Source organism: Microbacterium sp. NPDC003461, assembly GCF_053588335.1.
This window is the reverse complement of sequence record NZ_JBSFPT010000014.1, coordinates 1-56,551: the sequence shown is the minus strand read 5'-3', so window position 1 is coordinate 56,551 and position 56,551 is coordinate 1. Positions and strand designations below refer to the sequence as shown.

Annotated in this window: 53 protein-coding genes and 1 pseudogene (1 of these 54 cut by a window edge); 32 read left to right on the top strand and 22 right to left on the bottom strand. The window is 72.6% G+C overall.

The annotated features are described in order from the left end of the window. From uvrA to ACWDR7_RS07555, 10 genes are all read left to right on the top strand, one after another. On the top strand, positions 1-2,151 hold the 3' portion of the coding sequence (uvrA, locus tag ACWDR7_RS07600) for an excinuclease ABC subunit UvrA (protein WP_449854319.1). Its footprint begins 744 nt before the window's first position; 2,151 of the gene's 2,895 nt are visible here — the last part of the coding sequence; the start codon falls outside the window, past its left edge; its stop codon occupies positions 2,149-2,151. Positions 2,152-2,154: 3 nt separating this feature from the next. Continuing rightward, positions 2,155-4,164: an excinuclease ABC subunit UvrC gene (gene uvrC, locus ACWDR7_RS07595; protein ID WP_449854318.1), complete on the top strand. Its 2,010-nt coding sequence runs from the start codon at positions 2,155-2,157 to the stop codon at positions 4,162-4,164. A 9-nt stretch (positions 4,165-4,173) separates the two neighbouring features. Continuing rightward, entirely contained in the window at positions 4,174-5,058 is an 885-nt protein-coding gene (gene rapZ / locus ACWDR7_RS07590) for an RNase adapter RapZ (RefSeq protein ID WP_449854317.1), read from the top strand. A 187-nt stretch (positions 5,059-5,245) separates the two neighbouring features. Continuing rightward, positions 5,246-6,241, top strand: coding sequence for a DNA-binding protein WhiA (gene whiA / locus ACWDR7_RS07585; RefSeq protein WP_449854316.1), 996 nt, complete (start codon positions 5,246-5,248; stop codon positions 6,239-6,241). Between the two features lie 153 nt (positions 6,242-6,394). Continuing rightward, complete coding sequence (locus ACWDR7_RS07580) at positions 6,395-7,021, top strand: superoxide dismutase (protein ID WP_449854315.1); 627 nt, start codon at positions 6,395-6,397, stop codon at positions 7,019-7,021. Positions 7,022-7,119: 98 nt separating this feature from the next. Continuing rightward, on the top strand, positions 7,120-8,127 hold the full coding sequence (gene gap / locus ACWDR7_RS07575; RefSeq protein WP_449854314.1) for a type I glyceraldehyde-3-phosphate dehydrogenase: 1,008 nt from the start codon (positions 7,120-7,122) through the stop codon (positions 8,125-8,127). Between the two features lie 87 nt (positions 8,128-8,214). Beyond that, entirely contained in the window at positions 8,215-9,429 is a 1,215-nt protein-coding gene (locus ACWDR7_RS07570) for a phosphoglycerate kinase (protein ID WP_449854313.1), read from the top strand. Then, entirely contained in the window at positions 9,420-10,208 is a 789-nt protein-coding gene (gene tpiA / locus ACWDR7_RS07565; protein ID WP_449854312.1) for a triose-phosphate isomerase, read from the top strand. The genes ACWDR7_RS07570 and tpiA overlap by 10 nt, the downstream gene beginning before the upstream one ends. 9 nt (positions 10,209-10,217) lie before the next feature. After that, positions 10,218-10,466 (top strand): preprotein translocase subunit SecG, encoded by a 249-nt coding sequence (gene secG, locus ACWDR7_RS07560; RefSeq protein ID WP_449854311.1) that lies wholly within the window; start codon positions 10,218-10,220, stop codon positions 10,464-10,466. A gap of 1 nt (position 10,467) precedes the next feature. Continuing rightward, on the top strand, positions 10,468-10,821 hold the full coding sequence (locus ACWDR7_RS07555) for an RNA polymerase-binding protein RbpA (RefSeq protein WP_449854310.1): 354 nt from the start codon (positions 10,468-10,470) through the stop codon (positions 10,819-10,821). Positions 10,822-10,999: 178 nt separating this feature from the next. Here ACWDR7_RS07555 and pgl read toward each other — a convergent pair whose 3' ends face one another. Genes pgl through tkt form a run of 6 tightly spaced genes read right to left on the bottom strand, consistent with a single transcriptional unit; the run spans position 11,000 to position 19,062 of the window. After that, entirely contained in the window at positions 11,000-11,779 is a 780-nt protein-coding gene (gene pgl / locus ACWDR7_RS07550) for a 6-phosphogluconolactonase (RefSeq protein ID WP_449854309.1), read from the bottom strand. Then, entirely contained in the window at positions 11,776-12,726 is a 951-nt protein-coding gene (locus ACWDR7_RS07545) for a glucose-6-phosphate dehydrogenase assembly protein OpcA (protein ID WP_449854308.1), read from the bottom strand. Before ACWDR7_RS07545 ends, pgl begins: the two co-directional genes overlap by 4 nt. Then, complete coding sequence (gene zwf, locus ACWDR7_RS07540; RefSeq protein ID WP_449854307.1) at positions 12,723-14,270, bottom strand: glucose-6-phosphate dehydrogenase; 1,548 nt, start codon at positions 14,268-14,270, stop codon at positions 12,723-12,725. Before zwf ends, ACWDR7_RS07545 begins: the two co-directional genes overlap by 4 nt. A gap of 12 nt (positions 14,271-14,282) precedes the next feature. Beyond that, complete coding sequence (locus ACWDR7_RS07535) at positions 14,283-15,881, bottom strand: glucose-6-phosphate isomerase (protein ID WP_449854306.1); 1,599 nt, start codon at positions 15,879-15,881, stop codon at positions 14,283-14,285. Then, positions 15,878-16,990 carry a transaldolase gene (gene tal / locus ACWDR7_RS07530; protein WP_449854305.1) on the bottom strand — a complete coding sequence of 371 codons (1,113 nt, stop codon included), beginning with the start codon at positions 16,988-16,990 and terminating at the stop codon, positions 15,878-15,880. Before tal ends, ACWDR7_RS07535 begins: the two co-directional genes overlap by 4 nt. After that, positions 16,987-19,062 (bottom strand): transketolase, encoded by a 2,076-nt coding sequence (gene tkt, locus ACWDR7_RS07525; protein ID WP_449854304.1) that lies wholly within the window; start codon positions 19,060-19,062, stop codon positions 16,987-16,989. Before tkt ends, tal begins: the two co-directional genes overlap by 4 nt. Positions 19,063-19,337: 275 nt before the next feature. Between tkt and ACWDR7_RS07520 the strand changes: the two genes are divergently transcribed. The 5 genes from ACWDR7_RS07520 to ACWDR7_RS07500 all read left to right on the top strand — a co-directional run bounded on the left by ACWDR7_RS07520 (position 19,338) and on the right by ACWDR7_RS07500 (position 23,478). Then, positions 19,338-20,270: a heme o synthase gene (locus tag ACWDR7_RS07520; RefSeq protein WP_449854303.1), complete on the top strand. Its 933-nt coding sequence runs from the start codon at positions 19,338-19,340 to the stop codon at positions 20,268-20,270. After that, positions 20,267-21,742 carry an MFS transporter gene (locus tag ACWDR7_RS07515; RefSeq protein WP_449854302.1) on the top strand — a complete coding sequence of 492 codons (1,476 nt, stop codon included), beginning with the start codon at positions 20,267-20,269 and terminating at the stop codon, positions 21,740-21,742. The genes ACWDR7_RS07520 and ACWDR7_RS07515 overlap by 4 nt, the downstream gene beginning before the upstream one ends. Before the next feature lie 86 nt (positions 21,743-21,828). Beyond that, a complete protein-coding gene (locus ACWDR7_RS07510; RefSeq protein WP_449854301.1) occupies positions 21,829-22,269 on the top strand; it encodes a hypothetical protein in 441 nt (146 codons plus the stop codon). Continuing rightward, complete coding sequence (locus tag ACWDR7_RS07505) at positions 22,263-22,484, top strand: helix-turn-helix transcriptional regulator (RefSeq protein WP_449854300.1); 222 nt, start codon at positions 22,263-22,265, stop codon at positions 22,482-22,484. The genes ACWDR7_RS07510 and ACWDR7_RS07505 overlap by 7 nt, the downstream gene beginning before the upstream one ends. A 19-nt stretch (positions 22,485-22,503) precedes the next feature. Next, complete coding sequence (locus ACWDR7_RS07500) at positions 22,504-23,478, top strand: NAD(P)-dependent alcohol dehydrogenase (RefSeq protein ID WP_449854299.1); 975 nt, start codon at positions 22,504-22,506, stop codon at positions 23,476-23,478. A gap of 10 nt (positions 23,479-23,488) precedes the next feature. Here the strand turns inward: ACWDR7_RS07500 and rsmD are convergent, their stop codons facing one another. Further along, entirely contained in the window at positions 23,489-24,052 is a 564-nt protein-coding gene (gene rsmD, locus ACWDR7_RS07495; RefSeq protein WP_449854298.1) for a 16S rRNA (guanine(966)-N(2))-methyltransferase RsmD, read from the bottom strand. 80 nt (positions 24,053-24,132) lie between these two features. Here rsmD and ACWDR7_RS07490 point away from each other — a divergent pair, with 80 nt between their 5' ends. From ACWDR7_RS07490 to mutM, 6 genes are read left to right on the top strand one after another with little or no spacing between them, the layout of a single operon-like run. Further along, on the top strand, positions 24,133-26,304 hold the full coding sequence (locus tag ACWDR7_RS07490; RefSeq protein ID WP_449854297.1) for an ATP-dependent DNA helicase RecG: 2,172 nt from the start codon (positions 24,133-24,135) through the stop codon (positions 26,302-26,304). 56 nt (positions 26,305-26,360) lie between these two features. Continuing rightward, positions 26,361-26,861, top strand: a complete 501-nt coding sequence (gene coaD, locus ACWDR7_RS07485) for a pantetheine-phosphate adenylyltransferase (RefSeq protein WP_449854296.1) — start codon at positions 26,361-26,363, stop codon at positions 26,859-26,861. A gap of 50 nt (positions 26,862-26,911) precedes the next feature. Beyond that, a complete protein-coding gene (locus ACWDR7_RS07480) occupies positions 26,912-27,433 on the top strand; it encodes a YceD family protein (protein ID WP_449854329.1) in 522 nt (173 codons plus the stop codon). 32 nt (positions 27,434-27,465) lie between these two features. After that, positions 27,466-27,675, top strand: coding sequence for a 50S ribosomal protein L32 (rpmF, locus tag ACWDR7_RS07475; protein WP_248149085.1), 210 nt, complete (start codon positions 27,466-27,468; stop codon positions 27,673-27,675). Positions 27,676-27,685: 10 nt separating this feature from the next. Next, a complete protein-coding gene (rnc, locus tag ACWDR7_RS07470; RefSeq protein ID WP_449854295.1) occupies positions 27,686-28,384 on the top strand; it encodes a ribonuclease III in 699 nt (232 codons plus the stop codon). Beyond that, positions 28,377-29,282 carry a bifunctional DNA-formamidopyrimidine glycosylase/DNA-(apurinic or apyrimidinic site) lyase gene (mutM, locus tag ACWDR7_RS07465; RefSeq protein WP_449854294.1) on the top strand — a complete coding sequence of 302 codons (906 nt, stop codon included), beginning with the start codon at positions 28,377-28,379 and terminating at the stop codon, positions 29,280-29,282. Before rnc ends, mutM begins: the two co-directional genes overlap by 8 nt. Position 29,283: 1 nt before the next feature. On the opposite strand, the gene cofD is transcribed toward mutM, so the two are convergent. Genes cofD through ACWDR7_RS07450 form a run of 3 tightly spaced genes read right to left on the bottom strand, consistent with a single transcriptional unit; the run spans position 29,284 to position 31,683 of the window. Continuing rightward, on the bottom strand, positions 29,284-30,258 hold the full coding sequence (cofD, locus tag ACWDR7_RS07460) for a 2-phospho-L-lactate transferase (protein WP_449854293.1): 975 nt from the start codon (positions 30,256-30,258) through the stop codon (positions 29,284-29,286). A 22-nt stretch (positions 30,259-30,280) separates the two neighbouring features. Then, positions 30,281-31,360, bottom strand: coding sequence for a GNAT family N-acetyltransferase (locus ACWDR7_RS07455; RefSeq protein ID WP_449854292.1), 1,080 nt, complete (start codon positions 31,358-31,360; stop codon positions 30,281-30,283). A gap of 29 nt (positions 31,361-31,389) precedes the next feature. Continuing rightward, complete coding sequence (locus ACWDR7_RS07450) at positions 31,390-31,683, bottom strand: hypothetical protein (RefSeq protein ID WP_449854291.1); 294 nt, start codon at positions 31,681-31,683, stop codon at positions 31,390-31,392. A 602-nt stretch (positions 31,684-32,285) separates the two neighbouring features. Here ACWDR7_RS07450 and smc point away from each other — a divergent pair. The 3 genes from smc to ACWDR7_RS07435 are packed head-to-tail and all read left to right on the top strand — an operon-like array spanning position 32,286 to position 38,098. After that, on the top strand, positions 32,286-35,942 hold the full coding sequence (gene smc, locus ACWDR7_RS07445) for a chromosome segregation protein SMC (protein ID WP_449854290.1): 3,657 nt from the start codon (positions 32,286-32,288) through the stop codon (positions 35,940-35,942). Positions 35,943-35,952: 10 nt separating this feature from the next. After that, positions 35,953-37,104 (top strand): class I SAM-dependent methyltransferase, encoded by a 1,152-nt coding sequence (locus tag ACWDR7_RS07440; protein ID WP_449854289.1) that lies wholly within the window; start codon positions 35,953-35,955, stop codon positions 37,102-37,104. A gap of 49 nt (positions 37,105-37,153) precedes the next feature. Beyond that, the gene (locus tag ACWDR7_RS07435) at positions 37,154-38,098 is read left to right on the top strand and encodes a diacylglycerol/lipid kinase family protein (RefSeq protein WP_449854288.1); all 945 of its coding nucleotides are present in this window, start codon (positions 37,154-37,156) and stop codon (positions 38,096-38,098) included. 1 nt (position 38,099) lies between these two features. Here the strand turns inward: ACWDR7_RS07435 and glgA are convergent, their stop codons facing one another. Next, on the bottom strand, positions 38,100-39,308 hold the full coding sequence (gene glgA / locus ACWDR7_RS07430; protein WP_449854287.1) for a glycogen synthase: 1,209 nt from the start codon (positions 39,306-39,308) through the stop codon (positions 38,100-38,102). A gap of 130 nt (positions 39,309-39,438) precedes the next feature. Between glgA and glgC the strand changes: the two genes are divergently transcribed. The 3 genes from glgC to ACWDR7_RS07415 all read left to right on the top strand — a co-directional run bounded on the left by glgC (position 39,439) and on the right by ACWDR7_RS07415 (position 42,142). Beyond that, positions 39,439-40,686 (top strand): glucose-1-phosphate adenylyltransferase, encoded by a 1,248-nt coding sequence (glgC, locus tag ACWDR7_RS07425; protein WP_449854286.1) that lies wholly within the window; start codon positions 39,439-39,441, stop codon positions 40,684-40,686. A 22-nt stretch (positions 40,687-40,708) separates the two neighbouring features. Continuing rightward, positions 40,709-41,578, top strand: a complete 870-nt coding sequence (gene ftsY / locus ACWDR7_RS07420; protein ID WP_449854285.1) for a signal recognition particle-docking protein FtsY — start codon at positions 40,709-40,711, stop codon at positions 41,576-41,578. A 63-nt stretch (positions 41,579-41,641) separates the two neighbouring features. Then, positions 41,642-42,142, top strand: coding sequence for a DUF2004 domain-containing protein (locus tag ACWDR7_RS07415; RefSeq protein WP_449854284.1), 501 nt, complete (start codon positions 41,642-41,644; stop codon positions 42,140-42,142). A gap of 19 nt (positions 42,143-42,161) precedes the next feature. Here ACWDR7_RS07415 and ACWDR7_RS07410 read toward each other — a convergent pair whose 3' ends face one another. The 6 genes from ACWDR7_RS07410 to lipB form a co-directional block, all read right to left on the bottom strand. After that, positions 42,162-43,688, bottom strand: a complete 1,527-nt coding sequence (locus ACWDR7_RS07410) for an ABC transporter ATP-binding protein (RefSeq protein ID WP_449854283.1) — start codon at positions 43,686-43,688, stop codon at positions 42,162-42,164. After that, positions 43,685-44,500, bottom strand: coding sequence for an ABC transporter permease (locus ACWDR7_RS07405; protein ID WP_449854282.1), 816 nt, complete (start codon positions 44,498-44,500; stop codon positions 43,685-43,687). The genes ACWDR7_RS07410 and ACWDR7_RS07405 overlap by 4 nt, the downstream gene beginning before the upstream one ends. 8 nt (positions 44,501-44,508) lie before the next feature. Next, positions 44,509-45,513 (bottom strand): ABC transporter permease, encoded by a 1,005-nt coding sequence (locus ACWDR7_RS07400; protein WP_449854281.1) that lies wholly within the window; start codon positions 45,511-45,513, stop codon positions 44,509-44,511. After that, on the bottom strand, positions 45,510-47,135 hold the full coding sequence (locus ACWDR7_RS07395; protein WP_449854280.1) for an ABC transporter substrate-binding protein: 1,626 nt from the start codon (positions 47,133-47,135) through the stop codon (positions 45,510-45,512). Before ACWDR7_RS07395 ends, ACWDR7_RS07400 begins: the two co-directional genes overlap by 4 nt. Before the next feature lie 99 nt (positions 47,136-47,234). Then, on the bottom strand, positions 47,235-48,251 hold the full coding sequence (lipA, locus tag ACWDR7_RS07390) for a lipoyl synthase (protein WP_449854279.1): 1,017 nt from the start codon (positions 48,249-48,251) through the stop codon (positions 47,235-47,237). Continuing rightward, positions 48,248-48,892 carry a lipoyl(octanoyl) transferase LipB gene (gene lipB, locus ACWDR7_RS07385; RefSeq protein ID WP_449854278.1) on the bottom strand — a complete coding sequence of 215 codons (645 nt, stop codon included), beginning with the start codon at positions 48,890-48,892 and terminating at the stop codon, positions 48,248-48,250. The genes lipA and lipB overlap by 4 nt, the downstream gene beginning before the upstream one ends. An 83-nt stretch (positions 48,893-48,975) precedes the next feature. Between lipB and ACWDR7_RS07380 the strand changes: the two genes are divergently transcribed. Continuing rightward, on the top strand, positions 48,976-49,533 hold the full coding sequence (locus ACWDR7_RS07380; protein ID WP_449854277.1) for a TetR/AcrR family transcriptional regulator: 558 nt from the start codon (positions 48,976-48,978) through the stop codon (positions 49,531-49,533). An 87-nt stretch (positions 49,534-49,620) separates the two neighbouring features. Here ACWDR7_RS07380 and ACWDR7_RS07375 read toward each other — a convergent pair whose 3' ends face one another. Then, positions 49,621-49,755, bottom strand: coding sequence for a hypothetical protein (locus tag ACWDR7_RS07375; RefSeq protein ID WP_449854276.1), 135 nt, complete (start codon positions 49,753-49,755; stop codon positions 49,621-49,623). Between the two features lie 32 nt (positions 49,756-49,787). Then, complete coding sequence (locus ACWDR7_RS07370; RefSeq protein ID WP_449854275.1) at positions 49,788-50,339, bottom strand: hypothetical protein; 552 nt, start codon at positions 50,337-50,339, stop codon at positions 49,788-49,790. 209 nt (positions 50,340-50,548) lie between these two features. Between ACWDR7_RS07370 and ACWDR7_RS07365 the strand changes: the two genes are divergently transcribed. Continuing rightward, positions 50,549-50,914, top strand: a complete 366-nt coding sequence (locus tag ACWDR7_RS07365; protein WP_449854274.1) for a hypothetical protein — start codon at positions 50,549-50,551, stop codon at positions 50,912-50,914. Positions 50,915-51,374: 460 nt separating this feature from the next. Here ACWDR7_RS07365 and aztD read toward each other — a convergent pair whose 3' ends face one another. Then, positions 51,375-52,559 carry a zinc metallochaperone AztD gene (gene aztD, locus ACWDR7_RS07360; RefSeq protein WP_449854273.1) on the bottom strand — a complete coding sequence of 395 codons (1,185 nt, stop codon included), beginning with the start codon at positions 52,557-52,559 and terminating at the stop codon, positions 51,375-51,377. A 23-nt stretch (positions 52,560-52,582) separates the two neighbouring features. Beyond that, positions 52,583-53,251, bottom strand: coding sequence for a metal ABC transporter solute-binding protein, Zn/Mn family (locus ACWDR7_RS07355; RefSeq protein ID WP_449854272.1), 669 nt, complete (start codon positions 53,249-53,251; stop codon positions 52,583-52,585). Between ACWDR7_RS07355 and ACWDR7_RS07350 the strand changes: the two are divergent. The 3 genes and pseudogenes from ACWDR7_RS07350 to ffh form a co-directional block, all read left to right on the top strand. Continuing rightward, positions 53,230-53,406, top strand: a pseudogene (locus tag ACWDR7_RS07350) (ATP-binding cassette domain-containing protein); the annotation flags it as partial. The gene ACWDR7_RS07355 and the pseudogene ACWDR7_RS07350 sit on opposite strands and share 22 nt — an antisense overlap. Positions 53,407-53,558: 152 nt before the next feature. Then, entirely contained in the window at positions 53,559-53,708 is a 150-nt protein-coding gene (locus ACWDR7_RS07345; protein WP_449854330.1) for a hypothetical protein, read from the top strand. Positions 53,709-53,721: 13 nt separating this feature from the next. After that, positions 53,722-55,275, top strand: a complete 1,554-nt coding sequence (gene ffh, locus ACWDR7_RS07340; protein WP_449854271.1) for a signal recognition particle protein — start codon at positions 53,722-53,724, stop codon at positions 55,273-55,275. Between the two features lie 92 nt (positions 55,276-55,367). Here ffh and ACWDR7_RS07335 read toward each other — a convergent pair whose 3' ends face one another. Further along, entirely contained in the window at positions 55,368-56,417 is a 1,050-nt protein-coding gene (locus ACWDR7_RS07335) for a hypothetical protein (RefSeq protein ID WP_449854270.1), read from the bottom strand. Between the last annotated feature and the right edge of the window lie 134 nt (positions 56,418-56,551).

Genomic DNA, 56,551 nt, shown 5'->3' with positions numbered 1-56,551 from the left:
GGCGAGGACGCCTGGCAGTCGTACTCGGAGCGGCTCGCGTGTCCCAACGGCCACGCGCTGCAGCTGACCGAGATCGAGCCGCGCACCTTCTCGTTCAACGCGCCCTTCGGCGCGTGCCCCGCCTGCTCGGGCCTCGGCACGCGCATGTCGGTCGACGTCGAGCTCATGCTCGGCGACGAGGACCTCTCGATCCGCGAGGGCGTCATCGTGCCGTGGACCACGCAGGGCAAGGGCCTGTTCCAGTACTACGAGCGCCTGCTTGAGGGCCTCGCGCGCGACCTGTCGTTCTCGCTCAGCACGCCGTGGCGCGCCCTGCCGCAGGTGGTCAAGGACGCCGTGCTGTACGGCGAGGACTACAAGGTCGACGTCAAGTTCAAGAACCGCTGGGGCCGCGAGGTGCGCTACGCGAGCGGCTTCGAGGGCGTCGTGCCGTACATCGAGCGCCAGTACAACCAGGCCGAGAGCGACACCCAGCGCGCCCGCTGGGGCGAGTACCTGCGCGAGGTGCCCTGCCCGGTGTGCGAGGGCGCGCGCCTCAAGCCCGAGGTGCTCGCGGTCAAGGTCGACGGCCGCTCCATCGCCGAGGCCGCCGACCTCAGCCTCGAGAACGTGCTCGACGTGGTCAACCGCATCACGCTCACCGATCGCGAGGCCATGATCGCCGCGCAGGTGCTGCGCGAGATCCGCGTGCGACTCGAGTTCCTCATCCGCGTGGGCCTGAACTACCTCACCCTCAGCCGCTCGGCCGGCTCGCTCTCGGGCGGCGAGGCGCAGCGCATCCGCCTCGCCACCCAGATCGGCACGGGCCTCACGGGCGTGCTGTACGTGCTCGACGAGCCGTCGATCGGCCTGCACCAGCGGGACAACCGCCGCCTCATCGAGACGCTCGAGACGCTGCGCGACCTCGGCAACACCCTCGTCGTCGTCGAGCACGACGAGGAGACGATCGAGGCGGCCGACTGGATCGTCGACGTCGGGCCGCGCGCCGGCGAGGGCGGGGGAGAGGTCATCCACTCCGGGCCCTACGACGAGCTGCTGAACGAGCAGCGCTCTCTCACCTCCGACTACCTCTCGGGGCGGCGCCAGATCGACACGCCCAAGAAGCGCCGCAAGATCGACAAGAAGCGCACGGTGTCGGTCGTCGGCGCGCGCGAGAACAACCTGCGCGGCGTCACGGCCGACTTTCCGCTCGGGGTGTTCACCGCCGTCACGGGCGTGAGCGGATCGGGCAAGTCGACGCTCGTGAATGACATCCTGTACCAGGTGCTCGCCTCCAAGCTCAACGGCGCCCGCACGGTGCCGGGCAAGCACACCCGCGTGACGGGTCTCGAGCACCTCGACAAGGTCGTGCACGTCGACCAGGCGCCCATCGGCCGCACGCCGCGGTCCAACCCGGCCACCTACACGGGCGTGTTCGACAAGATCCGCAACCTCTTCGCCGAGACGCCCGAGGCCAAGGTGCGCGGCTACCAGGCCGGGCGCTTCAGCTTCAACGTCAAGGGCGGCCGCTGCGAGGCGTGCTCGGGCGACGGCACGCTCAAGATCGAGATGAACTTCCTGCCCGACGTCTACGTCGACTGCGAGGTGTGCCACGGCAAGCGGTACAACCGCGACACCCTGCAGGTGCACTACAAGGGCAAGAACATCGCCGAGGTGCTCGAGATGTCGATCTCGGAGGCCGCGGAGTTCTTCGAGCCGATCCAGTCGATCCACCGCTACATGAAGACGCTCGTCGACGTGGGCCTCGGCTACGTGCGCCTCGGCCAGGCGGCCACGACCCTCTCCGGCGGCGAGGCGCAGCGCGTCAAGCTCGCCACCGAGCTGCAGAAGCGCTCGAACGGGCGCAGCATCTACGTGCTCGACGAGCCGACCACGGGCCTGCACTTCGAGGACGTGCGCAAGCTGCTCGAGGTGCTGAACGGGCTCGTCGAGAAGGGCAACACGGTCATCGTCATCGAGCACAACCTCGACGTCATCAAGTCGGCCGACTGGATCATCGACCTCGGTCCCGAGGGCGGCTCCGGCGGCGGCCAGATCGTCGCGACGGGCACGCCCGAGCAGGTGGCCAGGGTCGAGGGCAGCCACACCGGCGCGTTCCTCGCGGAGACGCTCGGGATCGCGGAGCGCGCGCGAGGCAAGAAGGTCGCATAGCGGATGGCCTCGCAGCTTCCGTACAAGCCGAAGCAGGGGGAGATCCCGACCGACCCGGGCGTCTACCGGTTCCGCGACGCGCACGGGCGCGTGCTCTACGTGGGCAAGGCCAAGAACCTGCGCCAGCGGCTGTCGAACTACTTCGCGCCCCTGCACACGCTGCACGAGCGCACGCGGCGCATGGTCACGACCGCGTCCTCGGTGGAGTGGACCGTCGTGCCCACCGACGTCGACTCGCTGCAGCTCGAGTACCAGTGGATAAAGGAGTACGACCCGCCCTTCAACGTCCGCTACAAGGACGACAAGTCGTACCCCTTCATGGTCATCACGCTCGCCGACGAGGCGCCGCGCGTCATGGTCACGCGCAACCGCCGCATCCGCGGGGCGCGGTACTTCGGGCCGTACCCGAAGGTGTGGGCCGTGCACGACACGATCGACCTCATGATCCGGGTCTTCCCGATCCGCACGTGCAGCGACTCGTCGTACAAGCGGGCCATGCAGACGGGACGGCCGTGCTTCCCCGGCCAGATCGGCAAGTGCGGCGGGCCCTGCTCGGGCCGCGTCACGATCGAGGAGCACCGCGCAATCGTCGACGACTTCATCGCGTTCATGCAGGGCGGCGACGAGCGCTTCACGAAGGAGCTCACCGCCAGGATGAAGGCCGCCGCGGCGGCCATGGACTACGAGGCGGCCGCGGTCTACCGCGACAAGCTGCAGTCGATCGAGGCGGTGCTGAACAAGAGCGCCCTCGTGCTGCCCGAGAAGGCCGACGTCGACCTGTTCGGCATCGCGGAGGACGAGCTCAGCGCCGCCGTGCAGCACTTCGTGATCCGCGGCGGGCGCGTGCGCGGCGTCACGTCGACGACGATCGACAAGGAGCTCGACATCTCGGGCGGCGACCTCGTGGGCCAGATCGTCGAGCGCGCGTACGGCGACGCCGGCGCCGCCGACGTGCCGCGGCGCGTGCTCGTGCCGGCGCTGCCGCCCGACGCCGACGAGCTGCAGCAGTGGTTGCGCGACAAGCGCGGCAGGGCCGTGGAGCTCGCCGTCGCGCACCGCGGCCAGCGCGCCGAGCTCATGCGCACCGCGACGCTCAACGCGCAGCAGGCCCTGATGCGGCACAAGACCCGGCGCACGAGCGACTACGTCGCCCGCACGCAGGCGCTCACCGACCTGCAGGAGGCGCTCGGGCTGGACGAGGCGCCGCTGCGCATCGAGTGCTTCGACATCTCGCACCTGCAGGGCACGAACGTCGTCGGCTCCATGGTCGTGTTCGAGGACGGCCTGCCCCGCAAGGACCAGTACCGCTCGTTCTCGATCGCCGAGACGACCGACGACACCGACTCGATCCACCAGGTGCTCACCCGCCGCCTCGCGCACCTCGACCGGCCCGAGGAGGAGGAGACGGCGGAGGCGCCCGAGGTCGACCCGACCGCCGACGGTGTGGTCGTGCAGATCGAGCCGGCGCGGCGGCGCCGCTTCGCCTACCCGCCGCAGCTGCTCATTGTCGACGGCGGCAAGCCCCAGGTCGACGCGGCCGCCCGCGCGCTGCGGGAGACGGGGCACGACGACATCCCGCTCGTCGGCATCGCCAAGCGGCTCGAGGAGATCTGGCTGCCCGACGACGACTTCCCCGTCATCCTGCCGCGCACGAGCGAGGCGCTGTACCTCGTGCAGCGACTGCGCGACGAGGCCCACCGCTTCGCCATCACCCACCAGCGCAAGCGCCGCCGGCGCGACATCCGCACCGTGCTGAGCGAGATCCCCGGCCTGGGCGAGGCGCGCATCAAGGCGCTGCTGCGGCACTTCGGCTCGGTCACCGCGCTGCGCGGCGCCACGGTCGAGCAGATCCGCGAGCTTCCCGGCATCGGACCGAAGCTCGCCGAGACCATCCACGCCGCGCTGAGCGCCGGCGCGGCACCGGCGCCGGGGGAGGATGCGTCGACGGCGGGGCAGGGCGAGGGCATGCCGGCGCACGAGGCCGGCGTGCGGGCCGCCGAGCCGAGCCAATAGGGTGGAGACGTGAGCGAGGCGGAAGCGACGACACCGACGAGCGAGGTGCTGATCGTCACGGGGATGTCGGGTGCGGGGCGCTCGACGGTCGCCAACGCGCTCGAGGACCTCGGCTGGTACGTGGTCGACAACCTGCCCCCGCAGATGCTGCGGCCGCTGCTCGACCTGAGCGGGCGGCTCGGCAGCGAGCTGCCGCGCGTGGCCGCCGTCGTCGACGTGCGCGGGCGCGACCTGTTCAGCGAGCTGCCCGAGCGGCTGCTCGAGCTCCGCTCGCGCAGCAACCTGCGCCTCGTGTTCCTCGACGCGTCTGACGAGGTGCTCGTGCGCCGCTTCGAGGCCGTCCGCCGCCCGCATCCGCTGCAGGGCGACGGCACGCTCGTCGACGGCATCCGGCGCGAGCGCCAGATGCTCACCCCGATGCGCGAGAACGCCGACGTCGTGCTCGACACGTCGGCGAGCAACATCCACCAGCTCGCCACGCGCGTGGCCGACCTCTTCGCCGAGGAGGGCTCGGCGCGGCACACCGTGACGGTGATGAGCTTCGGCTTCAAGTACGGCCTGCCGCCCGACGTCGACCTCGTGGCCGACATGCGCTTCCTGCCGAACCCGTACTGGGACGACAGCCTGCGCGGCCTCACGGGCGAGGACGACGCCGTGCGCGACTACGTCATGGCCCAGGAGGGCGCGGCGGAGTTCCTCGACGCGTACACGGCGGTGCTGCGGCCCGTGCTGCAGGGCTACCAGCGCGAGAACAAGCGGCACTCCACGGTCGGGGTCGGCTGCACGGGCGGACGGCATCGGTCGGTCGCCATGGCGCGCGCCCTCGCCGAGCGGCTCGTCGGCGAGCCGGGGGTGGCGGTCCGGGTGCGTCACCGCGACCTCGGCCGGGAGTGAGGGCCCGGGTCCTCGGAAGCACCTGGGCAGCCCTGGACGACCCTCCACAGATACCCCATCCGCCTGAGCAACTCCCTCGGTTCTGCGGCCCGCGGGCGGGTAGGCTGGAACATCCCGCCGCGCCGAGTGCGAGCGCGCGGAGGCCGGCGCCGGAGTGACCGCGCGGCTCGAGATGTGAGGGAGATCCGTGACACTGACCGCCGATGTCAAGGCCGAGCTGATCGCCGTCCGGGACCCGCGTCCCACGGTGAGGGTGGCCGAGTCGACGGCCCTGCTGCGCTTCGCGGGCGGGCTGCACTCGATCGCCGGTCGCGTGGCGGTGGAGGCCGAGGTCGGCTCGCCGATCATCGCCAAGCGCCTCGCTCGCGACATCGCCGAGATCTACGGCGTGCGCCCCGAGATCGCCCACGTGCAGTCGTCGGGCACCCGTGACGGCGACTTCTTCGCCGTGCGCGTGATCGACGGCGGCGAGACGCTCGCCCGCCAGACCGGCCTGCTCGACGCGCGCCGCCGCCCGGTGCGCGGCCTGCCCAACCGCCTCACCACGGGCGCCCCGCACGACCTCGCGTCGGTGTGGCGCGGCGCCTTCCTCGCGACCGGCACGCTCTCGGAGCCCGGGCGCTCCGCCGCCCTCGAGGTGACCTGCCCGTCGGGCGAGGCCGCCATGGCGCTCGTGGGCGCCGCCCACCGCATCGGCGTGGCGGCGAAGGCCCGCGAGGTGCGCGGCGTGCCGCGCGTGGTCGTGCGCGAGCCCGACGCCATCAAGGGCATGCTCGTGGCCATGGGCGCCGTCAACACGGCGTCGGAGTGGGACCAGCTGCGCCAGCGCCGCGAGGTGCGCGCCGGGGTCAACCGCCTCGTCAACTTCGACGACGCCAACCTGCGCCGCTCGGCCCAGGCCGCCGTCGCCGCGTGCGCCCGCGTGGAGCGCGCGCTCGAGATCCTCGGCGACGACGTTCCCGAGCACCTGCGCCAGGCGGGGCACCTGCGCCTCACGCACCGCGACGCGAGCCTGGACGAGCTCGGCCAGCACGCCGATCCGCCCCTCACGAAGGACGCCGTCGCCGGCCGCATCCGCCGCCTGCTGGCCATGGCCGACAAGCGCGCCGAGCAGGACGGCGTGCCCGGCACCGAGGCCGCCGTGGCCGCCGCCGAGGCCGCCGAGGCCGCGCGCACCGCGTAACCCGCTGTCACGATCCGACCCGAAGCGCAAGGCCGCCCCCGGCGTCCCCGACCGCCATTAGGCTGAGACTCACCGGCCCCTCTGGACCGGCCGATCCCTTCCGGGATGGACGATCGACGAGCGCCGCCGGCGCGGCGCGGATGGGAAGAATCGATGGCGACCTACACGCTCCCCGAGCTGACCTACGACTACGGTGCGCTCGAGCCGCACATCAGCGGCCAGATCATGGAGCTGCACCACTCCAAGCACCACGCCACGTACGTGGCCGGCGCGAACACCGCGCTCGAGCAGCTCGCCGAGGCCCGCGACAAGGGCGACTTCGCGAACGTCAACAAGCTCGAGAAGGACCTCGCGTTCAACCTCGGCGGCCACACCAACCACTCGATCTTCTGGACCAACCTGAGCCCCGAGGGTCAGGAGCGCCCCGAGGGCGAGATCGCCGCCGCGATCGAGGAGTACTTCGGCTCGTTCGAGGGCTTCCAGGGCCACTTCGCCGCCGCCGCGCTGGGCATCCAGGGCTCCGGCTGGGCCGGCGTGTTCTGGGACTCGATCGGGCAGCGCCTGATCATCCAGCAGTTCTTCGACCAGCAGTCGCAGTTCGCCGCCGGCACCGTGCCGGTGCTGCTGCTCGACATGTGGGAGCACGCCTTCTACCTGGACTACAAGAACGTCAAGGCCGACTACGTCAAGGCGTTCTGGAACATCGTCAACTGGGAGAACGTGCAGGAGCGTTTCCAGACGGCCCGCGAGAAGACCGCGGGGCTGCTGGTAGCCTCCTGAACAACGGGGGTGGCCCGGCAGGGTGCGTGCCGGCCGGGCCACCACACCTCCCGCCCGAAGACGTCATTCGACGCACGAATAGCAATCAGGAGACCTCAGTGTCCGTCAGGATCGGAATCAACGGCTTCGGCCGCATCGGCCGCAACTTCGTCCGCGCCGCGCTCGCGCAGGGTGCCGACTTCGAGATCGTGGGAGTCAACGATCTCACCGACAACAACTCGCTCGCGCAGCTGCTGAAGTTCGACTCGGTCGGCGGCCCGCTGGGCAAGGATGTCACCTTCGACGAGCAGTCGATCACGGTCGACGGCAAGGTCATCCGCGCGTTCGCCGAGCGCGACCCCGCGGCCCTGCCGTGGGGCGAGATCGGCGCCGACATCGTCATCGAGTCCACCGGTCGCTTCACCAAGCCCGAGGACGCCGGCAAGCACCTGCAGGGCGGCGCCAAGAAGGTCATCATCTCGGCCCCGGCCAGCGGCCCTGCTCCCACGTTCGTCATGGGCGTGAACGAGGACGCGTACGACCCCGAGAACGACCACGTCATCTCCAACGCCTCGTGCACCACGAACGCGCTGGCACCGCTCGCGAAGGTGTTCAACGACGCCTTCGGCATCGAGCGCGGCTTCATGATGACGGCGCACGCCTACACGGCCGACCAGAACCTCCAGGACGGCCCCCACAAGGACCTGCGTCGCGCCCGCGCCGCCGCCATCAACATCGTGCCGACGTCGACCGGTGCCGCCAAGGCCATCGGCCTCGTGCTGCCCGAGCTGAACGGCAAGCTCGACGGCACGAGCTACCGCGTGCCGGTGCCCTCGGGCTCGATCGTCGACCTCACGCTCGTGACGCGCGACGGCCTGACCAAGGAAGAGATCAACGAGGCCTACCGTGCGGCCGCCGCCGAGGGGCGCCTGAACGGCATCCTGCAGTACTCGGACGACCCGCTGGTCTCGAGCGACATCCAGCTCAACCAGTTCTCGTCGATCTTCGACTCGGGCCTGACGAGCGTCGCGGGCAACCTCGCGAAGGTGTCGGCCTGGTACGACAACGAGTGGGGCTACTCGAACCGCCTCGTCGACCTCGCCGAGTACGTCGGCGAGCGTCTCTGAGCACACTCTCCCCAGCGCCGGCCGCCTCGCTCCGAGGCGGCCGGCGCTGTGCTGTGCGGGGGCCCGCGCGGATGTAGAGTCGAGGTGATGACTCTGCGAACTCTCGACTCACTGGGCTCCCTCGCCGGCAAGCGCGTGATCGTCCGCTGCGACCTCAACGTCCCCCTGAAGGACGGCGTGATCGGCGATGACGGTCGCATCCGCGCCTCGCTCCCCACGATCCAGACGCTGCTCGACCAGGGCGCCCGCGTGATCGTGGTCTCGCACCTCGGTCGCCCCAAGGGCGAGCCCGACCCCCAGTACAGCCTCGGCCCCGTCGCCGAGCGCCTCGCGCAGCTGCTGGAGCGCCCCGTCGCCTTCGCGAGCGACACGGTCGGCGCCTCCGCGCAGGAGACCGTCGCGGGCCTGCACGACGGCGGCGTCGCGCTGCTCGAGAACCTGCGCTTCAACGCGGGCGAGACGTCGAAGGACGACGCCGAGCGCCTCGCCTTCGCCCGCGACCTCGCGGCGCTGGGTGACGCGGTCGTCTCGGACGGCTTCGGCGCCGTCCACCGCAAGCACGCGAGCGTCTACCACCTCGAGGGCCTGCTGCCGAGCGCCGCCGGCCTGCTCATCGCGGCCGAACTCGAGGTGCTCGACCGCCTCACCGAGAAGCCCGAGCGTCCCTACACGGTGGTGCTCGGCGGCTCGAAGGTCTCCGACAAGCTCGGCGTCATCGACCACCTGCTGCCGCGCGTGGACCGCCTGCTCATCGGCGGCGGCATGCTCTTCACGTTCCTCGCCGCGCAGGGCCACAAGGTCGGCTCCTCGCTGCTGGAGGCCGACCAGATCGAGACGGTGAAGGGCTACATCGCCGCGGCGCAGGAGAAGGGCGTCGAGCTGGTGCTGCCGACCGACGTCGTCGTCGCCGCGTCGTTCGGTGCCGACGCCGACCACGAGGTCGCCCCGGCCGACGCGATCGAGGAGACGGAGTTCGGCGCCGCGGGCGTCGGCCTCGACATCGGTCCCGACACCGCGGCGGTCTTCGCCGCCGCGATCGCCGGCTCCCAGACGGTCTTCTGGAACGGCCCGATGGGCGTGTTCGAGTTCCCGGCCTTCGCCGCCGGCACGCGTGCGGTGGCGCAGGCCCTCACCGAGGTCGACGGACTCAGCGTGGTGGGCGGCGGCGACTCGGCCGCGGCCGTGCGCGCGCTCGGCTTCGCCGACGACCGGTTCGGTCACATCTCGACGGGCGGGGGCGCGAGCCTCGAGTTCCTGGAAGGCAAGAAGCTCCCCGGTCTGGAGGCACTCGGATGGTCCTGAAGCGCACCCCGCTGATCGCGGGCAACTGGAAGATGAACCTCGACCACCTGCAGGCGGTCGCGTTCGTGCAGAAGCTGCACTGGGCGCTGAAGGACGTCAAGCACGACTTCGACAGCGTCGACGTCACGGTGTTCCCGCCGTTCACCGACCTTCGCAGCGTGCAGACGCTGCTCGACGCCGACAAGATCCCCTTCGGCCTCGGCGCGCAGGACCTCTCGGTGCACGACGAGGGCGCGTACACGGGCGAGATCTCGGGCGCCTTCCTCAAGAAGCTCGACGTCGGCTCCGTCATCATCGGCCACTCGGAGCGCCGCGAGTACCACGCGGAGGGCGACGACGTCGTGGCCGCGAAGGTGCAGGCCGCGCTGCGGCACGGCCTCGTCCCCGTCATCTGCGTGGGCGAGACGAGCGAGGACCTCGAGAAGCACGGCGCGAGCGCGGTGCCCGTCGGCCAGCTCGAGAAGGCGCTCGAGGGCGTCGCCGCCGACGCCGAGATCGTGGTGGCCTACGAGCCCGTCTGGGCGATCGGATCGGGCCAGGCGGCCACGCCGCAGCAGGCCCAGGAGGTCTGCCAGAAGCTGCGCGGCGTCATCGCCGAGCGCATGGGCGAGGACGCGGCGGCCAAGACCCGCGTGCTGTACGGCGGATCCGTGAAGGCCGCCAACATCGCGGGCTTCCTGCGCGAGCCCGACGTGGACGGCGCCCTCGTGGGCGGCGCGAGCCTGAAGGTCGAGGAGTTCGCCTCGATCATCCGGTTCCAGAAGCACGTCGGAGTGTAGGCTTTCGCTGTGGTCGTACTCGAGTTCATTCTGCAGGTCCTGCTGGGCCTCACCAGCCTCATCCTGACGTTCTTCATCCTGCTCCACCGCGGCCGCGGCGGAGGGCTGTCCGACATGTTCGGCGGCGGCATGGGCCAGGCCGTGGGCTCGTCGGGCGTCGCCGAGCGGAACCTCAACATCATCACCGTCGTGGTGGCGCTGGTCTGGTTCCTCGCCATCGTCGGCCTCGGTCTGATCACGAAGTTCCAGGTGATCTGACGTGGCGGTCGGGGGGAACGCGATCCGCGGCACGCGCGTGGGCTCCGGCCCGATGGGCGAGCAGGACCACGGGCACCAGGCCGACCGGATCGCCGTCAGCTACTGGGACGCGCTGGGCAACGAGACCGTCCGCTACTTCGCGGCCGGGCTCCCCGAGGCCGAGATCCCCGAGATCATCGACCACCCGAACTCGGGTCTGCCCGCCGGGCGCGACAAGGACACCCCGCCGCAGGTGGCGAAGAACGAGCCCTACAAGACGCACCTCGCGTACGTGAAGGAGCGCCGCACCGACGCCGAGGCGGACGAACTGCTGGCCGAGGCGCTCCAGAAGCTCCGCGAGCGCCGCGGCGAGTAACAGAAGCGGGGTGAAACACCCCGGTTGCTGAACGAAGCGGCCGCAGGCCGCGAAGATGAAGCGACCACCGCAACTCTCACCAGCCAACGAGCGGGAGTTGCTGTGGTCGCTTCATCTGCGCTCGCTTCGCTCGCTCCGTTCAGCAACCGACGGGGTCGCCGAACCGAGCGGGCGCGTCTCAATAGTCAGGATCGATGAGGTCCTCAGGCACCTCGGCGGCGGCGTCCTGGTCGACGAAGATCGCCGTGCGCGCCGTGCCGTACGCACCGGCGGCCGGCACGCTGAGGTAGCTCGCTCCCGCCAGCACCAGGCCGAGCGCGGGGGCCTTGTCGGGGCCCGAGACGACCATCCACACGCGCACCGACGAGTTGATCACGGGCCGCGTGAAGGTGATGCGCTCCGGCGGGGGCTTCGGCGAGTCGCGCACCGGCAGCACCGAGCGGTCGGTCACGCGCACCTCGCCGCGGTCGGGGAACAGCGACGCGATGTGGCCGTCGGGGCCGACACCCAGGAAGCACACGTCGAACATGGGCCACGGGCGCTGCTCGTCGCCGAAGCGCGCGAGCTCGGCGGCGTACGCCTCGGCGGCCTCGTCGAGCCCCACGCCCTCGTCCGCGGCGGCGGCCTCGTGGATGTTCTCGCGCGGGATGTCGAGCACGTCCAGCAGCGCGCGCCGCGCCTGCAGCGCGTTGCGCTCGTCGTCGTCGCGCGGCAGGAACCGCTCGTCGCTCCACCAGAAGTGCACGCGCGTCCAGTCGATCATGCCGGCGCCGGCGTGCGCGGCGACGCGCTCCAGCACGGCCGAGCCCATCGATCCGCCCGTCAGCGAGACGTGCACGACGCCCTGCGACTGCGTCAGCTGCACCATCTTGCCGACGAAGCGCGTGGCCACGCTGTCGGCGAGGGTCTGCTTGTCGGGCTCCACCACGACGCGGATGGCGCTGGGATCGGGGCTCATCGGGCCACCTCCTCGGACGAGAGCGGGGGAGCGAGGCGCTCCCAGCCTTCCGTGAGCACGCGGCCGTAGAGCACATCGGCGTCGAGGCGGCGCAGCTCCTCGGCCAGGCATTCCCGCAGCGAGCGGCGCGGCAGCAGCAGCTCGTGGTCGGGCTGGCCGGGCTGCGTGAGCAGCGCGACCGCCTCGTCCTTGCGCTCGAGCAGGATGTCGCCGCTCGCGCGCGTGAGCCGCACGGAGTGGATGCCGTGGTCCCACTCGGCGGGGTCCTCGTACGCCCACGTCACCGGCAGGTCGAGCGCCATGCCGAGCCACGCCGCCAGCAGCGCCGTGGACGGCGACGTCGACGCGCCGCGCACCTCGACTGCCGTGACGGGCTCGTACGGCGGCTGATCCAGCACGGCCGCGAGCTGCTCGCGCCAGCGGGTCAGCCGCGTCCAGGCGAGATCGGTGTCGCCGGGGGTGTACGTGCGCTCGAGCGTCGTGAGGCGCTCGGTCGTGTACGGCGCCGTGGACGTGTCGGTGATGCGGCGCTGCGCGATCCGCCCCAGCGGATCGCTGCCGGGCGACGCGGGCGGCTCGTCGGGCCACCAGGCCACGACGGGCGCGTCGGGCAGCAGTAAGCCCGTGACGAGACCGTCGGTGTCGCGCGCGGTGTCGCCGGACGCGTGCAGGATGACCACCTCGCTCGCGCCGGCGTCGCCGCCCACGCGGATCTGGGCGTCGAGGCGCGTCGGTCCGTCGGGCGTGCGCACGAGCACGATGACGCGCATCGGGTGCTCGCGCGACGCGTCGTTGGCCGCGTCGATCGCCGCCTCGCGCGGTCGCGTGCGGCACTCGATCACGAGCGTCAGCACGCGGCCCAGGGCGACGGCGCCGCCCTCCTCGCGGACGGTGACCAGCCGCTTGGCGACCGTGCTCACCGTGGTGTCGGGCAGGTCGTAGATCACGGGCGCCTCCAGACCCGGCCATCGCGGGCCATCATCTCATCGGCCGAGGCCGGTCCCCACGAACCGGGCTGGTACTGCTCGAGCGGCTCGTCGAGGCTCGCCCAGTACTGCTCGACGGGATCGAGGATGCGCCACGAGAGCTCGACCTCCTCGTGCCGCGGGAACAGGGGCGGGTCGCCGAGCAGCACGTCGAGGATGAGGCGCTCGTACGCCTCGGGGCTCGCCTCGGTGAACGCGTGGCCGTAGCCGAAGTCCATCGTCACGTCGCGCACGTGCGTGCCCGTGCCCGGCACCTTCGATCCGAAGCGGATCGTCACGCCCTCGTCCGGCTGCACGCGGATGACGAGCGCGTTCTGGCCGAGCTCGGCCGCCTGCGCGCGCGCGAACAGGTGCTCGGGGGCGCGCTTGAACACGACGGCGATCTCGGTCACCCGGCGGCCCAGGCGCTTGCCCGTGCGCAGGTAGAACGGCACGTCGGCCCAGCGGCGGGTGCCGATCTCGAGCTTGATGGCCGCGTACGTCTCCGAGCGCGAGTCGGGGTTCATCCCCTCCTCGTCGAGGAAGCCGCGCACCTGCTCGCCGCCCTGCCATCCGCCCGCGTACTGGCCGCGCGCCGTGGCGAGCGAGAGGTCCTCCGGCAGCCGCACGGCCGCCAGCACCTTCTCCTTCTCGGCCCGCAGATGCTCGGCCGACAGGCTGATGGGCTCCTCCATCGCCGTGAGCGCGAGCAGCTGCAGCAGGTGGTTCTGGATGACGTCGCGCGCCGCGCCGACGCCGTCATAGTAGCCGGCACGGCCGCCCACGCCGATGTCCTCGGCCATCGTGATCTGCACGTGGTCGATGTGGTTGCGGTTCCAGATCGGCTCGAACAGCTCGTTGGCGAAGCGCAGGGCCAGGATGTTCTGGACCGTCTCCTTGCCGAGGTAGTGGTCGATCCGGAAGATCGAGTCGGCGGGGAACGCCGCCTCGAGCGCGTCGTTCAGCCCCCGCGCCGAGGCGAGGTCGTGCCCGAACGGCTTCTCGATGACGACCCGACGCCAGCGCGTGGGGTCGGGCTCGTCGTCGACCAGGCCCGAGCGCAGCAGCTGCTGCGCCACGGTGGGGAAGGCCCTCGGTGGGATCGACAGGTAGAACGCGTGGTTGCCCATGCTGCCGCGCTCGGCGTCGAGCCGATCGACGGTCTCGCGCAGGCGCTCGAACGCCTCGTCGTCGTCGAACTCGCCCTGCACGAAGCGGATGCCCGCGGCCAGCTGCTGCCACGTCTCCTCGCGGAACTCCGTGCGCGCGTGCTGCTTGACGGCGTCGTGCACGACCTCGGCGAAGTCCTCGTCGGCCCAGTCGCGGCGCGCGAAGCCCACGAGCGCGAAACCCGGGGGCAGCAGGCCGCGGTTGGCGAGGTCGTACACGGCGGGCATCAGCTTCTTGCGCGACAGGTCGCCTGTGACGCCGAAGATGACCAGCGCGCTGGGGCCCGCGATCCGGTTCAGACGGAGGTCATCGGGGTCGCGCAGCGGGTTGACGCCGCGCGAGATCTGCACGGTCATGTGCCTCCGGTCCTACTGGGCTGCTTCGTAGAGCGAGAGCACGTCGGCCTGCGGATCCACGAGGGTCAGCGTGACGACGGGCCGGCCGTGCTCGGCGAGCACCGCGGCGTCGCCGCTGGCCTGGGCCTCGATGAGCTGGCCGAATGTGAACGGCCGCCCGGGGATCTCGACGTCGGTCTCGGTGCGCTCCGTGATCTGCAGGAACACGCCCTGCGCGGGTCCGCCCTTGTGGTACTGGCCGGTCGAGTGCAGGAAGCGCGGTCCCCATCCGAAGGTGGTGGGGCGGCCCGAGTCGGCCGCGACCATCTCGCGCAGGCCCTGCAGCTGCGGCAGCTCCAGGCGGTTCACGTAGGCCTGGATCGCCACGTAGCCGTCCTCGGGCAGCGCGGCCCACAGCGCGTCGAGCACGCCCGCGATCGTGCCGGACGCGGCCAGGGCCGGGTCGGTCACGCGCACCTCGATGCCCTGCTCGGTGAAGGCCGGGGCGGCGCGCTCGGGTCGGGCGTCCAGCAGGCCGCGCGCGGCGACCTTGGCCGACTCGACGTCGGGCTGGTCGAACGGGTTGATGCCGAGCAGGCGGCCGGCGATCGCCGTGGCGTACTCCCACACGACGAACTGCGCGCCGAGGGTGCCGCTCACGAGGATCTCGTCGGGGAATCGGTGAGCCGACTCGCGCGCGTCGTCGACGATCCGCACGACCTGCAGGTCGGCGGGGCGCGACTCGAGCTCGGGGGAGACGGGCAGCAGCACGACGGGCAGGATGCCCGTGCCCTGCTTTCCGGTCGACTCGGCGACGAGCTGCTCGATCCAGTCCGGCAGGCCCACGATGTGCGTGCCGTCGGTGACGAGCGCCATCTTGTCGCGCCGCGGCTCGGTCGCCGCGATCGCGGCGCCCAGCACGAGCGCCGGGTTGTCGGGGGAGTCGATCGCCACCTGCAGCGAGATGGCCTCGGCCTCGTCGAGCAGCTCGGCGATGTCGGCGCCCGCGAGGCCTGACGGCACGAGGCCGAAGGCGGTGAGGGCGGAGTAGCGGCCGCCCACGGTGGGGTCGGCGTTGAAGACGCGGTAGCCGGCGGCGCGCGCCGACTCGTCCAGCGGCGATCCCGGATCGGTGACGACGACGATCCGCTCGGCGGGGTCGATGCCGAGGTCGCGGAACCCCGCCTCGAAGGCGCGGCGCTGCGAGTCGGTCTCGACCGTGGAGCCCGACTTCGACGACACCACGAGCGCCGTGCGCTCGAGGCCGCCGTCGAGGGCGGCGAGCACCTGGCCGGGGGCCGTCGAGTCGAGGATCGTCAGCTCGACGCCCGCGGTCTGGGCGATCACCTCGGGCGCGAGCGACGAGCCGCCCATGCCGGCCAGCACGATGCGGTCGACGCCCTTCGCGTTCAGCTCCTCGCGCAGGGCGAGGATCTCGGGGACGAGCGGGCGCGACACCGACACGGCGTTCACCCAGCCGAGCCGCTTGGCGGACTCGGACTCGGCCTCGGGGCCCCACAGGGTCGGGTCGCCGCCGGTGATGCCGGAGGCCACGAGATCCGCGACGAGCGTGGGGAGCGTGCGCTCCACCGCCGCCTCGGCGGCGCCGGAGACGTGGATCGAGAAGGTCACGCGGAGGCCCCCTTCAGGGCCGCGTCGACGGTGGCCTGCAGCTCCTGCCAGGAGGCGACGAACTTCTGCACGCCCTCGTCCTCGAGCACCTGGGTGACGTCGTCGAAGTCGATGCCCACCGAGGCGAGCGCGTCCATGACGGCGTGCGCGTCCGAGTAGGCGCCCGTGACGGTGTCGCCCGCGATCACGGCGTGGTCGAAGGTCGCCTCGAGCGTCTTCTCCGGCATGGTGTTGACGGTGCCGGGCGCCACGAGCTCGGCGACGTACAGGGTGTCGGGCAGCGCCGGGTCCTTCACGCCGGTGGAGGCCCACAGCGGGCGCTGCACGTTGGCGCCGGCCGCGACGAGGCTCGTCGCGCGCTCCTCGGCGAAGCGCTGCTCGTAGAGCTCGAACGCCAGGCGGGCGTTCGCCACGCCGGCCTTCGACTTGAGCGCGGCGGCGTCGGGCGACTCGAGCGCGGCGAGGCGCTTGTCGACCTCGGTGTCCACGCGCGAGACGAAGAACGACGCCACCGACTGGATCGTCGAGAGATCGATGCCGGCGTCGCGGGCCTTCTCGAGGCCGGCGAGGTAGGCGTCGATGACCTCGCCGTAGCGCTCGAGCGAGAAGATCAGCGTCACGTTCACGCTGATGCCCGATCCGATCACCTCGGTGATGGCGGGCAGGCCCGCCTTCGTCGCGGGGATCTTGATGAGCGCGTTCGGGCGACCCACGCGGTCGGCGAGGTCGCGCGCCTGCGCGATGGTGCCCTCGGTGTCGTTCGCGAGCTCGGGGGAGACCTCGATCGACACGCGGCCGTCGACGCCGCCGGTCTCCTGGAAGACGGGGGCGAACACGTCGCACGCCGAGCGCACGTCGTCGGTGGTGATCGTGAAGATCGCCTCGTCCACGCTGGCGCCGGCGGCGGCCAGCTGCGTGACCTGCGCGTCGTAGGCCTCGCCGTTCGCGAGCGCGCCGGCGAAGATCGTCGGGTTCGTCGTGACGCCCGTCACGTTGCGCGTCTCGATCAGCTGCTGCAGGTTGCCGCTCTGGATGCGCTGGCGCGAGAGGTCGTCGAGCCAGATGCTGACGCCGGCGGCGGCGAGCTGTGCGGTGGGTGTGGTGCTCACTTCGACTCCTCGATGGACTCGCGTGCCGCCTGGGCGACGGCCTCGGCGGTGATGCCGAACTTCTCGTACAGGGTCTGGTAGTCGGCCGAGGCGCCATAGTGCTCGATCGAGACCGAGCGCCCGGCGTCGCCGACGATGGCGTGCCACGGCATCGCGATGCCGGCCTCGACCGACACGCGCGCCCTCACCGACGACGGCAGCACGCTCTCGCGGTACTCCTCGTCCTGCTCGGCGAACCACTCGAGGCACGGGGCCGATACGACGCGGGCGTTCACGCCTTCGGCAGCCAGCTGCTCGCGGGCGGCCACGGCCACCTGCACCTCGGATCCGGTGCCGATGAGGATGACGTCGGGCTCGCCGTCCGGCGCGTCGGCGAGCACGTACGCGCCCTTGGACACGAGCGAGGCGGGGGCGAACTCGGAGCGGTCGAACGTCGGCACGCCCTGGCGGGTGAGCGCGATGCCGGCGGGGCCGCCGCGGCGCTTCAGGATCTCGTACCAGGCGTACGACGTCTCGTTGGCGTCGGCGGGGCGCACGACGGCGAGGCCGGGGATCGCGCGCAGCGCCGCGAGGTGCTCGATCGGCTGGTGCGTGGGGCCGTCCTCGCCGAGCGCGATCGAGTCGTGCGTCCACACGTACACGCTGGGGATGCCCATGAGCGAGGCCAGTCGCACGGCCGGGCGCATGTAGTCGGCGAACTGCAGGAACGTGCCGCCGAATGCGCGGGTGGGTCCGTGCAGCACGATGCCGTTGACGATCGCGGCCATGGCGTGCTCGCGGATGCCGAAGTGCATCACGCGGCCGTAGGGGTTGCCCGACCACTCGTGCGTCGACCACTCCTCGGGGATGAACGATGCCGCACTCTTGATGGTGGTGAGGTTCGACTCGGCGAGGTCGGCCGATCCGCCCCACAGCTCGGGCATGACGTCGGCGATGGCGTTGATGACCTGGCCGGACGCGGCGCGGGTGGCCACGGCCTTGCCGGCCTCGAACACCGGCAGGGCGTCCTCGAGGCCGTCGGGCAGCTCGCCGGTCGCCAGCCGGTCCCACAGCGCCTTGCGCTCGGGGTTGGCCTCGGCCCACGCGTCGAAGCGCTCCTGCCACGCCTCGCGCTCGGCCCGGCCGCGCTCCTTCAGGGCGCGGGTGTGGGCGAGCACGTCGTCGGCGACGACGAAGTGCTGCTCGGGATCGAAGCCGAGCACCTCCTTCGTGGCGCGCAGCTCGTCGGCGCCGAGCGCCGAGCCGTGGATCTTGCCGGTGTTCTGCTTGCCGGGGGAGGGCCAGCCGATGATCGTCGTGAGCACGATGAGCGACGGCTTGGACGTCTCGGCCTTCGCCGCCTCGATCGCGCGGTGCAGCTCGTGGACGTCCTCGGAGTACTCGCCGGTCTTCTTCCAGTCCACCGTCTGCACGTGCCAGCCGAGCGCCTCGTAGCGCGCCGCGACGTCCTCGGTGAAGGCGACGTCCGTGTCGTCCTCGATCGAGATCTGGTTCGCGTCGTAGAGCACGACGAGGTTGCCGAGCTGCTGGTGGCCCGCGAGCGAGGAGGCCTCGTTCGTCACGCCCTCCTGCATGTCGCCGTCCGAGGCGATCACGTACACGAAGTGGTCGAACGGGCTCTCGCCGGCCGGCGCCTCGGGGTCGAACAGGCCGCGCTCGTAGCGCGCCGCGTAGGCGAAGCCGACCGACGAGGCCAGGCCCTGCCCGAGCGGGCCGGTCGTGATCTCGACGCCGTCCGTGTGCCCGAGCTCCGGGTGCCCCGGGGTCTTCGAGCCCCACGTGCGCAGCGCCTTGAGGTCGTCGAGCTCGAGCCCGAAGCCGCCGAGGTACAGCTGCACGTACTGCGTCAGCGAGGAGTGGCCGGCCGACAGGATGAACCGGTCGCGCCCGGGCCAGCGCGTCTCGCTCGGATCGTGGCGCATCACCCGCTGGTAGAGCAGGTACGCGGCGGGGGCCAGGCTCATCGCGGTGCCGGGATGGCCGTTGCCGACCTTCTCCACCGCGTCCGCGGCCAGCACGCGCGCCGTGTCAACGGCCCGTCGATCGATCTCGTCCCAACGCAGTTCCGACACGGGACCGCCTTTCGTCTGGGTGGAGCGCCCGCGCATGATCCGGGGCCGTCGTGTACCCACGGCGGCGGCGCACGGGCGCGCGTTTCAAGGCCAGCATAGCGAGCGGGAGACCCCGCGGATCCGCCCTCGACCGGGCCGCGCTCGGAGGGTATGGTTCACGCCGGCGCGGGGCCGCCCGCCGCGCCTGCCGAAGGGGCCGTAGAGCGGGCTCACAGCATCCTCATGCCGTAGACTGAGGCGGTCTGTGCCGGTGTGAAGCGAGGGGACGAGGGGCGATGACCACGACCGTTCCCGATCCGCGCACCACCGACGGGGGCACCGCGCGCTCGAGCCTGGGGCGGAAGATCCGCGCGTACGTCGCGCTGACCAAGCCGCGCGTGCTGGAGCTGCTGCTCGTCTCGACGATCCCCGTGATGTTCCTCGCCGCCGACGGCGTGCCCAACCTGTGGCTCGTGCTCGCGACCGTCATCGGCGGGTCGGCGAGCGCCGGGTCGGCGGCGGCGTTCAACATGTACATCGACCGCGACATCGATGCGCACATGCGGCGCACGAAGAACCGGCCGATCGTCACGGGTGAGGTGACCCCGCGCGCCGCGCTGATCTTCGCGTGGACGCTCGCGATCGGGTCCACCGTGTGGTTCCTCGCGTTCACGAACCCGCTGACGGCCGCGCTGTCGGCGTTCGCGATCTTCTTCTACGTCGTCATCTACACGATGATCCTCAAGCGCCGCACCGAGCAGAACATCGTGTGGGGCGGGATCGCCGGCTGCTTCCCCGTGCTCATCGGGTGGGCGGCCGTGACGGGCTCGCTCGGCTGGCCGCCGCTGGTGCTCTTCGCGCTCGTGTTCCTGTGGACGCCGGCGCACTACTGGCCGCTGTCGATCAAGTACGCGGCCGACTACGAGGAGACCGACGTGCCGATGCTCGGCGCCACGCGCTCGGGCACGCAGGTGGGCCTGCAGATCATCCTCTACGCGTGGGCGACGCTGGCCTGCTCGCTGCTGCTCATCCCCGTCGGGGGCATGGGGATCGTCTACACGGTGTCGGCGCTCGTGTTCGGCGGCTGGTTCGTGTACGAGTCGCACCGCCTCTACAACCTCACCGTGAAGGGCGAGAACGTGGGCCCGATGCGGGTGTTCCACGCCTCGATCACGTACCTCACGCTGGTTTTCATCGCCGTCGCCGTGGATCCGCTGCTGCCGTGGTGAGCGCGCAGAGCGGGCACGCCCCCGGGGCGGTGCCGCACCGCTGGCGCGCGTTCGTGGTGTGCGCGGCGGTCGCCGCCCTCACGATCCTCGACATGTCGAAGGTCAACGTGGCGCTGCCCGCGATCCGCGAGGTCCTGGGAGCCGGCTCCACCGAGCTGCAGCTCATCGTGTCGGGCTTCGTGCTGGCCTTCGGCCTGCTGCTCGTGCCGATGGGGCGCCTGGGCGACCAGCTGTCGCCGCGCCGCCTGTTCGTCATCGGGCTCGTGCTGTACGCGATCACGAGCGCCGCGTGCGCGCTCGCGCCGACGGCCGAGCTGCTCATCGCCGCGCGCATCGCGCAGGGCGTGGCCGCGGGCATCCAGATGCCGCAGGTGATGGGCGTGCTGCAGCGCGTGTTCACGGGGCGCGAGCGCGGCATGGCGTTCGGCCTGCTCGGCGCGACCATCGGCCTGGGCACCGCGCTCGGCCCCGTCATCGGCGGCGTGTTCGTCGAGCTGGGCGGCGGCGACGACGGCTGGCGCGGCATCTTCTGGATGAACGTGCCCCTGGGCCTTGCCGCCGTGGTCCTCGCGCTGTGGGCGCTGCCCGACCTCAAGCCGGAGCGCCGGGGCCGGATCTCGCTCGACCCCGTCGGCATCGTGCTGTTCGGCGTCGCCGTGATCGCGCTGATGCTGCCGTTCCTGTTCACGACGGGCGAGCCGACCGACGATCCGGCTCGCTGGTGGGCACTGGCGATCTTCGCGCCCGCCATCGTGGCGTTCGTGTGGTGGGAGCGGCGCTACGAGCGCGGCGGCGGCGCGCCCCTCGTGCCGCTCGGGCTGCTGCGCATCCCGTCCTACCGCAACGGCACGCTGCTGATGACGGCGTACTTCGCCGGCATGCCGTCGATGTTCATCATCACGACGCTCTACCTGCAGACGGGGCTCGGCGTCGGCGCGATGGCGGCGGGCCTGACGACGATCGGCTTCGCGCTCGCGAGCGCCGCGACCTCCGTGATCGGCGGCCGCCTCGTGGGCCGCCTCGGGCGCCCGCTCGTCGTGATCGGCCTCACGCTCGTGCTGCTCGGCGTGGGCGGGCTCGCGCTCGTGGCGGCGTTCGCGCCCGCGGCGGCCGTGCCGTGGCTCTCGGCGGCCGCGCTGCTGCTGGGCGGCATCGGCGGCGGCTTCGTGATCTCGCCGAACCAGACGCTCACCCTGGCCGAGGTGCCGCCCGTCCAGGGCGGGCTGGCGGGATCCGTCGGCCAGCTGGTGCAGCGCGTGGGCTCGGCGATCGGCATGGCCGTGGCGCTGTCGCTGTTCTATGCGACCGTGTTCGGCGAGACCGACAGCGAGCCCCGCGGCACGGTGTACCGCGACGCCTACATGCACGGCCTCATCATCGTCGCGGCCTGCATGGTCCTCGCCCTCGTCGTCGGGCTCGTCGACCTGCGCTCGCGCCGCATCGGCGCGCGGGAGGAGTCCGGGGCCCGCTGATCCGCGTGTAAATAATCCTTGACACCATGTCGGCAACGCTTTACGTTGAGCGTGTCAGGAATTCTTTACATCACGGAGGTGGCCCCATGGCCTCGTCGACGGCACCGGAGGAGCGCAGCGCGTGGATCGGCCTCGCGCTCGCGCTCGTCGGCTATCCGGTCTATCTCGTGCTGCTGTTCGCCGGGCCGGAGGCGCCGCTCGTCGAGCGGCCGTTCGCGTGGCCGATGATCTGGACGATCGCCGGCTCGGTGGTGGCCGCGATCGTGCTGAACGCCGTGTTCCGCGTCTTCACCGACCCCGAGAGCCCGAAGCCGGACGAGCGCGACATCGCGATCGCCCGGCTGGGGGAGCGGGTGGGGTCGGCGTTCGTCGTCGCGGGTGCGCTCGGCGCGCTGGCGCTCGCGATGCTCGAGCAGGACGCGTTCTGGATCGCCAATGCGATCTTCCTCGGCTTCTTCCTGTCCGCCATCGTCGGCGGCGCCGCGGGCGTGATCTGCTACCGCGGGGAGTTCGATCCGCGATGGTGAAGCCCACGAAGGTGACCAACAGCATCCGCCGCCTGCGGTTCGAGGCCGGCGAGATGACGCAGGCCGAGCTGGCGCAGCGCGTCGGCGTGACCCGCCAGACCCTCATCGCGATCGAGCAGGGGCGCTACTCGCCCTCGCTCGAGGTCGCGTTCCTCATCGCCCGCGCCCTCGGCGCGCGGCTCGACGAGGTGTTCTCGTACCCCGAGCAGCAGTGACCGGCCGAAGGGAAGCGGCATGAGGGCGATGGTGCAGGGCGGCTACGGCGGTCCGGAGGTGCTGAGGCTCGCGGAGCGGGCCGAGCCCGCCGCGGGCGAGGGCGAGGTGGCGGTCGCGGTCGTCGCGACCGGGATCGAGGCGGGCACGGTGCACCTGCTGGAGGGCCGGCCCGCGCCGGTGCGCCTGGCGATGCCGCTGAAGGGCGAGCGGGTGCTCGGCATGGAGGTGGCCGGCCGCGTGCACGCCGTGGGCGCGGGCGTGACCGACCTGGCCGTGGGCGACGCGGTCTTCGGCAGCGCGCGCGTGGGCGACGGCGGCCTCGCCGAGTACGCGGTCGTGCGCCGCGACCGGCTCGCACGCAAGCCCGACAGCCTGACGTTCGCCGAGGCGGCGGCGCTCGTCGTCTCGGGCAGCACGGCGCTCTCGGCGCTGCGGTCGGCGCGCGTCGCGCCCGGCCACCGGGTGCTCGTGCTCGGCGCGGCGGGCGGCGTGGGGCACCTGGCCGTGCAGCTGGCGAAGGCCGCAGGGGCCGCGGTCGTCGGGGCGTGCAGCGCGGCGAAGACCGACCTCGTCGCGGCGGTCGGGGCGGACGAGGTGGTCGACTACACCGCGGAGGATCCGCTCGCGCGCGGTCCGTTCGACGCGATCATCGACACCGGCGGGCACCGGCCCCTGCGCGCGCTGCGCCGCGCCCTCGCGCCGCGCGGGGCGCTCGTGATCGTCGGCGCCGAGCCCGAGGGCGCGCCGATCGGCGGGCTCGGCCGCGCGATCCGCGCCGCGATGCTCGACCCGTTCACGCGGCAGCGCCTCGTCATGCTCACGTCGTCCGAGACGTCGGCGGGCCTCGAGACCCTCGCCGCCCACGCCGACGCGGGCGAGGTGCGGCCCGCGATCGACGCCGAGCTCCCGCTCGAGCGGGCCGCCGAGGCCGTCGCGCGGATCGGCCGTGGCAAGGGCCGCGGCAAGGTCGTCGTGCGCGTGCGGCCGGAGTGATCGCGGGCGCTCAGGCCTGCGGCGGCTCGCCCCACCACAGGGCCGTGTCGCCGTAGGCACGATCGCGCAGCGGCGCGAGCCCGGCGGCGGCCCAATCGGGCGGCGCGGATCGGGAGGCGCGCTCGACGACGACGATCGCGTCGGGCGCGAGCAGGGGAGCGAGCAGGCGCAGATCCTCCGCCACCGTCTCGTCCGCGAGGTCGTAGGGCGGGTCGAGGAAGGCGAGGTCGTAGGTGCGGCGCGCGCCGCGCAGGAACGCCTGCACGGCCGACTGATGCACCGCGGCCTCGCGGCCGGCGGCCTTCGCGACGCGGGCCGCGTTGGCGCGCACGACCTGCGCCGCGCGCGGTGCCCGCTCGACGAGGTCGACGGCGGCGGCGCCCCGGCTGAGCGCCTCGAGACCGAGTGCCCCCGACCCCGCGTACAGGTCGACGACCGAGGTGCCCTCGAGCAGGCCCGTCGTCTCGAGCGCGCCGAAGAGCGATTCTCGCACGCGGTCGCTCGTGGGCCGCGTGCCCGCGTCGGGCACGTCCAGCCGCACGCCCCCGGCCGCCCCGGCGATGATCCTCGTCACCCGATCACGATAGTTGACGCGCCGCGGAGCCTCGCCTCGGGCGAGGGGCCGCTGTCGGGGACCCGTCTTAGACTCGGCGCATGCCCTTCACGCTCGACACGCCGCTCGCGGGCGCCCTGCCGGCGAAGGAAGCGGGCGGGCTGAAGAAGGCGTTCGGCATGGAGAACGTCGGCGACCTCGTGGCGCACTACCCGCGCCGCTACGCGCTGCGTGGCGAGCTGACGCCCATCAGCGGGCTCGTCGAGGGCGAGACCGTCACGATCGTCGCCGAGGTCGTCGCCGTGAACAAGCGGCCCATGCGCAACCGCCGCGGCAGCATCCTCGAGGTCGTCATCAGCGACGGCCGCGGGCAGGCGAGCCTGACGTTCTTCAACCAGCCCTGGCGCGAGAACCAGCTCGCCGTCGGCAGCCGCGGCGTCTTCTCGGGCAAGGTCGGCTGGTACCAGGGGCGGCTGCAGTTCTCGCACCCCAACTTCCAGCTGTTCGAGGAGGGCGACGACGCCCTCCGGGCCGAGGAGTGGGCCAAGCAGCCCGTGCCGCTGTACCCGGCCACCGCCGCCATGCCGAGCTGGGACATCCAGAAGGCGATGGCGATCGTCCTGGACGGGCTCGGCGAGATCCCCGATCCGATCCCCGACGAGCTGCGCTTCCGCGAGTCGCTGCTCACGGCGCGCGAGGCGCTGGAGTTCGTGCACCGCCCCGCCACCGAGGAGCAGGCGCACGTGGCGCGGCACACGCTGCGCATGCACGAGGCGCTCGTGCTGCAGACGGCGCTGGCCCAGCAGCGGCAGTTCGTGCGGATGATGTCGGCCACGCGCCGCCCGGCGACCCCCGGCGGCCTGCTCGAGCGCTTCGACGCGGCCCTGCCGTTCGAGCGGACGCCCGATCAGGTCTCGGTGGGGCAGAGCATCGCGGCCGATCTCGTGGCGGACTGGCCGATGAACCGGCTCGTGCAGGGCGAGGTCGGCTCGGGCAAGACGCTCGTCGCGCTGCGGGCCATGCTGCAGGTGGCCGAATCGGGCGGTCAGTCGGCGCTCATCGCGCCCACCGAGGTGCTCGCGGCGCAGCATCTGCGCTCCATCACGCGCATGCTCGGTCCCGAGCTCGCGCCGCACCTCATGCCCACGCTGCTGACGGGCCAGATGGGCGCGGCCGAGCGCCGCAAGGCCGCCTTGCGGGTCGCGTCGGGGCAGGCGCTCATCGTCGTCGGCACGCACGCCCTGCTGAGCGAGAAGACGACCTTCGCCGACCTCGGCCTCGTCGTGGTCGACGAGCAGCACCGCTTCGGCGTGGAGCAGCGCGAGACGCTGCGCGCGAAGGGCACGACGCCGCACGCCCTCGTGCTCACCGCCACGCCGATCCCGCGCACCGTGGCGATGACGGTGTTCGGCGATCTCGACGTGTCGACGATCCGGACCATGCCGGCAGGGCGCGCCGGCATCGAGACCTTCGTCGCGCCCGTCGGCGAGAAGCCGGCGTGGTTCGGGCGCGTGTGGGAGCGCGCCGCCGAGGAGGTCGACAAGGGGCACCAGGTGTTCGTCGTGTGCCCCGCCATCGACCTCGAGGCGAAGGGCGCCGCCGCCGTCGAGGACGATCCCGACGCGCTCGCGCCGCCCGTGGACGGCGAGCAGACCGGGCCGCGCTGGGGCGTCGTGCAGCTGGCGGAGCTGCTCGCGACGCACCCGCGCGTGGGGCGCCTGCGCATCGCGACGCTGCACGGCAAGATGCCCGGCGAGGAGAAGGACCGCATCATGCAGTCCTTCGCCGCGGGCGACATCGACGTGCTCGTGGCTACCACCGTGATCGAGGTGGGCGTGGACGTGCCGAACGCGTCGACCATGATCATCCTCGACGCCGACCGCTTCGGCGTCTCGCAGCTGCACCAGCTGCGCGGGCGCGTGGGCCGCGGGGGAGTGCCGGGCCTGTGCCTGCTCGTCACCGAGGCGGCGCCCGAGACGCCCGCCCGCGCCCGGGTCGAGGCGGTCGCCGCCACGCTCGACGGCTTCGAGCTGGCCGAGGTCGACCTCGAGCTGCGCGGCGAGGGCGACGTGCTCGGCGACGCGCAGTCGGGCGTCCGCTCGTCGCTGCGGCTGCTGCGCGTCATCAAGGACGCCGGGCTCATCGCGCGGGCGCGCGGGGCCGCCGAGGCGATCCTCGAGGCGGATCCGCTGCTGGATGCCCACCCGGGGCTCGCCGACGCGCTGCGCCGTCGGGTGACGCAGCAGGAGCGCGCGGCCCTGTCCAAGGCGTGACGCCTGCCGGTGCCTCGTCGCCGGGAAGCCCGGCGCGTGCCAGTAGGCTGAGGATCATGAGCAGCCGGATCGCCGTCGTGCCCGGATCGTTCGATCCGCCGACCCTCGGACATCTCGACGTGATCCGCCGGGCGGCGCACCTCTACGACCAGCTGCACGTGCTCGTGGTGCACAACCCCGACAAGGAGGCGATGCTGCCGATCGCGCAGCGCCTTGCCCTGCTGGAGGAGTCGATCCAGGACGCGGGCATCGCCGGCGACATCGTGATCGGCTCGTGGAGCGTGGGCCTGCTCGTCGACTACGCGCAGGAGGTGGGTGCGGGCGTGCTCGTGAAGGGCATCCGCACGCAGGCCGATGTCATCTACGAGACGCCGATGGCGGTCGTGAACAACCACCTCGCCGCCGTCGAGACGGTCTTCCTGCTCGCCGATCCGGCCAACTCGGTCGTCTCCAGCTCGCTCGTGCGGCAGGTGGCCGGCCTCGGCGGCGACGTGTCGCCGTATGTGCCCGGCCCGGTGGCCCGCTACCTCGCGCAGGCGACGTCGAGCGAGTTCTGACCGGCCCTGGGTCCGCCCGTCGCCGGTAGGATGGATGGGTGAAGACGCGACTGTCCGGACCCTTCGTGCTGCCCGCGCGCGACATCGTCCGCAAGCCCGGCGAGATGCGGGAGCATCACCTCGTCGTGCCCGCGCCCGCGCGCTGGGGTGAGGGGATCGTCACGGTGGAGAAGGGGCGCGAGCTCGATCTCGACGTGCGTCTCGAGTCGGTGCACGAGGGGGTCCTCGTCACGGGCGAGGTCGAGACCGTCTATGAGGGCGTGTGCGGGCGCTGCCTGCGCGACCTCGCGGAGCGCGTCGAAGTCGAATTCCAGGAGCTTTTCGAGTACCCTGGTCAGGAAGCGGCTGACTTCGAAGTTCAAGACGACCACGTGGATCTTGAAAATCTGGTCAGAGACGCCATTGTCCTCGCGCTTCCATTCCAGCCGGTGTGCCAGCCGGATTGCCCCGGGCTCGACCCGATCACGGGTGAGCGTCTGGCGGAGAGCTCCGGTGCAGCGCAGCAGGAACCGGTCGATCCCCGGTGGGCTGCGCTCCAGGAATTCACCGACCCGAATGGTTCGGCGCGTTAAGGCGCCGCCCCGAGCACAGAAGAGAGTCAGTCATGGCAGGTAACCCCCCGAAGCGGAAGGTCTCCCGTTCCAACACGCGCTCGCGTCGCGCGCAGTGGAAGGCCGAGGCGACCCCCCTCGTCAAGACCGTCGAGAACGGCAAGGTCGTCTACAGCCGTCCCCACCAGGCCAAGGTCGTGACGGACTCGCAGGGCACCGAGCTGTTCCTGGAGTACAAGGGCCGCAAGGTCGCCGACGTCTGATCCCCGTCACGTGACGGAGATCCAGACTCACAGGTCTCTGATCGAGAAGCTCGGCGTCGACATCGACGCCGAGCTTCTCGATTTGGCCCTGACGCACCGCTCGTACGCGTTCGAGCACGGCGGCATCCCGCACAACGAGCGCCTCGAGTTCCTCGGCGACTCGGTGCTGAGCCTCGCCGTGACGTCGATGCTCTACGAGCGCTTCCCGAACGACGCCGAGGGCACGCTGTCGCGTCGCCGCGCGGGCGTCGTGTCGATGGTCGCGCTGGCGGCCGTCGCGCGCGAGCTCGGACTCGGCGCGCACATCAAGCTGGGGCGCGGCGAGGAGCGCACGGGCGGGCGCGACAAGGACTCGATCCTGGCCGACGCCACCGAGGCGATCTTCGGCGCCGCGTACCTCTCGGCCGGCCGCACGGCCGCGCTCGCGCTCGTGCAGCGGCTGATCACGCCGCTCGTGGACGACCCCGACCGCTACGGCGCCGTCGGCGACCCGAAGACGGCCGTGCAGGAGCTCGCCGCTCGGCTCGGCGTGGCGCCGCCCGCCTACGAGGTCACCGCCGAGGGCCCGGCCCACGACCGCCGCTTCACCGCCATCGTGCGCGTGGGCGACCGCGAGGCGAGCGGGCAGGGCGTCAGCAAGAAGCAGGCCGAGATGGCCGCCGCGCTGCGGCTGTGGCAGGACGCGCAGGACGCCCCGGCCCGTGCCTGAGCTGCCCGAGGTCGAGGTCGTCCGATCCGGCCTCGCGCCCGCCGTCACCGCGGCGACGATCCTCGGCGTCGAGGTCTTCGACCCCCGCGCGCTGACCCGCCACGCCGGCACGGCGGCGGACTTCGAGGCGCGCCTGGCCGGGCGCGGCATCCTCGGCGCCGCCCGCCGCGGCAAGTTCCTGTGGCTGCCGCTCGCCGACGCGGCCGCTGCCGGTCCCGAGGCCCTCATGGTGCACCTCGGCATGAGCGGGCAGATGCTGCTGCGCGCGCCGGGCGCACCGGCCGAGCGCCACGAGCGCGTGCGGTTCGCGATCGCGCACCCCGAGCACGGCGAGCTCGCGATCGTGTTCGCGGATCAGCGCACCTTCGGATCCCTTGCGGTCGATCCGCTCGTGCCGACCCCGGAGGGCGCAGCGGGCGGCTTCGGCGACGCCGCGCCGCTCGTGCCCGCGCAGGCCGCGCACATCGCGCGCGATCCCCTCGATCCGGCCTTCGACGACGCCGGGTTCCGCCGGGCGCTGGCGCGCAAGGCGTCGGCGATCAAGCGCGTGCTGCTGGATCAGGCCGTGGTGAGCGGCATCGGCAACATCTACGCCGACGAGGCGCTGTGGGCGGCGCGCCTGCACCCCGAGACGCCCGCGTCGGCGCTGTCGACCCGTGCGGCGAACCGGCTGCTGGCCGAGGTGCGGGCCGTGCTGCGCAAGGCGCTGGCCGAGGGCGGCACGAGCTTCGACGCGCAGTACGTCAACGTCAACGGCGAGGCCGGCTATTTCGCCCACAGCCTCAACGCCTACGGCCGCACGGGGCAGCCGTGCCCGCGCTGCGGCCGCGCGATCGTGCGCGTGGCGTTCGCCAACCGCTCGAGCCACTACTGCCCGGGGTGCCAGCGGCGGCGCTGAGTCAGACCAGCTCGGCGGCGAGGGACAGAGCGTCGTCGGCGAGGCGGGCCGAGATGTCGGCGTCGCGCATCCAGAGGGGGACCGCGCGGGTCTCGATGCCGACGTCGCGGATCGACGGCACGGCGGCGGCGTCCTCCTCGGCCACGAGCCAGCCGTCGAGCAGTCCGCCCGCGCCGCGCGCGCCGTAGTGGCGCGCGACCGCGGCGGCCGAGGTCTCGACGCCGATGGCCGCCAGGCACGCGTCCGCCATGCCGCGCACGACCGATCCGCCGATGATGCCCGACACCCCGACGATCGGGGCGGCGGCCCCGCGCAGCGCCTCGCGCAGGCCCCGCACCGCGACGATCGGACCGATCGAGACGACCGGGTTGGACGGGGCGAAGAGGATGACGTCGGCCAGCTCGATCGCGCCGAGCGCGCCCGCCGCCGGCTGGGCGAGTTCGATGCCGTGCTGCACGAAGCCGGTCGCGGGCAGCTGGGCGCGGTGGCGCACCCACCACTCCTGGAAGTGGATCGATCCGCCGCCCTCGAGGAGCACGTGCGTGTCGATCTCGTCGTCGGTGGCGGGGTGGAGCGTGGCGCCCAGCTCCCACCGCGCGCCGAGGCGCCGGTACACCTCCGACACCGTCGCGCCGCCGCGCAGCCATGCCGTGCGCGCGATGTGCGTGCCGAGGTCGAAGTCGCCGAGCGTGAACCACTCGGGCGCCGTGCCCCACGCCGCCAGCTCGGCCGAGACGCGCTCGGTCTCGCCCGCGCGACCCCAGCCGCGCTCGGCGTCGTTCACACCCGCGAGGGCGTAGAGGATGCTGTCGTGATCGGGGGCGATGCGCAGGCCCGACACCCACCAGTCGTCCGCCGTGTTGACCACCACGTCGATGCGGGCGTCGAGACCCTCGCGCCGCACGTGCTCGCGCACCCCCTTCACGAAGCGGGCGCCGCCCACCCCGCCCCCGATCACGACGATCCGCTGTGTCATGCCTCTACGGTAGGGGCACTCGTCAGCCGATCCGCTTCTCCCACGCGCCCGCGTAGGCGAGCGGGCGGAAGCCGACGCGCTCGTTGACGTCGAGCATGAAGCGGTTCTCCTCGGCGTTCCACGTGATGACGCACGGCGACTCGGGAACGGCCTCGCGCCAGCGCTCGAGGCCGACGCACTTCACGACCGATCCGAGGCGGTGGCCGCGGTGCTCCGGCGCGACGAGCGTGCCGTACTGCTCCGTCGGCTTCGTGCGGTCCGGTCCGATGCCGAGGTCGTTGTGCGCGGCGACCTGGCCCGTGGGCTCGTGGATCACGAGGACCACGCTGAGGCGGCGGCCGGCGCGCTCCTGGCGCTCGTCGCGGCGGCGCACGCGCTCAGCGTTCCACTCGCTCGCCTCCGACACCATCTCGCCCGTGGGCGCGTCGGTGGCCAGGCGCCCGAGGATGGCGGCGTAGCCGTCGATGTACTCCTCGGGCGTGCGACCTGTCCAGGTCACGACGCGGTAGTCCGGCCCGGCGGCCGCGAGTGACTCCTCGAGCAGCCGGTCGACCTCGTCGAACGAGCCGCGCAGGTCGAAGATGCTCGTGCGCTCCACCTGCTGCAGCGCGTACCCGTTGCGCACGAGCCGACGCGCCGGCACATCGTGCGGGATGCGCCCGAAGCCGGTGGGCGAGTCGAGCATGTCGCCCGACTCGCCCGCCGGGTGGATGGAGTAGACCTGCAGGGCGGTGCGCCCCGCATCGGCCGCGAGGTGCTCCGCCTCCGCGAGCATGCGGTCGTGGAGCTCGTCGTCGTCGAACTCCTCGGCCAGGTTCACCCACACCTCGGCCGCCTGCGCGGTCGTGTTCTCGTAGGTGCACACCGCTATGGCCGCGATGCGGTCGCCGACGCGCGCGACGAGGCCGTGGTGCGTGTAGTCGGTGGTGTTCTGCCACCGCGTGAGCACGTCCAGCTCGTCCTCGTCGATCAGGTCGGTGCGGGCGTTGCGCGCCCACTCCTCGTTGCCGATGCGCACCATGGTGCGGAAGTCGGCGGCGTCCGGGGCGTCGAGGGACTCCGGCACGTGCAGCGGGGCGATGGTCAGCGTGTCGCTGATCATGATGGTTCTCTTTCGTTCGTCGACGCGGGTCACGCGTGCGGATGGCGGGGGCCGGTGTGCCCCAGCGTCAGGTGGGCCTGCAGGAGGCGGCGGCGCTCCAGGAGCGCCTCGGCCTCGTCGCGGCGGATGTACTGGGGGCGGGTGCCCCACAGCATCAGCCACAGTCCGATCCGCATCGCGATGCGGTCGGCGAGCGCGGTGCGGGGAGCGCGGGAATCCAGCGCGGCGATCGCCTCGGACGGGGGCCGGGGAGGTTGGGGCGGCCGGGGCTGCTGCTCGGCGAACGCCGGGTCACGGGTGGGGTGCTGCACGGTCTGCGACATGGTTCTGTCCTTTGTGAGGGGGAGGGGCGGATCGCGGGATGTGCGATCCGCACGCTGGGGAGGGTCTCCGACATCCCGGTGGGACACGGAGACGGCGGATCACGGAGCCCCGAGGGGCGGATCCGGGATCCATGAAGGGACGCCGGGACCATGGCGGCGCGACGGATCGCGGCCGGGGATCCCGCGGGAGGCGCGCCGATCAGGCGGCGCGACGGCGCATCAGATGCCCCGCGACCCGAGGGTCGGAGCGATGCGAGGGGTGCGGGAGGGCGTCAGCCGCGTCGACCGCGAAGGAGCCCGAATGCGAGATCCGGATTCCCGGCGCCGAGGAGCGCGGCGTCGACGACGGCACCCGTGCGGGTGTGCTTTGTCGTGATCATCATCGCGATCTCCTCTCGTGCCGTCGCGCGCCGATGCGCGCAACCGCAGATCACGTTAGGGCACCGGCGCAACGGGCGTCAAGGTTTCGTTCAGATTCGGGCGCTCGCCGGGCGTGTCGTGGTCGCCGTCCGCCGCCGATGACGCCGCGTGCGGCGCGGAACGCCGGGCGTCGCGCGGCGTGTCGGGTAGCGTGGATCGACACGGCCGGAGGAGGAACGCGGATGCACCTGAAGAGCTTGACGCTCAAGGGGTTCAAGTCGTTCGCGCAGCCGACCACTTTCGTGCTGGAGCCGGGCGTCACCGCGATCGTCGGCCCCAACGGATCGGGCAAGTCCAACGTCGTCGACGCCCTCGCCTGGGTGATGGGCGAGCAGGGCGCCAAGAGCCTGCGCGGCGGCAAGATGGAGGACGTCATCTTCGCCGGCACCGCCACCCGCGGGCCGCTCGGCCGCGCCGAGGTGCAGCTGACGATCGACAACTCCGACGGCGCGCTGCCCATCGAGTACAGCGAGGTCACGATCAGCCGCACGCTGTTCCGCAACGGCCAGAGCGAGTACGCCATCAACGGCGAGTCGTGCCGCCTGCTCGACGTGCAGGAGCTGCTGAGCGACTCGGGTCTGGGCCGCGAGATGCACGTCATCGTGGGCCAGGGCCGGCTCGACACCGTGCTGCAGGCGACCCCCGAGGACCGCCGCGGCTTCATCGAGGAGGCGGCGGGCATCCTCAAGCACCGCCGCCGCAAGGAGAAGACGCTCCGCAAGCTCGAGGCCATGGAGCAGAACCTCACGCGCCTGAGCGACCTGGCGGGGGAGATCCGCCGCCAGCTCAAGCCGCTGGGGCGGCAGGCCGAGATCGCGCGCGAGGCGCAGACGATCGCCGCCGTCGTGCGCGATGCGAAGGCGCGCCTGCTGGCCGACGACGTCGTGCAGCTGCGGGCGGTCCTCGCCGACCACCACCGCAGCGAGCAGGAGCGCCACTCCGAGCGGCTCGTGCTGCAGGAGCAGGCCGACGGCGTGCGGGTGCGGATCGCGTCGCTCGAGGCGCAGCAGAACGCCGAGGCCGTGGACGAGGCCCGCCGCGTGGCGTTCGCGCTCGAGCAGGTGCAGGAGCGGCTGCGCGGGCTGTACACGCTCGCGAACCAGCGGCTCGCGCTGCTCGGCCAGGACGACGAGGACGCCGGCGCTGCCGTCACCGTGACGCAGGCGGCGATCGACGAGGCACGAGCCGAGATCGATCGCATCGCGGACGGCCTCGGGGCGGCGCAGGACGCCGTGCGGGAGGCCTCGCACGAGCTGCTCACGGCGCGCGCCGAGCTGGACGCGCTCGACCAGGACATCGCCGAGCAGAGCGCGCTCGTCTCGGAGCACGACATGCGCATCACGGCGCTGCGCGGATCGGCGGAGGCGGCCGAATCGGCGCTCGTCGCGGTGCGCGCGGCCGTCGAGCGGCAGCAGCGGGCGCTGGACGCCGCCCACGCGCGGCGCGTGGAGGCCGCGGCCGCGTACGAGGCGCTCGAGAGCGTCGAGGAGACCACCGGCACGGCCGCGCAGTTCCAGGCAGCGTACGAGGACGCGCAGCAGGCGGCGACCGAGGCCGAGGCGGAGCTCGAGCGGATCCGCGAGCAGCACCGCGCCGCCGAGCGCGAGGGCGACGCGCTCACGGCGAAGACGGCCGCGCTGCGCAGCGCGCTCGACGTGAAGAACGGCGCCGCCGAGCTGATCGCCCGCGGCGGCGACGGCATCCGCGGCCTCGTGGGCGACGCCGTGCAGGTCGAGGCGGGCTGCGAGGCCGCCGTCGCGGCCGTGCTCGGGCCGCTCGCGGAGGGCGTGCTCGTCGGCACGCGCGACGACGCGCGCGCCGTGGCCGAGCGGGCGGGCGACGTCGGCGTCGTCGACATCGTGATCGCCGACTCCCCGGCGACTGCTCCCGCCTTCCCGTCGCTTCCGGGCATCGTCGCCGCGCGCGACGTCGTGACGGCGCCCGAGGGCGTGCTGGGCGTGCTCGCGTACGTCGCGATCGCCGACGACCTCGCGGCGGCGCTCGCCGCGGCCCCGGCCCTGGCCGCGGCCGAGCTCGGGGGCCCGATCACCGTCGTGACGCGCGCCGGCGAGGTGCTCACGGCGCACACGCTGCGCGCCGGATCCGGCGAGGGCCGCTCGCGCCTCGAGCTGCAGGCGGAGCACGACGCGGCGGCGGATCGGCTCGCGGAGGTGCGCGTGCTCGTCGAGGACCTGGGCGTGCAGCGCCGCGAGGCGACCGAGCGCCTGCAGTCCGCGCGCGCCAGGGCGAAGGAGGCGCTGCAGGAGCTGCGCCAGCACGACGCGCAGCTGGCGCAGCACGCCGAGCACGTGAACAAGGTCACGGTGCGGCACGAGGCCGCGGTGGCGGAGTGCGAGCGCCTCGAGGCGGGCCTCGCGCAGGCGCAGGCCGCGGTGACCGAGGCGGAGGCGAAGGCGCGCGCGGCGGCCGAGGAGCTCGATCGGGCGCTGCAGCAGCCGCGCCCGATCCTCGACGCGTCCTCGCGCGACGGGCTGCTCGCGGCGCTCGAGAAGGCGCGCGAGGGCGAGATGGCCGCGCGGCTGGAGGTCGAGACGCTCCGCGAGCGCGTGCGGGCGGCCGAGGCGCGCGCCGTGGGCCTGGAGCGGCAGCGCGAGCGCGAGCGCGAGGCGGCCGCGCAGGCCGCCCGCCGCGCCGTCATCCGCCGCCGGCAGCGCGAGGTCGCCGCCGGCGTGGCCGCCGAGCTGCCGCACCTCATGGACTCCGTCGACCGCTCGGTCGCCGAGGCGCGGCTCGCCCTGGCCGAGGCCGAGAGCGCCCGCTCGGCGATGTCCGAGGAGCTGCGCGACCTGCGCCGCCAGGAGGCGCAGCTGCGCGAGCGCCTGAGCGGCCTCACCGAGAGCGTGCACGGCCTCGAGCTGCAGATCCACGAGAAGAAGGTGCAGCTGAACAGCCTGCTCGAGCGGGTCTCGAGCGAGCTCGGGCTCGGCGAGGAGGTGCTCGTCGCCGAGTACGGGCCCGATCAGCCCGTGCCGCGCGACGTCGCCGACATCACGCCCGCGCGCGAGGCGGGGGAGCTGCTGCAGGGGGCCGACGAGGCGCTCGAGCGCGGAGCGGACGACGAGGCGCTGCCGCTCGCGGAGGACGCCGCGCCGGCGCCCGACGCGGCCGCCTCCGACGACGCCGCGGACGAGGACGCGCCGGCGACGATCGCGTACGACCGGCGCATGCAGGAGCGCCGCCTGCGCGACGCGGAGCGCAAGCTCGCGCAGCTGGGCCGCGTGAACCCGCTGGCGCTCGAGGAGTTCGCCGCGCTCGAGCAGCGGCACAAGTTCCTCACCGAGCAGCTCGACGACCTCGTGCAGACCCGCAAGGACCTCATGACGATCATCGCCGACCTCGACGAGCGGATGCAGGCGATCTTCGCCGAGGCGTTCGAGGACACGAAGGCGGCGTTCGCCGAGGTGTTCCCGATCCTGTTCCCGGGCGGCACGGGATCGATCTCGCTGACGAAGCCGGACGGCCTGCTCACGACGGGCATCGAGGTCTCGGTGCGGCCGGTGGGCAAGAAGATCGAGCGGCTCTCGCTGCTCTCGGGCGGCGAGCGCTCGCTGGCCGCGGTCGCGCTGCTCACCGCCATCTTCAAGGCGCGACCGAGCCCGTTCTACATCCTCGACGAGGTGGAGGCGGCGCTCGACGACGCCAACCTCGGCCGCCTGCTGGGCGTGTTCGAGGCGCTGCGCGAGAACAGCCAGCTCATCGTCATCACGCACCAGAAGCGCACGATGGAGATCGCCGACGCGCTCTACGGCGTCTCGATGCGGCAGGACGGCGTCTCGGCGGTCGTGGGGCAGCGGATCAACGAGCGCGCCACGGCATGAGCGGGCGGTCGTGAACGCCGTCGAGTGGCTCGACGCGCACGCCGCGCGGCTGCGCCGCCGGCCCGATCTCGAGGCGCACGATCTCGTCGCCGCCGACGCGAGCGATCGGCTCCTCCTCGCGGCGGCGGGGGACCTGCGCGGAAGCGACGCCGTGGTGATCGGCGACCGCCACGGGGCGATCGCCCTGTCGCTGGCCGCCACGGGGACGACGGTACGCGCGCATCAGGACGCGCTCACGGGCGAGCGGGCCGCGCGCCTGAACGCCGTCGACGCCGGCCTGGCCTCGCCCGCCGACGACCCGGAGGACATCGCGGTGCCCGGTGTGACATGGCACGACCTCGGCCCGGAGCTCGTGCGCGGCGCCCGCACCGTGCTGCTGCAGCTGCCGCGCTCCCTCGACGCGCTCGACGAGATCGCCGGTCTTGTCGCGGCGCATGCCGACGCGGAGGTCCGGCTCGTCGCCGTCGGGCGGGTGAAGCACATGAGCCACGCCATGAACGACGTGCTCGCGCGGCACTTCGGCTCGGTCGCCGCCGACCGCGGGGTCGGGAAGTCGCGCGTGCTGCGGGCATCGGGTCCGCGCGGCGCGGCCGGGCCGGCGTGGCCCCGCGCCGAGCGACACGACGATCCGCCGCTCGTCGTGTGCGCGCACGGCGCCGCGTTCGCGGGCACGTCGATCGACATCGGCACGCGCTTCCTGCTCGGCTTCCTGCCCGATATGCCCGACGCGCGGGACGCGATCGATCTGGGGTGCGGCACGGGCGTGCTCGCCGCCTCGTACGCCCTGGCGCGCCCGGGCGCCCGCGTGCTGGCGACCGATCGATCGGCCGCGGCGGTCGCGTCGGCCCGCGCCACGGCCGACGCGAACGGTGTCGGCGACCGGGTGGCGGTGCGCCGCGACGACGGCCTCGCCTCTTGCCCCGACGCGAGCGCCGACCTCGTGCTGCTGAACCCGCCGTTCCACTCCGACGCCGCGGTGACGGCGCAGCTCGCGCCCCGCCTGTTCGCCGAGGCGGCGCGCGTGCTGCGCCCCGGCGGGCAGCTGTGGTGCGTGTGGAACTCGCACCTGGGCTGCCGGCCGCAGCTCGAGCGGATCGTCGGGCCGACACGGCAGGCCGGGCGCAACGCCAAGTTCACCGTGACGGCGTCGGTGCGCCCCTGAGGGCGGATCGGTAGGCTTCGTGCCACGTGCGAGACGGGAGGAGCCGCTCATGGCCCAGCACATCGGGATCGTGTGGAACCCCAGCAAGACCACGAAGGACGAGCTCACGACGGCACTCGAGGAGGCGCTCTCCGGCGCCTCCGACGAGCCCCGCGTGACGTGGGTGGAGACCTCCGAGGACGACCCGGGCCGCGGCGCGGCGGATGCGGTGATCGCGGCCGGCGCGGATCTCGTCGTGGCGGCGGGCGGCGACGGCACGGTGCGCGTGGTCGCGGAGGCCGTGGCGGCCGCGGAGGGCGTGGAGCTCGCGATCGCGCCGCTGGGCACCGGGAACCTCCTGGCGCGCAACCTCGACGTGCCCATCAACGACCTGCCCGCCGCGTTCGCGCGGGCGCTGGACGGCGAGGCCGCCCCGATCGACCTGGGCTGGGTGAGCTTCGACGCCGACGGCGAGCGGCAGCGGCACGCGTTCGCCGTCATGGCCGGCTTCGGCGTGGACGCGCACATGATCACCGAGACCGACGACGACCTGAAGGACCGCGTGGGCTGGCTCGCCTACGTCGAGTCGCTCGGCCGTGCCGTCTCGGCCAGCGAGGTGATCGGCCTCCGGGTCTCGGAGAACGGCGCCGACCCGGTCGACGCGACCGCGCACACGCTGCTCGTCGGCAACTGCGGCACGGTGCAGGGCGGCATCACGCTGCTGCCCGACGCCGACCCGCGCGACGGAGAGCTCGACGTGCTCGTGCTCGACGCGGACGGCGTCGGCGGCTGGCTCGACACCATGCGCAACATGCTGTGGGACAACGGGCTCAAGCGCCTGCTGCCCGGCGACGACGCCGCCGCGCAGAGCAGCGCCTCGACCTCCCACCACCGCGTGCGCGCGCTGACCGTGGAGCTGGACGAGCCCCGCGAGTTCGAGATCGACGGCGACATCGTCGGGTCGGTCACGCGGCTCGAGTTCGAGGTGCAGCCCGCGGCCCTGCGCGTGCGCTGAATCAGCCCCGCCGGACCTCGGCGTAGAGCGCGGCCGTGCGGTCGGCGATCGACGACCACGAGAACTCCCGCTCGGCCCGCCGGCGCCCCGCCGCGCCGAGCTCGCGCGCGCGATCCGGATCCGACACCATCTCGGTCAGCGCGGCGGCGAGATCCGCCACGAAGCGATCCGGATCGGTCGGCGTGCCCGTGCCGTCGTCGAGCTGATCGATCGGGACGATCGCCCCCGTGACGCCGTCGGCGACGACCTCGGGGATGCCCCCGGTGCCCGTGCCGACGACGGGGGCGCCGCACGCCATGGCCTCCAGGTTGACGATGCCGAGGGGCTCGTACACCGAGGGGCACACGAAGGTCGTCGCGGCCGAGAGCAGCGCGCACAGCTCGTGCCGCGGCAGATGTCGGTCGATCCACACGATGCCGTCGCGCTCCGCCCGCAGCTCGGCCACGAGCCCCTCGACCTCCGCCATGATCTCGGCGGTGTCCGGCGCGCCCGCGCACAGCACGAGCTGCACCTCGGGAGGCAGCAGGCGGGCCGCGCGCAGCAGGTACGGCAGGCCCTTCTGGCGCGTGATGCGCCCCACGAAGACGATCGAAGGACGATCCGGATCGGCGCCCAGCGCGCGCACCGTGTCGGCGTCGTCCACGCGGCGCCAGCCGTCCAGGTCGATGCCGTTGTGGATCACGCGCACGCGCTCCGGGTCGAGCTGCGGATAGACGCGCAGCAGGTCGCGTCGCATGCCCTCGCTCACTGCGACCACCGCATCGGCCGCCGTCAGCGCGTCGCGCTCGATCCAGCTCGACAGGCGGTAGCCGCCGCCGAGCTGCTCGGCCTTCCACGGGCGCAGCGGCTCGAGGCTGTGGGCCGTGGCGATGTGCGGGATGCCGTGGAGCATCTTCGCGACGTGCCCGGCGAAGTTCGCGTACCAGGTGTGCGAGTGCACGAGGTCGGCGCCCGCCGCGTCGCGTGCGATCTCGAGGTCGGTGCCCATGGCCTGCAGCGCGCCGTTCGCCCCGGCGAGGCCCTCGGGCACGGCGTACGAGAAGGTGCCTGGCTCGTCGCGCGGCGCGCCGAAGCAGCGCACGACGACGTCGAGCGGAGCGCCCCCGACCCCTTCGCGGGCGCGCAGGGCCCTCGCCAGTTCCGCAACGTGCACGCCGGCGCCGCCGTAGACCTCGGGCGGATACTCCCGGCTGAGCAGATCGATGCGCATGCGAACAACGTACTGCGGCGGGCGCGGCGGCGGGAGGAGTGCGGGACGGAAACGGAATATCAACCCCTCCCGTTCCGGGCGGCGCGCCACTAGGGTCGGGGCAGGAGCGCGACGAAGGGGCGGCACACCCATGGCGGCGACGAAGAAGGTGCTCGGGATCGTCCTCGCGGGCGGCGAGGGGAAGCGGCTCATGCCGCTCACGCTCGATCGGGCCAAGCCCGCCGTGCCCTTCGGAGGCCACTACCGGCTCATCGACTTCGCGCTGTCGAACCTCATCAACTCGGGGCTGCGCCAGATCGTCGTGCTCACGCAGTACAAATCGCACAGCCTCGACCGCCACATCTCGAAGCTGTGGCGGCTGAGCGGGCTGCTGAACTCCTACGTCACGTCGATCCCGGCGCAGCAGCGCCTCGGCAAGCGCTGGTACCTGGGGTCGGCCGACGCGATCCTGCAGAACCTCAACCTCGTGCGCGACGAGCGGCCCGACTACATCGCGGTGGTCGGCGCCGACCACGTGTACCGCATGGACTTCGAGCAGATGATCGAGGCGCACATCGACTCCGGCGCCGAGTGCACCGTCGCGGCGATCCGCCAGCCGATCTCGCTCGCCAACCAGTTCGGCGTGATCGAGACCGAGGCGGACCGGCCGGGCATGATCCGCGAGTTCCTCGAGAAGCCGCAGAAGCCGCAGGGGCTGGCCGACTCGCCGAACGAGGTGCTCGCCTCGATGGGCAACTACGTCTTCACGACCGACGCGCTCGTCGAGGCCGTGCTGGCCGACGGCGAGAACGAGAGCTCGAAGCACGACATGGGTGGCGACATCGTGCCCTACTTCGTGGAGCGCGGCACCGCCGCGGTGTACGACATGAAGGACAACGAGGTGCCGGGCAGCACCCCGCGCGACCGCTACTACTGGCGTGACGTCGGCACGATCGAGTCGTACTTCGAGGCGCACCAGGACCTCATCTCGGTGCTGCCGATCTTCAACCTGTACAACGACGAGTGGCCGATCTTCAGCCGCCAGGACAACATGCCGCCCGCCAAGTTCACGCGTGACGCCCGCGGCACCCTCAGCACCGTGATCGACTCGATCGTCTCGCTCGGATCGGTGATCTCCGGCGCCCACATCGAGCGCAGCGTGGTCGGCACCCACACGATGGTCGAGTCCGGGGCACTGCTGACCGACTCCATCGTGTTCGACCACGCCCGCGTGGCCGCCGGCGCCACCGTGCGCCGCGCGATCCTCGACAAGAACGTCGTCGTCGACGCGGGCGCGACGATCGGGGTCGACCCGGCGGCGGACCTCGCACGCGGCTTCACCGTGACGGAGACGGGCATCACGGTGGTGGGCAAGGACGCGCACGTCACGCGTGAGTGACGGCCGAACTAGGCTGGGACCCATGGCAGAACGGTGGTCTCTGGGGCGTGCCCTGCGCGGCATGTTCGTCAAGCCGAGGATCGACGACGACACGTGGGACGACCTGGAGACCGCGCTGATCACGGCCGACTTCGGGCCGGACATCGCCGAGCAGGTGATCGACGACCTGCGCGAGAAGGTCGCGCGCTACGGCACGACCGACCCCGCCGACCTGCAGCGCATGCTGCGGGAGTCGCTCGAGGAGCGCTTCGCGCGCTTCGACACGACGCTCAAGCTCACCGAGCGCCCCGCCGTCGTGCTCGTGGTCGGCGTGAACGGGGTGGGCAAGACGACGACGATCGGCAAGTTCGCGAACTTCCTGCGGCGGTACGGCCGCTCGATCGTCGTGGGCGCGGCCGACACGTTCCGGGCCGCGGCCGTCGACCAGCTGGCCACGTGGGCCGAGCGCGGGGGAGCGGCGATCGTGCGTCCCCAGCAGGAGGGCCAGGATCCCGCGTCGGTGGCGTTCCAGACGATCACGTACGCCAAGGAGACCGGCACCGAGATCGTGCTCGTCGACACGGCGGGGCGCCTGCACACCAAGGGCGGCCTCATGGACGAGCTGACGAAGATCCGCCGCGTCATCGAGAAGCAGGCGCCCATCAGTGAGGTGCTGCTCGTGCTCGACGCCACCACGGGTCAGAACGGCGTGAAGCAGGCCGAGGCGTTCCTCGAGCACGCCGGCGTGACGGGACTGGTGATCACCAAGCTCGACGGCTCCGCGAAGGGCGGTTTCGTGCTGTCGGTGCAGGAGCGCACGGGCATCCCCGTGAAGCTGCTGGGCCAGGGCGAGGGGATCGGCGACCTCACCGGATTCACGCCGCACGTGTTCGTCGAGCAGCTGGTCTCCTGAGCGCGGCGCGCCCGGGCGGCTCGGCGTCTGGCCCCGCCGCGGCGATGCTGGTTGTATAGCGCCATGGCGATCGAACACGACTTCTTCGGACTGCTGGAGACGGGCCCCGACGGCTCGATCTTCTGGTCCGAGAGCGTCGACCTGGGGGACATGCGGGTGACGGTGGATCTGACCGCCCCGGATCAGGACGAGGTGACGCAGGACGCGCTGGACGCGGCCGCGGCGATCGTCTCGAGCCTCGAGGAGATGGACCGCAGGGCGCGGATCGCGATGCTCGGCGAGGTCGACAACCGCGCCAGCGAGGTGACCGAGTACATCCTGATGCAGCAGGAGCAGCTCGGCGACGAGCTCGAGGACTTCCTCGTCGACGTCTCCGGCGACGCGGCCGTCGACATCATCCGGTCGATGAACCTGACGAGCGTGACGATCCTCGCCGACGAGCACGGCGGCGACGACCCGTTCGCCGTCATGGAGTACGCCCTCGACCCCGACGCCGCCGACGACGTGCTGCTGGTGAACCTGTCGGGCGACGGCGAGATCCAGTCGGTCACGAGCGCCGACTGAGCGCGCGAGTGTCAGCCCGTCACGACCCCGCGGCGATGAGCTCGGCCGTGAACGGATCGGACGGCGCGGCGTAGACCGCCTCGGTCGGGCCCGACTCGACGACGCGCCCGTCGCGCATCACGGCGACGCGGTCGCTCACGCGCCGCACGACGGCGAGATCGTGCGAGATGAACACCATCGCGAGGCCCTCGTCGCGCTGCAGGCGCAGCAGCAGATCGAGGATGCCCGCCTGCGTCGTCACGTCGAGGGCCGACACCGGCTCGTCGCACACGAGCACGTCGGGCCGCGCGGCCAGCGCCCGGGCGATCGCGACCCGCTGCCGCTGCCCGCCCGAGAGCGTCGCGGGCCGCCGGCGCAGCACCGCGGCCGGCAGGCCGACGCGGTTCAGCAGCTCGCGCGGCTCGGGCGCGTCGCCGCGCCGCGCGTGGCGCAGGATCCGCTCCACCGTGTGGCGGGGATCGAAGGATCCCAGCGGATCCTGCGGCACGAGCCGGATGCACCGCGCGGTGCGCTCGACGCCGCCGGAGTCGGGGCGCTCGGCCCCGATGAGCAGGCGCGCCAGGGTGGACTTGCCCGAGCCCGACTCGCCGACGACGCCGACCACCTTGCCGGCGCGCAGCTCGAGGTCGACGCCGTCGACGGCCACGACATCGCGATAGCGCTTGGTGACGCCGGACGCCGCGAGGAGTGGGCGGCGCGGGGTGGCGGTGGTCGCTTCATCTCCGGTCGCCTCGCGACCTCCGTTCAGCAACCGGGGGACGTCGGCGGGCTTGGGGCCGGTGGGGACCGCGGCCAGGAGGGCGCGCGTGACCTCGTGGCGCGGATCCTCGAGCACCGCCGACGCGGCGCCGTCCTCGACGACGCGCCCCGCATCGAGCACCGAGATCCGGTCGGCGACGCGCGCGACCGCGCGCAGGTCGTGACTGACGAGCACGAGCGCCGCGCCCTCGTCGCGCAGCCGTCCGAGACGGTCGAGCACGCGCACGGCGGTGGTGGCATCGAGCGCCGTGGTGGGCTCGTCGGCCACGAGCACCCGCGCCCCGCCGACGACGGCCGAGGCGATGAGGGCGCGCTGGCGCATGCCGCCCGACAGCTCCCCGGAGCGCCGGCGCAGGAGCGCCTCGGCGTCGGGCAGGCCCGCGGCCGCCATCGCCGCGACCACGCGCCGGCGCCGCTCGGCGCGGCGCACGCGCCGCACCGCGAGCGCCTCGCCGACCTCGGCCTCGATCGTGCGCAGCGGATCGAGGGACTGCAGCGCGTCCTGCAGCACGAGCGCCACGTCGCGGCCGCGCATCGCGCGCCGCCCGCGGCGGCCGAGGCGCGTCAGGTCGCGGCCGGCGACCTCGAGCACGTCGGCACGCACATGGACGCCCGCGTCGTCGTGGGTGAGGCCCAGCAGGGTGCGCGCGAGCACCGACTTGCCGGCGCCGGACTCTCCGACGATCGCGAGGCACTCGCCGGGCGCGACCGCCAGCGACACGTCGTGCAGCACCCGGCCCGCGCCGGGCAGATCGACGGAGAGGAAGCGGACGTCGACGGCGCTCATGACTCGGACGCTCCCAGCCGGCGGCCCAGCACGGTGAGCACCGTCGCGGTCGCGACGATCGCGAGGCCGGGGAACACGGTCATCCACCATCCCGTCGAGATGTACACGCGCCCGGCGTTGAGCATGGCGCCCCACTCGGGCGAGGGCGGCGGCGAGCCGAGCCCGAGGAAGCTCAGCGCCGAGACCCAGACGATGGCCTGCCCGATGCCGAGCGTCGCGGTGGACACGAGCGGCCACAGCGTGTTGGGCGCGATGTGCCGGGCGAAGAGGGTGAGCGGGCCCGTGCCCTCGAGACGGGCGTAGCCGACGTAGTCGCTGCGCGCCACGCCGCGCACGCGCGAGCGCAGGATGCGCGCGTAGCCGGGCGCCGTCGCGAGCCCGATCGCGAGGATCGAGCTGCCCGTGCCCGGCCCGAGGATCGCCACGAGGAGCAGCGCCATGACGAGGGTGGGCAGGGCGAAGAGCACCTCGACGGCGCGGCCGAGGGCGGCGTCGAGCCAGGCGGGGCCGAGCCCCGCCGCGAAGCCGATGACGAGCCCCAGACCGATGCCCAGCGCGCTCGCGGCCAGGCCGATCCCCGCCGAGGCGCCGGCGCCGTGCACGATGCGGGTGAGGATGTCGCGCCCCGACTCGTCGGTGCCGAACGGATGCGCCGCCGAGGGCGCCTGGAAGGCCTCGGCCGGCGCGATGGCGAGCGGGTCTCCCGGCGCGACGAGCGCCGGCCACGCGACGGCGACGAGGAGGAGGACGAGGCATGCGAGCGCGATCGCGCCGGGCGCGCCCAGCCGCCGCAGCCCGGGGAGACGGCTCACGATCGCGGTCACGATCCCACCGCCACATCGGGGGCGCGCAGCGCGGCGGGCCGCGGCCCGCGCAGCCGCGGATCGACGAAGAGCTCCACGACGTCGGTGACGACGACGACCGCCACGTACAGCAGCGCGACGACCGTGACGGCGCCGATGACGAGGGGGACGTCGCGGGCGAGTGCCGCGTCCTGCAGCAAGCGGCCCAGTCCGGGCCGCGCGAAGAGCACCTCGACGACCACGGCGCCCGAGAGCAGGTTGCCGAACGCCCAGCCCGACAGTGCGAGGGCGGGAAGGGACGCGTGCCGCAAGGTGTGGCGCAGCAGCACGCGCGGCTCGCCCGCGCCGCGCGCCCGGGCCGTGACGGCGAAGGGCGCGGCGTCGGCCTCGAGCAGGGCGTCGCGCGAGACCTGCGCGAGGAAGCCGGCGATCGGCACGGCCAGCGTGACGACCGGCAGCACGAGGCCCGCCGGATCCGCGCCCTGGCTCGTGGCCGGCAGCAGGCCGAGCGACGACGCGAACACGAGGATGAGCACGGCGCCGAGCCAGAACCCGGGCATCACGGTCGCGACGATCTCGACGCCCCGCAGCACCGCGTCGGTGACGCGCGCAAGGCGCCCGCGCACCGCGGTGGTGAGGATCGCGCCGGCGACGGCGAGCGCCCACGCCAGCACGAGCGCGAGCGCGGCGAGCAGCAGCGTGCCGGGCAGCTGCTCGCCGATCAGCTCGCCCACCGGCTGCCGCCGCGCGTACGAGTCGCCCAGCTGCAGGGTGGCGATCCGCCACAGCTGCACGAGGTACTGCACGACGAGCGGCTGGTCGAGGCCGTACTGCTCGCGCGCGGCGGCCACCGCGTCCGGGCCGGCCTGCGAGCCGGGCCCGCCGAGGATCGCCTCGAGCGGATCGCCCGACGAGCGCAGCGCGAAGAACACGATGGTCGCGACGAGCCAGACGACCAGCAGCGCGCCGCCGATCCGCCCCGCGATCCACCGCAGCGCGGGGAGCGCCCGCGCCCGGCTCATCCGAGCAGCTGGGCGTTCAGCAGCAGCGGCGTCGAGATGGTGTGCAGCGGCTCGACGCCCGCGACGCCCTTCGTGAGGAAGTGGTTCTGCTGGTCGTACAGCGGCAGCACCGTGTGGCTGTCGAGGATGATCCGCTGCGCGTCGGCGTACAGCTCGGCGCGCTCGGCGTCGTCCGTGGTCGCCAGGGCGGCCTCGAGCAGCGCGTCGAGCTCGGGATCCTGCAGCATCGCGTGGTTCGCGAAGTACCCGGACGGCGCCGGCACCGTGCCCTCGGAGTGGTACAGGATGCGCAGCACGTCGGGACCCACCGTGGTGTACGGCGCCGAGACGGCCTCGTACTCGTGCGCGGCGAGCGCGCCGTACCAGCTGGACAGGTCGACGGGCTCCAGCTGCACGTCGAAGCCGACGGCGGCGGTGTTCGCCTGGATCTGCTCGAACAGCGACTGCTCGGCGGCCGTGGACTGGTTCGTCGAGACGGGGAAGCGCACGGTCAGGGGCGTGCCGTCCTTCTCGCGCACGCCGTCGCCGTCCGCGTCGGTCCAGCCCGCCTCATCCAGCAGCTCCGCGGCGCGGTCGGCGTCGGTCGCGAACGTCTCCTCATCCGACACGCCCATCGGCTCGACGCTCGAGAGCACCGAGTACGAGCGCGCGGCGGTGCCGTGGAACAGCGACTCGATGCCCGGGTTCGGGTCGGCGGCGCGCACGAACGCCTCGCGCACCAGCGGGTCGTCGAACGGCGGCTGGCTGGAGTTCAGCTCGATGCGGTTGGACGCCGCGGGGCGCGGCGCGTCGATGTGCGCGATGCCCTGGCCCTCGGCCGCCGCGATGTCGCTGGGCAGCGGGTTGTCGATCACCTGCACCTCGCCCGAGGCGAGCGCGGCCTGACGCGTGGCGGCGTCGGGGATGAAGCGCCACTCGACGCGCTCCACGTACGCCGGGCCGTCGTGCCCCTGGGGGTTCGTCGGCACGTAGTCGTCGTTGCGGGTGAGCACGACGCGGTCCTGGGGCGTCCAGCTCTCGACGACGAAGGGACCGGTGCCCACGGGGGCGAGGCAGTTCTCCTCCTGCCCGCGCGCGATGCCGGCCGGCGACTGCATGGCCGCCCAGTGCTGGCTCAGCACCTCGAGCAGCGCCGACTTGGGCGTGGAGAGGCGGAAGCGCACGTGGGTGGGGTCGACCACCTCGACCGCGTCGATCTGCTGCACCGCGAGCCAGCCGGTGGACGATCCCGTGTCCGGGTCCTGCAGGTGCTCGATGTTGGCCTTCACGGCCTCGGCGTCGAACGGGGTGCCGTCGGTGAAGGTCACGTCGTCGCGCAGCGTGAGGTCCCACGTCAGGCCGTCCTCGGACGTGGTCCAGTCGGTGGCGAGCCACGGCACGATCTCGCCGTCGGCGTCGCGGCCCACGAGGGGCTCGAGGAACTGGGTCGCCAGCAGCGCCTGCGGGTAGTTGCCGCCGACGTGCGGGTCGAGGCAGGTGGGCTCCGCGTCGCCGGTCGCGTAGACGAGCGTGCCGCCCTCGATCGGCTCGGCGCTGTCGTCGGGGGACGCGCCCCCGGTGCAGCCGGCCAGCAGCAGGGCGAGCATTCCCGCGGCGAGCGCGGGCAGGGCACGACGGTTCATGACGTCCTTCGGGTGAAAGATGGATCGCGTCCAACAATGGATCGCAAGGATCCAGCGTAGCGCGCGGCGGACGCGCGGGCTCCGCCGGTGCGGCCCGGATCAGACGGCCTGCGCGAACTCCGCGGGCGCCCCGTCGACGAGGTGGCGCAGGTGCGCGGGGATCTCGCGCCCCTTCTCGCGCATGGACTGCGCCCACAGGCGCCCCGCGCGGTACGAGGAGCGCACGAGCGGGCCGGCGAGCACGCCGAGGAAGCCGATCTGCTCCGCAACCGCCTTGAGCTCGACGAACTCGTCGGGCTTGACCCAGCGCTGCACCGGCAGGTGGCGGGGCGAGGGGCGCAGGTACTGCGTGAGGGTGATGATGTCGCAGCCCGCGTCGTGCAGGTCGTGGAGCGCCTGCACGACCTCCTCCGGCTCCTCGCCCATGCCGAGGATGAGGTTCGACTTCGTGATGAGCCCGGCCTCGTGCGCCTGCGTGAGCACGCCGAGCGAGCGCTCGTACGTGAAGGCGGGGCGGATGCGCTTGAACACGCGCGGCACCGTCTCGACGTTGTGCGCGAACACCTCGGGGCGCGCGTCGAAGACCTGGCCGAGGTGCTCCGGCTTGCCCGACATGTCGTTGGCGAGCAGCTCCACGCCCGTGTTCGGGTTGAGCGCGTGGATGCGTCGCACCGTCTCGGCGTTGAGCCAGGCGCCCTCATCGGGCAGGTCGTCGCGGGCCACGCTCGTGACGGTGGCGTAGCGCAGGCCCATGCGGCGCACCGACTCGGCCACGCGCCGCGGCTCGTCCGTGTCGTAGTCGGCGGGCTTGCCGGTGTCGATCTGGCAGAAGTCGCAGCGGCGCGTGCACTGCGAGCCGCCGATGAGGAAGGTGGCCTCGCGGTCCTCCCAGCACTCGTAGATGTTGGGGCACCCGGCCTCCTGGCACACGGTGTGCAGGTCCTCGCCCTTCACGAGCTCGTGCAGCTGCCGGTACTCCGGCCCCTGGCGCACGCGGGTCTTGATCCACTCCGGCTTCTTCTCGATGGGGGTGGCCGCGTTGCGCACCTCCAGGCGCAGCAGCTTGCGCCCGTTCGGCGCGGTCTGGGCGGGGGCGGCGGGGGAGCAGGCGGTCACGCGGGGATCCTCTCGAAGGTGCGGCGGAAGGCCCCCGCGACGGCGTCCTTGACGCCGCGGGGAGACAGGTCGCGCCCGGTCTCGAGCGCCATGGTGGTCGTGTGGGCGTCGCTCAGCCCGCACGGCACGATGCGCTCGAACGGCGCGAGCGGGTTGTCGCAGTTGAGGGCGAAGCCGTGCATGGTCACGCCCTGCTGCACGCGCATGCCGATGGCGGCGATCTTCGCGGCCGGCCCCGACCCGCGCTCGATCCACACGCCGCTTCGCCCGTCGATCCGGGTGCCCTCGACGCCGTAGTCGCGCAGCACCTCGATGAGCATGTCCTCGATCGCGCGGACGCACGCGACGGCATCGCCGCGATCCGCCACTCGCATGATCGGGTAGCCGACGAGCTGGCCGGGGCCGTGCCACGTGATCCGGCCGCCGCGATCCACGTCGATCACCGGGGTGTCGGCGTCACGCGGCCGGTCCTCGGGCTGCGTGCGCGAGCCGGCGGTGTAGACCGCCCCGTGCTCGAGGAGGATGAGCGTCTCGGGGCGGCGGCCGTCCCGCACCTCGGCGTGGATGCGGCGCTGCAGCTCCCAGCCGTCGAGATAGGGGACGACGTCCGGCGCGAACCCCGGTTCGAGCACGTCGAACATCGAGCCTCCCCGTTCGGTCGGACGTCGTCCCGGTCCTATTCCTAGACCGCGTCCAATAATACGCACGAGCCTACACTGGTGCGATGCAGAGCGCGGCGGGCAGGCCAGGCAGGCCGAAGGCGATCTCGCGCGAGATGCTCGCCGAGGCCGCGTGCGAGCTGTTCCTCGAGCAGGGCTTCGACGACACCTCCGTGGCCGACATCGCGCGCCGGGCCGGCATCGCCCGCTCGAGCTTCTTCAACTACGCCCCGTCGAAGTCCTCGCTGCTGTGGGCGGGGCTGGACGAGCGGATCGACGCGCTCGCCGCGGCGCTCGGGGCCGGCGAGGACCCGGCCGCGGCGGTGGCCACCATGGCCGACGGCTTCGCGCCCGACGCGCTCGCGCTCGCGCACGCGAACGCCGCCGCCATGGGGATCGAGGCCGAGCTCGAGCGCGAGTCGGCGCTGCGGCTCGTTCGGATCGGCGGTCTCGTGGCCGAGGCGCTGCGACGCCGCGGCACGGGCGAGCTCGCCGCAGAGGTCGCGGGCGCGGCCCACGGCGCGGCCGTCGTGGCGGCGATCCGGCACTGGGCGCGCATCGGCCCCGGCGCCCGCCCGCTGTCGGCGGTGGTGCGGGAGGCGCTGGAGGCCGTGCGCGGCTGACGCGCCGCGCCCGGACACGACCCTGCCCCGGGACACGACCGTGCCCCGGGCGGTTTTCCACCCGGGGCACGGCACAGCGGTGAGCGATCAGCCCAGGGCGACCGCCATCTCGTTGGGCGCCTCGTCGAGCTCGACCGAGGCGACGATCTCGCCCGTGGTGAGGTCGACGGCGTGCAGCGTGTTCGCCGCCGGCTCGCTGATGTAGGCGATGTCGCCGTTCACGACGATCGCGGGGTGCGGATCCTGCCAGTGCCTTAGATCCAGTCGCAGGCCACGATGAAGTTCTCGGAGTCAACGATCGGACCAAATTGCACGCTTCGGACCATCGGGTAAGCGATCATGTCGTACCGACGCTGATTCGAATTCACACACGTGTGGAACTGAGAGACCGTCTTGACCATCTCATACGCCGCCCCGGGCGCCCGAGCCGAGCCAGTCTCCTCCTGGAAGCAGAACGGACCGGTGCATCCGTCGCGCAGCACGATGCGAAGATCATGCTGGTAGACGTTGTTCGTGCCGCTGCAGTAGTTCTGACCGCCCCAGTAGAGCTGGCCGTTCAGCTTCGCGATTTGAACGAAGTGGCCGGTGCAGTATGTTCCTGCAGACCAGGCTGTGCGGACCAGGTCGCCGTCTTCGTTCGGCAACTCATCCGGAAGCATGAAGACGTAGTCTCCGTCCTCGTAGAAGTAGAACGTCGCGCCCTTGACGTCTTGCTCCACCGATACGACCTCGCCCGTGATTCCCTGCCGGGCCAGCTCTTCGGCATCGATCGGCGGTGCACTTGCGGTAGGGCCGTCCTCGATCACGTTTCCGCCGAGGACTCGGGGTTCCGACGACGAATGAACCGTAGGTGCCGGGTCCGCGGGTTCCTTCCCGTCCGCCGCGTTCGCCACCGCTGGACTTCCGATGAGTAGAACCGCGGCGAAAACAGCCGTCGTGATCCTTCTAAGCTTGCGCACTGCGGGACCTGCCCTTCTCATGTGGGAATCGCGCGTCAGTGGCGCGAACAGCTGCGATGAGCCGCTTTATCATCGAGGCGTCCAGTTCGGAGGTGCAAGTGAACGTTTCTCCCGATAGCCCGCTCGACGGGCTCCTGAGCGGGCGCAACCAAGCATTTGATGCGCTCGAAGTCGCCCTGGCGTCCGCGGAGGATGTGGATGAGCGCATTGCGGATGCCTGTGCGCGGGGAGCGACCACTGACGAGCTAGCGGCGACGCTCGGAGTGACTACATCGGTGGCGCACGAGCTTGCCGCCGGAACGACGACGTTCTCCGACTTTCTCCTTCGGAGCGCCATCACCGGTTCGTTGCCGGACCGGTCACGAGGGGCGAGGCGTGCGGTTGCTTTTCGCAACGCGGGCCTCGCGGAGCCGAAGCAGTAGGGCTCCGACCTTGACGGCTCGAGCCTCGGCCCAGCGGTCCCGTTCGTCAAGCCGCGTGCGGCCTCGGCGGCACCCCTGATAACGACGCGGTTGGTGATTGGTTCGTTGTCGGCGACGCCGGCGACGCGTTGCGTGGGTTTGTCGTAGCCGCGCACGCTGTCGGTGGTGTCGAGGAGGGCTCGCCCCGGAGGCCAGCGAGGGTCGCTGGCGTCACGACGAGGTAGAGAGGTGCGTCGTCAACGCCGTCATCCTCGACCCGTTTCGCGTCGGCGCGGCCGTCGTGGCGGCGATCCGGCACTGGGCCCGCATCGGCCCCGGCGCCCGCCCGCTGTCGGCGGTGGTGCGGGAGGCGCTGGAGGCCGTGCGCGGCTGACGCGCCGCGCCCGGACACGACCCTGCCCCGGGACACGACCGTGCCCCGGGCGGTTTTCCACCCGGGGCACGGCACAGCGGTGAGCGATCAGCCCAGGGCGACCGCCATCTCGTTGGGCGCCTCGTCGAGCTCGACCGAGGCGACGATCTCGCCCGTTGTGAGGTCGACGGCGTGCAGCGTGTTCGCCGCGGGCTCGCTCACGAAGGCGATGTCGCCGTTCACGACGATCGCGGGGTGCGGATCCTGCCACTCGGCGGGGCCCTCCCACGCCTCGATCACGGGGAACTCGTCGACCAGATCGCCCCTGGCCGGGTCGAGCACGTGGATCGATCCGTCGGTGGCGATGATGTACGCGAGGTCCTCGGGGCCGCGCGCGACGTCGCGGTAGGTGAACTCGATCGGCAGCTCGACGACCTCGTAGGTCTCGGCGGCCGTGTCGATGAGCGTCACGGCGTGCAGCAGGTAGCCCTCGGCGTCGGGGTCGTCCTTGTAGTCGCCCACGACGAGCGGGCTCGTCTCGGAGACGTACGCGTTGCCCATGCGGCCGTACTCGGCGGGCGCCTGCAGCTTGATGAACTCGCCGTCCTTGAACAGCAGCGCGCCGTTCTCGCAGCCGAACACGACCGCCTCGTCCTGGGCCGTGCCCTCGCCGTGGATGCCGGGGCACTGGTCCGAGACGGTCAGCTCGTGCCAGTGGTCCTCGTGCGGCTCGAGCGCCATGGCACCCGTGCGGCCGTCGGCGTTACCGACGGTCGTGAGCAGCGTGCCGTCCTCGAGCACGATCGACACGCCGTGGTGCGCCGCGTCGGCCCGGTGCGTCTGCGTCTCGGGCAGCTCGCCGTCCGCGGCCGCGAGGGCGTCGGTCTCGAAGATCGTCGTCTCGCTCGTGCCGTCGGCGTAGAGCACCGTCTTGCCGCCGTGGCGCACCACGTGCCCGGCCGTGTCGGCCTCGAAGACGAGGTCGGTGAGCTCCGGCGCCGCGGTGTCGAGCACCTGGAAGCCCGCCGAGGTCGTCACGAGCACGTGGCGCGCGTCGCCGGCGGCGTTCAGGCGCGTGAACTCCTCGGTCTCGAACTCGTCCACGATCTCGAGCGTCTCGGGGTCGAGCACCGCGAGACCGTTCTCGTAGGCCACCGCCAGGCGGCCCTCGGCGGCGGGGCCCTCCGGCGCCTCGGCGTCGGATCGCGGGGAGGTCGCGCAGCCGGCCAGCAGCAGGCCGGCGGCGCTCAGGGCGGTCGCCGTGGCGAGCATCCTCTGGTGTCGTCGTCTCATCGTGTTTCCCTTCGTTCGGCCCCTCATCGGGAGAGGCCCTCTGCGATGCGTTCGCTGTTGGTGCGCATCATGGACAGGTAGGTGTCGGCGCCCTCGCCCTCGGCGGTGAGCGACTCGGTGAACAGCTCGGTCACCTGCACGTCGATGCCGGCCTCCTCGGCGAGCACCTGCATGAGCCGATCCGGCTGCGACGACTCCGCGAAGATCGTCGAGACGCCCGCGGCGCGGATCGCGTCGGTGAGGCCGAGCAGATCGCTCGCGCTGGGCGCGGCGAGGGTGCTGCCGCCCGGGATCACGGCGCCGACGATCTCGAAGCCGAAGCGCTCGGCGAGGTAGCCGAAGACGTGGTGGTTCGTGACGAGCTGCCGGCGCTCGGCCGGGATCGCGGCGAAGGCCGCCGTCATCTCGTCGTCGAGCGCGACGAGCTCCGCGCGGTAGGCGGCGACGTCGGCCTCGAGCGCGGCGTCGTCGACGCCGTCGAGGGCCGCGAGCTCGGGCGCGAGCGCGTCGACGACCGCGATCATCTGGGCCGGATCCGTCCAGAAGTGCGGATCGTCCGCGCCGCCCGCGTCGGCGCTCGCGTACGCGAGCACGTCCACGTGCTCGCCGGCCACGAAGCTCGTCACGCCCTCGTCCGCCGCGCGGTCGAGGTGCTGCTGCAGGCCCTGTGATGGGCGTGTCCGACAACGCAACGCACCCCGATCCGATCCGCCGCACCTCCGCCCCGCTGCTGTGGGCGCGGGATGTCTGCTTCGCCTACGACGGCGCCGACGTGGTCCACACCGTCTCGCTCGAGCTGCCGCGCGGCGCGGTCACGGCGCTGTGCGGGGCGAACGGGTCGGGCAAGTCGACGCTCGTGGAGCTGCTGGCGGGGGTGAAGCGGCCGCGCGCGGGTGCCATCGAGCGGGGCGGATCGCTCGCCCTCGTCGTGCAGCGACCGCCGACATCCTCATCCTCGACGAGCCCGCCGCGGGCCTCGACGCCGCCAGCCGCGACCGCGTGCGGGCCGCGCTGGCCGAGGAGGCGGCCAGGGGAGCGGCGGTGCTGTGCGTCACGCATGACGACGACGCGATCGCCGCGGCCGACCGCGTCATCCGGCTCGACGGCGGGATGATCGTGCGGGAGAGCGTGCCGGCGGCCCTCGCGTAAACTCGTACGCACCATGGCTGCATTCGGCGATCTCTCCTCGCGTCTGACCGAGACGTTCCGCAATCTCCGCACGAAGGGCAAGCTGTCGGCGGCGGACGTCGACGGCACCGTCCGCGAGATCCGGCGCGCGCTGCTCGACGCCGACGTCGCCCTCGAGGTCGTCAAGGCCTTCACGGCGAAGGTGCGCGAGCGTGCCCTCGGCGACGAGGTGAACCGCGCGCTGAATCCCGCGCAGCAGGTCGTGCAGATCGTCAACGAGGAGCTCGTGGCGATCCTCGGCGGCCAGCAGCGCCGGCTCGAGTTCGCCAAGACGCCGCCGACGGTCATCATGCTCGCGGGCCTGCAGGGTTCCGGCAAGACGACCTTCGCGGGCAAGCTCGCGAAGATGCTCGAGAAGGACGGCCACACGCCGCTGCTCGTCGCGGCCGACCTGCAGCGCCCCAACGCCGTGAACCAGCTGCAGGTGGTCGCCGAGCGCGCCGGCGCCGCGATCTACGCGCCCGAGCCGGGCAACGGCGTGGGCGACCCGGTGCGCGTCGCGCGCGACGGCGTCGAGTTCGCCAAGCAGAAGCTGCACGACACCGTCATCATCGACACCGCCGGCCGCCTGGGCGTCGACGCCGAGCTCATGAAGCAGGCCGCCGACATCCGCAAGGCCACCGATCCGGACGAGGTGCTGTTCGTCATCGACGCGATGATCGGACAGGACGCCGTGAACACGGCGCGCGCCTTCCAGGAGGGCGTGGACTTCACCGGCGTCGTGCTGTCGAAGCTCGACGGCGACGCGCGCGGCGGTGCCGCGCTGTCGGTCGCCTCCGTCACGGGCCGGCCCATCATCTTCGCGTCCACGGGCGAGGGCCTCGACGACGTCGAGGCGTTCCACCCCGACCGCATGGCGAGCCGCATCCTCGACCTCGGCGACATCCTCACCCTCATCGAGCAGGCCCAGCAGGCCTTCGACGAGGAGGAGGCGCAGAAGGTCGCCGAGAAGCTCGCGAAGGAGGCCTTCACGCTCGAGGACTTCCTCGAGCAGATGCAGCAGCTCAAGAAGATGGGCTCCATGAAGAAGATGCTCGGGATGCTCCCGGGCATGGGGCAGATGAAGCAGCAGCTCGAGGACTTCGACGAGAGCGAGATCGACCGCACCGAGGCGATCATCCGCTCGATGACGCCCGCCGAGCGCCGCAACACGAAGATCCTGAACGGATCGCGCCGCTCCCGCATCGCGCGCGGATCGGGCGTGACGGTGACCGACGTGAACCAGCTCGTGAACCGCTTCGAGCAGGCCGCCAAGATGATGAAGACCGTCGCGCGCGGCGGCACGCCGAGCATCCCCGGCATGGGCGCCATGCCCGGCATGGGCCGGCCGGGCGCCTCGGCCAAGCGCGGCAAGCAGGCGAAGAAGAAGGGCGGCTCGCGCTCGGGCAACCCCGCCAAGCGCGCCGCCGAGAACGCCGGTCTGCCCGCCCAGCAGCCCACGGGCTCGGGCTTCGGCCTGGGTGCCGCGGGGGCGCAGCCGACCGAGGCCGACCTCGCGGAGATCCAGAAGCTCCTCGGCGGCCGCTGACTTCCGCAGGCCGGGTGAACCTCATCGGTTGCTGAACGGAGCGGCCGCAGGCCGCGGAGATGAAGCGACCACCGCAACCGGCCTGGCCGCGCTCAGGCCCCGGCTCGCCGCCAGGTGCCGTCGCGGCGATCCTCCCGCCACGTGACCGGATCGCCCGTGACGCGCGCCGCGTCGGTCAGCCAGTACGTCGTGTCGGGCGACCACCCCGCGATCACGCTCGAGTGCTCGTCGTCCACCCGGATCGCGCGGCCCGCGCAGGCGAGGTAGCCCTCGACGGGCAGATGCACGGCGTCCCAGTCGCGGGCGACGAGCGACCAGTCGGGGATGACCCACCGCCCGTCGCGCCCGGTCGCCTGGTACCAGTCGTGGCGCCGCGAGGCGGTGACCTCCAGCGGGTGGCGCCGGCACAGCTCGGCCCAGTCGTCGATGCCCCGGATCTCGAGCACGCGGCCGGCGCCTCGCACGGGGATCGCGCGCACCTCGCGCCAGCCCAGGCTGTCCTCGACGAGCCGCACCCCGGCGGGCGTGCCGTCGCGCATCTCGCCCGTCGTGGCGAGAACGCCGGAGGGCGTCGACCACCACGTGTTACTCCACGGCGCGGAGACATCCCGCGGGGACTCGCGTTCCGCCCATGCCTCGCCCTTTGCCACCGCCGCCCGCCACGCCTCCAGAGCGGCGCGCGCGTCGCGCGGATCGGGCACCGCGGCATCGCCGCGATCGATCGCCCACTGCTGCGGACGCAGCCCGGCCGACCACCAGCCGGTCGCGGGCAGGTCCGCCACCCGTCGCGCCACGGCCGTCAGCGCGTCGCGCAGCTCGGGGAGGGTCGCGACGGCGTCCTCGCCGTCGGGCTCCTGCCAGTAGCGCGCGGCGTCGACCGCGCGAACGAGGGCCGCCGTGACGGCGGCGTCGGCGATGCCGCGCGGATCGCGGGCGAGCACGAGCCGCGCGAGCTCGGCCGGTTCCGGCGGCGGCGGGTCGGCCGCGCCCGGGCGGAAGAACCCCCACGAGAGCGTCGCTCCGCTGTGCTCCCGCGCGAGGTGGAACAGCCCGATCGAGACCGCGTCCGGCTCGCCGGTGCGGAGCAGCTCAAAGCAGAGGCGCCGGCCGCGCGGTCCCGCCATGATCGCCTCCGCCCGCATGCGACGAGCGTACCGGGCGGGTGGGTGAACGCCAGCGGCCGACTTGACTCGCGTAAAAGGTCCGGGAGCGGCAGCGTGTGCCTCACGTAAGAAGGTCCGCGTAGCGATTCGTGTTCCCTGGCGATGTGAGCAGG

Coding starts and splice junctions, on each gene's coding strand:
- uvrC (WP_449854318.1), top strand. CDS start 2,155: ATGGCCTCGCAGCTTCCGTACAAGCCGAAGCAGGGGGAGATCCCGACC.
- ACWDR7_RS07580 (WP_449854315.1), top strand. CDS start 6,395: ATGGCGACCTACACGCTCCCCGAGCTGACCTACGACTACGGTGCGCTC.
- ACWDR7_RS07570 (WP_449854313.1), top strand. CDS start 8,215: ATGACTCTGCGAACTCTCGACTCACTGGGCTCCCTCGCCGGCAAGCGC.
- tpiA (WP_449854312.1), top strand. CDS start 9,420: ATGGTCCTGAAGCGCACCCCGCTGATCGCGGGCAACTGGAAGATGAAC.
- pgl (WP_449854309.1), bottom strand. CDS start 11,779: ATGAGCCCCGATCCCAGCGCCATCCGCGTCGTGGTGGAGCCCGACAAG.
- zwf (WP_449854307.1), bottom strand. CDS start 14,270: ATGACCGTGCAGATCTCGCGCGGCGTCAACCCGCTGCGCGACCCCGAT.
- ACWDR7_RS07520 (WP_449854303.1), top strand. CDS start 19,338: ATGACCACGACCGTTCCCGATCCGCGCACCACCGACGGGGGCACCGCG.
- ACWDR7_RS07510 (WP_449854301.1), top strand. CDS start 21,829: ATGGCCTCGTCGACGGCACCGGAGGAGCGCAGCGCGTGGATCGGCCTC.
- ACWDR7_RS07505 (WP_449854300.1), top strand. CDS start 22,263: ATGGTGAAGCCCACGAAGGTGACCAACAGCATCCGCCGCCTGCGGTTC.
- ACWDR7_RS07500 (WP_449854299.1), top strand. CDS start 22,504: ATGAGGGCGATGGTGCAGGGCGGCTACGGCGGTCCGGAGGTGCTGAGG.
- ACWDR7_RS07490 (WP_449854297.1), top strand. CDS start 24,133: ATGCCCTTCACGCTCGACACGCCGCTCGCGGGCGCCCTGCCGGCGAAG.
- coaD (WP_449854296.1), top strand. CDS start 26,361: ATGAGCAGCCGGATCGCCGTCGTGCCCGGATCGTTCGATCCGCCGACC.
- rpmF (WP_248149085.1), top strand. CDS start 27,466: ATGGCAGGTAACCCCCCGAAGCGGAAGGTCTCCCGTTCCAACACGCGC.
- cofD (WP_449854293.1), bottom strand. CDS start 30,258: ATGACACAGCGGATCGTCGTGATCGGGGGCGGGGTGGGCGGCGCCCGC.
- ACWDR7_RS07455 (WP_449854292.1), bottom strand. CDS start 31,360: ATGATCAGCGACACGCTGACCATCGCCCCGCTGCACGTGCCGGAGTCC.
- ACWDR7_RS07450 (WP_449854291.1), bottom strand. CDS start 31,683: ATGTCGCAGACCGTGCAGCACCCCACCCGTGACCCGGCGTTCGCCGAG.
- smc (WP_449854290.1), top strand. CDS start 32,286: ATGCACCTGAAGAGCTTGACGCTCAAGGGGTTCAAGTCGTTCGCGCAG.
- ACWDR7_RS07435 (WP_449854288.1), top strand. CDS start 37,154: ATGGCCCAGCACATCGGGATCGTGTGGAACCCCAGCAAGACCACGAAG.
- glgA (WP_449854287.1), bottom strand. CDS start 39,308: ATGCGCATCGATCTGCTCAGCCGGGAGTATCCGCCCGAGGTCTACGGC.
- glgC (WP_449854286.1), top strand. CDS start 39,439: ATGGCGGCGACGAAGAAGGTGCTCGGGATCGTCCTCGCGGGCGGCGAG.
- ftsY (WP_449854285.1), top strand. CDS start 40,709: ATGGCAGAACGGTGGTCTCTGGGGCGTGCCCTGCGCGGCATGTTCGTC.
- ACWDR7_RS07415 (WP_449854284.1), top strand. CDS start 41,642: ATGGCGATCGAACACGACTTCTTCGGACTGCTGGAGACGGGCCCCGAC.
- ACWDR7_RS07410 (WP_449854283.1), bottom strand. CDS start 43,688: ATGAGCGCCGTCGACGTCCGCTTCCTCTCCGTCGATCTGCCCGGCGCG.
- ACWDR7_RS07400 (WP_449854281.1), bottom strand. CDS start 45,513: ATGAGCCGGGCGCGGGCGCTCCCCGCGCTGCGGTGGATCGCGGGGCGG.
- ACWDR7_RS07395 (WP_449854280.1), bottom strand. CDS start 47,135: ATGAACCGTCGTGCCCTGCCCGCGCTCGCCGCGGGAATGCTCGCCCTG.
- lipB (WP_449854278.1), bottom strand. CDS start 48,892: ATGTTCGACGTGCTCGAACCGGGGTTCGCGCCGGACGTCGTCCCCTAT.
- ACWDR7_RS07380 (WP_449854277.1), top strand. CDS start 48,976: ATGCAGAGCGCGGCGGGCAGGCCAGGCAGGCCGAAGGCGATCTCGCGC.
- ACWDR7_RS07365 (WP_449854274.1), top strand. CDS start 50,549: ATGAGCCGCTTTATCATCGAGGCGTCCAGTTCGGAGGTGCAAGTGAAC.
- aztD (WP_449854273.1), bottom strand. CDS start 52,559: ATGAGACGACGACACCAGAGGATGCTCGCCACGGCGACCGCCCTGAGC.
- ffh (WP_449854271.1), top strand. CDS start 53,722: ATGGCTGCATTCGGCGATCTCTCCTCGCGTCTGACCGAGACGTTCCGC.
- ACWDR7_RS07335 (WP_449854270.1), bottom strand. CDS start 56,417: ATGCGGGCGGAGGCGATCATGGCGGGACCGCGCGGCCGGCGCCTCTGC.